Origin of the sequence: Oceanobacter mangrovi, from assembly GCF_019740315.1 — a bacterium.
GTDB classification, from domain to species: Bacteria; Pseudomonadota; Gammaproteobacteria; order Pseudomonadales; family Oceanobacteraceae; genus Oceanobacter; species Oceanobacter mangrovi.
The window spans coordinates 515,299-572,412 of record NZ_JAHXZR010000001.1 but is presented as its reverse complement, the minus strand read 5'-3'; the positions used below and the strand labels follow the sequence as shown (position 1 = coordinate 572,412).

Here is a 57,114-nt window from a genome sequence, read left to right as displayed (position 1 = left end):
GCTGGACCCACCACCGGACGAGCGCATTCTGCGCCAGAGCCCGAGCCTGATTGAATTATTGGCGTTTGCCGAACTGAATGGTCTGATCGGCCGCGATACCCGTATCGACAGCTTTCCTGCCGACGTCATCAGCCGCCACGAACTGAAGCTGACGGCCAATGCAGTGCGCAGCCTGTTACAGGCGCCAATGCCAACAGCCGACTGGCTACAGAAACCTCATACCACCCACTTGCAGGTATTTATCAACTGCGGCAGCGATCCGCTGGCAGAACTCAGCAAGGCCGGTTTGCATAAAATTACCGATCGCGATGACGTGCTGAATTTCAGTGGCACTCGCACCAATCTGATTTCAACCGTGGATGTTTTGACCCGTAACAGCTGGGACGAATGGCAGGTTGATCATTTCCATGGTCAGGAAGCGCTGAATCAGGCACTGCAAAAGCTGCTGCCCTTGCTGGTCGACCGCAAACAGCGACCCGCATTTGAACTACTGTGCTTTGGTGCCACCCGTGCCGCCCAAATTCGCCACCGCGTTTTACAATTACTGGCCAGTGCCATCGGTCATTTCCGCCGTCATCAGGCCGCCAGCGTCTACCAGCTCGGTAATCAGCGCTTCGGCCTGCAACCCAGATTCAACCCGCTTGACCAGCAAGCGGCACGCTGGCAATACCAGAATCTCAGCAACGATGGCGACCTGATCGATTTTCTGCGGCGGCCGCGCGAACGTTTTTCACCCACCTTTGCCGACCGCTATTGCCCGACACCGCTGCCGCTTAACGACATCATGCAACACTGCAAGCCAAACCACTGGCAGCTGTTTTACCAACAGCGCGGCAACACACTGGAGTTTTATCTGGTCGACGAATACGCCGCGCTGGTGCGCTACCGGCTACCACGCTCACAAGTCCGCTACTGGCTGTTGCCGACCCTCCGATTCCTGCTGCAACTGCAACACCGCTGGCACCACAACAACCCGGGATTCGGCGGTCTGCTACTGTTTGAACTGATCGAACAGCAACACGCTCACCCACTCTACAAATCCCGCAAAAGCGACTGGATCGTCAACCGGCGCGGCATTCCGGAAGCGGCCAACCAGCCAGCGGCGATTGATCTGAGTGTGCACTTTGACGCCGACCGCCAGCCGACCTTCTACTGCAACTACGAGGAATTCAGTATCTGGCAGCATGGCGACAACCTCTACGAAGACATTCGCAAGCGAATCCAACAACTGCGTAACAGCCAGGAACGTTATCCCTGCTACCTCAGCGATGTGATTGTCGAAGACACCAACAACCATAACCTGTTGCAGCACTGGCACCGCAAACAACAGCAAGAACATTACATCAACCAGCCATCCAGCTGAGACAGCTTCCGCACTGCGTGTATAATGCCTGGTTAACAAACGATACAGGCCCCAAGCCGAAATCCCTGCCACTCCAACGTGCCTGTCAGCACGCCGAAGCAGACTTTCGCCGGCCACCACCTGCAGAGAGAAGCTCGATGAAATCGTCGTCATGGTCACCCCGCCGCCTGATAGCCCTGTTGCTGGGCGCGGTGCTGAGTCTGATGCTGCTTGGCACCTCTGGATGTGGACAGAAAGGTCCCCTGTATCTGCCTGAACAACCTGATACGGAACAGACCTCTTAAATGTCAGTATTTAACTACCAGCAGGGCAGCCTGCACGCCGAAAACGTTGATCTGGCAGCCCTGGCTGCAACCCATGGCACGCCGCTGTACGTTTACTCCCGCAAGGCACTGGAAGATCACTTCCTGGCCTACGACAAGGCACTCGGCGAGTGGCCACATCAGGTCTGTTTTGCCGTCAAATCCAACGCCAACCTGGCGGTGCTGAATGTACTGGCCCGCCTGGGTGCCGGTTTCGACATCGTCAGCCAGGGTGAACTGGAGCGGGTACTGGCCGCCGGTGGCGAGCCAGCCAAAATCATTTTCTCCGGTGTTGGCAAACAAGCCGCTGAAATGCAGCGCGCGCTGGAAGTCGGCATTGGCTGTTTCAACCTCGAATCCGAAGCCGAGCTGGAACGTCTCAACGAGGTTGCGACCTCGATGGGCAAGGTTGCCCGGGTATCCGTGCGGGTAAACCCGGACGTTGACGCCCAGACCCACCCGTATATTTCTACCGGCCTGAAAGATAACAAGTTTGGTATCGACATCGAGCGTGCACCGGCGGTTTACCAACGCGCCGCCAGCCTGCTAGGTATTGAAGTGATTGGTGTCGACTGCCACATCGGCAGCCAGCTGACTTCCATCACACCATTCCTGGATGCGCTTGACCGCCTGCTGCTGCTGATCGACGACCTGGCCGGTAAAGGCATCACCATTGAGCACCTGGATCTGGGTGGCGGCCTGGGCGTCTGTTACAACGACGAAACCCCGGCTTCACCAGCGGAATACATCGACGCGGTCAAAGCCCGTCTGGGTGAGCGCCAGTTCAAGCTGATCTTTGAGCCAGGCCGCTCCATCTCCGCCAACGCCGGTGTGTTCCTCAGCAAGGTGGAATACCTCAAGCTCAACGAACACAAGAATTTCGCCATCATCGACGGCGCCATGAACGACCTGATCCGACCATCCCTGTATTCCGCCTGGCAGGCCATCAAGACCGTCAAGCAGAACAGCGATGCGCCAGTGCGCACCTACGATCTGGTCGGCCCGGTGTGTGAAACCGGTGACTTCCTCGGCAAGAACCGTGAGCTGGCGCTGGAGCAGGGTGACCTCATCGCCGTGATGTCGGCTGGCGCCTACGGTTTTGTGATGGCGTCCAACTACAACACTCGTGGCCGTGCCGCCGAAATCATGGTTGATGGCGAGCAGTCCTATGTGATTCGCCAGCGTGAAACCATTGCTGAACTGTTCCACAACGAACAGCTGCTGCCGGAGCACGCATGAGAGTCAAATTCAGCAAGATGCACGGCATCGGCAATGACTTTGTGGTGATCGATCTGGTCACCCAGACTGGTCGCATCCGCCCGGAGCGGGTGCGCGAGCTGTCTGACCGCAATTTTGGTATCGGTTTCGATCAGCTGCTGATCGTCGAACGGCCCAACCGGCCGGACGTCGACTTCCGTTACCGCATCTTCAATGCCGATGGCAGTGAAGTGGAAAACTGCGGCAATGGTGCCCGCTGTTTCGCCCGCTTTGTGCATGAAAATCATCTGACCGGCAAACGGGATATCCGCGTTGAAACCGCCACCGGCATTATGGAATTGCACCTGACCGACGATGACCAGGTTGTCGTCGACATGGGCCAGGCGATTCTGGAACCGGCCAAAATTCCGCTGCTGGCCGAACAATTCATGCCAGAATACCGGCGTGATATTCCGGGCATCGGTGACGTGCGTTTTGGTGCCGTGTCGATGGGCAACCCCCATGCCGTCATCCGTGTCAACGATGTTGATACCGCGCCGGTGGAAAGCTGGGGCCCGATCATCGAGTCCTGTGAATTTTTCCCCAACAAGGTCAATGTCGGGTTTATGCAGATTGTGAATCCGCATGAAATCCGGCTGCGGGTGTTCGAGCGCGGTAGCGGCGAAACCCTCGCTTGCGGCACCGGCGCCTGTGCTGCCGTGGTGTCAGGCCAGCTGCGCGGCTGGTTGCAGCCCGGCGTACTGGTGCATTTGCCCGGCGGTGATCTGAAAATTGATTGGGACGGCCAGTCCAGCGTCCATATGACCGGACCCGCCGAAAGTGTTTTTGAAGGCCGCGTAACCATCTGACTCAACCGCTAACCCGAAGCAGGTAAGGAAATGAGCCAACAGCCAAGACTCACCGAAGCCGATGTAGAGCAGTTTCTGCACGATCATCCGGAATTCTTCGTCGGCAAGGACGAATTGCTGTCGCAGCTGCGGATTCCGCATCACAACGCCAGCGGTGCCACCAGCCTGATCGAACGTCAGGTGCAGGTGCACCGTGACCGCAATGTCGAGCTGCGCCAACGGCTGTCAGATCTGTTGGAAAATGCCCGTCGCAACGACCAGCTGTTCGAGAAAACCCGTCGGCTGGTGCTGGCGCTGATCGAAGCAGACAGCTGGCTGGCCCTGCATGCGGCGCTGGACGACTCACTGCGCAACGACTTTGGTGTTGATGCCTGGCGTTTGTTGCACTTTACCGAACGCCAGCTGGAACGGCCGCTGGTTGCCATTCGCAACCAGGAACAGCAACGTAACATCCATCGTCTGTTCAAGGGCCATCGGGCCATTTGTGGCCAGCTCAGCAAACAGGAAATGGCCACCTTGCTGAATCTGGATACGACCGACATGGGTTCGATTGCGGCAGCCCAGATTCGTGGCCAGGACAACCACGGTATTCTGGTACTCGCGAGCCAGAATCCCGGGTATTACCGCACCTCGATGGATACCCTGTTTCTGGATTATCTGTGTGATGTACTGGCGTTGCGCCTGCATCAGACTCCGGTTGCCCGCTAGCAGGCAACCGGTTCCAAGCCTTGCACCACACTACCCTGTTATTGCAGTCAGGAGCCTGAATTGACCATCAAGCTGGTAACTTTCGATCTCGACGATACGCTCTGGAATCCGGCCGCAGCGCTGCAACGGGCAGAACGGGCCTGTTACGAATTTATCACTGCCGAGTGCCCACAACTGGCCAGCCTCTACGACCTCGAAGGCCTGCGTCAGTACCGTATCGACCTGGGTGAATGTTATCCATCGATGGCCCAACAGGTATCAAAACTGAGAATCGAAAGCCTGCGCCGTGCAGTGATGCAGACCGGCATCAAAAGCGAACCGGCACTGGAACTGGCGGAAGCGGCTTTTGCGGTGTTCTACCGTGAGCGCAGCCAGCTGGAACTGTTTGAACAGACCCTGCCGCTGCTGCAAAGCCTGACCCGACGACTGCCGGTTATCGCCGTCACCAATGGCAATGCTGACTTGCAACTGGCCGGTGTCGACGACTATTTCCAGGCCTGTATTACCGCGGATGACATTGGTATCGCCAAACCGGCACCAGACATGTTCCATGCCGCGCTCAACCATCAGGGTATCGAGCCGCACGAATGTATTCACATCGGCGACCACCCCCACAATGATGTTGATGCCGCCCGTCAGTTGGGCATTCACGCCATCTGGACGCCGTTGTACCAACAAGACTGGCCAGCAGAGCTGGCGGCGCCACAATACGTTGCCGAAAAGCTTGAGCAACTGGATGCCCTGATCCATCAGCTGGAACTGCAATACGCCAGCTGAAGCGCCTGAATCAAAAGCGCAAAAGCAAACGGGGAGCCGAAGCTCCCCGTTGTTGATTCTGACGACTGCCCTGCCTGCCACGTACTACGCCAAATGGTACCCGCAGCAGCTACGTCTTCCAGCGCTCCGACCGCGCATGAACCCGGTGAACCAGCCAACCGCTTAAATCGGTCGACTACCGTAGTTCGACTGCGGCTTGCGTGGGGGATCTGCCATGACATTATCTTCCACCTGCTCGATTTTGCCCCCTTTCGCCAGAAACGCCGCAACGTCATCTTCCAGCGAGCGACGCAGCTCATTATGAACCGTCATCGACTTGGCTTCGTCTTCTTCCTCGGCAGCGGCTTTTTTGGCTGCCTTGGTCGATCCTGATTCATCATCAGAATCATCGTCGACATCATCACCAATATCTTCGTTATCCTGCATGTCGTCTTCATGCATATCCAGATCTTCGTCAGACATGAACACCTCCCCTTGTAAGTGCAAGCCCAATAGATATAGCCAAAACTGACGTCCTTGCCACGAGAAAACACATTCCGTAACAATTTTTCTCAATGAGTACCAATGCAGGTGGTCCTTCGAATCCCGTAACGCTGAATACGTCGATACAGGGTCGGCCGGGAGATATTGAGCTGGCGTGCGACGGCACTCAGATTCCAGTCATTATCTACCAGTAATCCAGCCAACTGGTGGCTCTCATCGATTATTGACTCAGACAGGCTATCGGCCAAAGTTTCCCTGGCTTCAACCGGATGAACAAGATTGTTCAGCATTGGCAACGAATTTTCCGGATGCAGATCATCAGGAAGATCATCAACACCGATCAGGCCGGATTCTGAATGCGCTTCCGCATAGGCCAGTACATTCACCAGCTCCCGCACATTGCCCGGCCAATGCCAGCCCAGCAACGCACTGACAGCATCCGCCCGTAATGCCAGACGAGCACGTCCAACCTGCTGCTGCAGCTTTTTGAGCAAGCGTCGCATCAGATATTCACAATCACTGCGCTGCCGCAGTGGTGGCAGCGTCAGAGTCGCGCCATTAAGACGATAATACAGATCCGCGCGGAACCGACCGGTTTCAATCAGGGCAGGAAGATTTTGATGGGTTGCCGCGATCACCCGGCAATTCACAGCCTGTGGTTGCGACGCTCCCAGCGGCGTTACCGAATGTTCCGCCAACACTCGCAGCAGACGGGTTTGCAATAACAGCGGCATATCGCCGATTTCGTCCAGAAACAAAGTGCCGCCATCCGCTTGTTGAATCAAACCGGGCGCCCCTTTGCTGCGGGCTCCGGTGAAGGCCCCGGCAGCATAACCAAACAATTCACTTTCAATCAGAGACTCTGGAATTGCAGCGCAATTAACAGCCACGAAAGGAGCGTTACTGCGATGGCCTGACCGATGAATCGCATTCGCCAGCACGTCCTTGCCGGTGCCGGTTTCGCCCAGTAACAGCAGATTGACGTCACGTTTACGGAAGCGTTTGGCCTGCTGCAGGGTTTTACGCATTGCCACATCATCACCGGCCAGACTGTCCAGCTCTGGCACCCGGTCCAGCTCAACAGAACTACCAGCGACTAGCTGGCGGCTGGACACAACCGGCTGGATCAGGGTGCCAAAAACCTGCTGCCCTAACAGCTGCAAGGCCGTCACGCCGTCGTGACTCAGATGATGAGCCGCCAGAATCTCTGACCAGCTGGTTGCCAGCAGCGATTCAATCGAAGCCCCCGGACCACCAACCTGCTGCAACCAGCGGCGGCCTGTGGTATTTCCGGCCAGCACCAGCCCATCATCGTTGAGCGCCAGCAATATACGGCCATTCAGACTGACCAGCTCGCGGGAGTCATCACAGCGAAAGATCGTATGCTGGCGATAACGGCGCAGAAAATAGGCATCCTCGATCATATGGGCATACATGCGGGTCAGGTGTAACGCAAAGGTTTGGCTGTCACGGGGATACGGCGAATTCAGCGCCGAGATATCCAGCACGGCCATCAGCTCGCCGGCGGGATCAAATATGGGAGCGGCCGTACAGGTCAGCGAGATATGAGCGCCGTCAAAATGATCACCACGATGACAGGTCAGAGCCGTTTGTTCTTGAATACAGGTGCCGACAGCACAGGTTCCGGCATGCAGCTCACTCCAGTCAGCTCCCAGATACAGACCTGCCTGACGCAGTGGCTCACGATATTTGGCCTGACCATGAAACTGTACGGCAACGCCCTGGCGATCCGTCAACAGCAACACATAGCCAAGCTCGGCAATACCAGCGTAGAGTTGCTCAACACCAGCCCGTGCTACCGCCAATAACTCATCGGCGGCGTCCTGATGTTCCCGCAGAGCTGACGCCGTGACAATCCGGGCTGGTTGCCGCCGCCCTGGCTCCAGACCATAGTCCTGCAAGCAGCGCCACCATGAACGGCTGATCAGATCCTGTGGCGGAATGGTGCTGGAGTCGCGGGCGAACTCCATCAGAACCCGGGTGTGATCATACGATTCGCTGGTACCTGCCTGCGCAAACCGATTTGCAGTCATCGACTCACCTCGCCGCTGAAAAGCGCATTGTTATTATTGGATCAGGTCAATCAGACAGCAGTTTATGGAGCATTATCCGGCCTTGTCACAGGCCCATTCGTTCCACCTTGCCAAACCGTTACAAGTGTAACGCTGATGTGACAGCTGTATCGGCAGGCGCCGTTACAGCTGTCACAGAGTTTCGCCACCAAGCCGCTGGCAAAACGCCTTGTAGAAAAAATATTTCCTTATTTTTCAATCAGTTGAATAGATCAATCCGTTAACTGGCAGAGCTGGCACAAGGGCTGCTCAAAGGTATCTACGATAGCTGTCAGACCAACGACAGACATCACAGGCAGAAAAACAACAACAACCTGCGGAGATACCAATGACCCACTCCTATCAATCCCCGGCTTCGATAGCAGCCCAACAATGGCTCGACAAACTCAATCAGACGCTGCGCCAAAGCGGCCCAGAAAGTGCTGCCGAATTGTTTGAAGCCAATGGTTTCTGGCGCGATCTGGTCGCCTTCACCTGGAATATCAAAACGCTCGAAGGCCGCCAGCAGATTGCCACCATGCTGGCAGCGACACTCGACCACACCCGCCCCGGCAACTGGCAGCTGGAAGAGGAAGCCACTGACAACAACGGCGTTATCGAAGCCTGGATTACCTTCGATACCGCGGTCGCCAGCTGTCGAGGTCATCTGCGCTTGCGCAGTGGTCTGGCGTGGACCCTGCTCACCACCATGGTTGAGCTGAAAGACTATCCGGAAAGAAGGGGCTTCAAACGGCCTCGGGGAGCAGAACATGGCATCAACAAACACCGTCAGACCTGGCAGGAAAAACGCCAGCAAGAAGCCGAAAGCCTGGGTTACAGCGAACAGCCCTATTGCCTGATTATTGGTGGCGGTCAGGGCGGCATTGGCCTGGGCGCACGCTTGCGCCAGCTGGATGTACCAACGCTGATCATCGACAAGCTTGAAAAGCCCGGTGACGCCTGGCGCCGCCGCTACAAATCCCTCTGCCTGCACGACCCGGTCTGGTACGACCACATGCCGTATTTGCCTTTCCCGGATAACTGGCCGGTATTTGCTCCGAAAGACAAAATTGGCGACTGGCTGGAAATGTACACCCGGGTGATGGAGCTGAATTACTGGGGTTCGACCGAGTGCACATCAGCCCGCTATGACGAGCAGGCCGAAGAGTGGATTGTCCATGTCTGCCGTGACGGCGAACAGCTGGTGTTACGTCCCAAACAACTGGTACTGGCGACCGGCATGTCGGGTATCCCGAATATTCCGGCCATTCCGGGTCAGGACCAATTTGAAGGTGAACAACATCACTCCAGCCAGCATCCTGGCGGCGAAGCCTACAGCGGCAAAAAAGTGGTGGTACTGGGGGCCAACAACTCGGCCCATGATATCTGTGCAGCGCTGTGGGAGCATGGTGCTGACGTCACCATGATCCAGCGCTCATCAACGCACATCATCAAATCAGATTCGCTGATGGATAAAGTGCTGGGTGGACTGTATTCAGAGCAGGCCGTACAGAACGGCATGACCACCTACAAAGCGGACCTCACCTTCGCATCCATTCCCTTCCGGATCATGCCGGAATTCCATATTCCGCTGTATCAACAGGTTGCCGAGCAAGACGCCGATTTTTATCAGAGCCTCGAAAAAGCCGGTTTTATGCTCGACTTCGGCGACGACGGTTCCGGTTTGTTTATGAAATACCTGCGCCGGGCATCGGGCTATTACATCGACGTTGGCGCTTCTGAACTGATCGCCAGCGGCGATATCAAGCTGAAGAGCCACACCACCATTGAACGCATTACGCCTCATTCGGTGATTCTGACCGATGGCTCCGAACTGCAAGCAGACCTGATCGTCTACGCCACCGGTTTTGGCTCAATGAATGGCTGGGCCGCCAAAATCATTTCACAGGAAGTCGCCGACAAGGTTGGCAAGTGCTGGGGTATGGGGTCAGCAACGACCAAGGACCCGGGCCCCTGGGAAGGCGAACTGCGCAACATGTGGAAACCAACCCGTCAGACTGCCTTGTGGTTCCATGGCGGCAACCTGCATCAGTCCCGTCATTATTCGCAGTATCTGTCGCTGCAACTGAAAGCCCGTATGGAAGGGATCAAAACCCCCGTCTACGGTATGGAAAGTGTGCATCACCTGACCTGAGCGACCGCTAGCCAAAGCGACCTTCATTTGAAGGTCGCTGCTGATGATTCGGCCGTCGTCATGCAGGGCTTGACGATTGTGGCCAGGCTTACAGCTGCAGGTAGGTGTAGGCCTGCAGCGATTCCGACAACTCACGCTGGAACAGCGCCTTGTCTTCATTGGTCAATGAACTTTGGGCCACCTGACTCATCAGCCGGTGACGAATATCGTCGGCGTTGAAGTTCACGTAGCTCAACACCTTGGCGATATGGTCGCCCCACACCGGGTTACGCAGTTGTGGATCACCATTGGCATCCATCACCACGTCAACCGAATCGGTATCGCCAAACAGATTGTGCAGGTCACCAAGAATTTCCTGATAGGCGCCAACCATAAAGAAGGCCAGCAAGTCGCCACGCTGGATCGATGGCAGCGGCAGGCTGGTGCTAAGACCTTCGCTTTCGACGTAGCAGTCGATGCGGCCGTCGGAGTCACAGGTGATGTCCTGCAAAACGCCACGGCGGGTCATTGGCTGGTTATGGCCGCACACTGGCAGAATCGGGAAGATCTGTTCAATGCCCCAGACGTCTGGCAACGACTGGAACAGCGAAAAGTTCACGAATACCTTGTCGGCCAGCTTTTCCTGCAACTCGTCGATCAGCGGCCGGTGCGAACGGTTGGCCGGATTGAGTTTTTCCATCAGCAGCTGGCTGGTACGGGCGTACAGGGTTTCGATGCTGGCACGCTGGGCCAGACTCAGCAGCCCGAGGCTGAATGAGGTATTGGCTTCGATGACCCAGTGCTGCACATCGTGGAACAGCTCCACCAGCGCGCCACTGGAACGGGTTTCCAACAGGACTTCATAAGCCCGGTGCAGCCCTTTCAGACAGACAGGATCATCGTCCTGTAGCGGCTCGAGTTCGCCGTCGGCAGGCCGTTCGTGATCGATAATCTCAGTCAGCAACACCGCATGGTGAGCCGTCATGGCACGGCCGGATTCGGTGATGATATTCGGCTCTGGCGAGCCCAGCTCGGCACTGATGTCTTTCATCGCCTCGACCACCTTGCGGGCGTATTCGAGCATGCTGTAGTTCATCGAACAGAGACTGCGAGAATGCGTTCCTTCGTAATCCACTCCCAGGCCGCCACCCACGTCGAGCCACTGTACCGGCACGCCCAGCTTGATCAGCTCGGCATAGATGCGGGTACATTCACGCAGGCCTGTGTGAATATCATGAATATTGGCGAGCTGGGAACCCAGATGGAAATGCAGCAGTTGCAGGGTGTCGAGCTGGTCCTGCTCTTTCAGCAATTCAATCGCCTGCAGAATCTGCAAGGCTGACAAACCAAACTTGGATTTCTCGCCACCGGTGTTTTGCCAGTTACCACGACCAATGGTGGTCAGACGGGCCCGCACACCAAGACGTGGCTTGACGCCAACCCGCTCGGCTTCACGCAGGATCAGTGGCAGCTCGGACATTTTTTCGATGACGAGAAAAACGTTATGACCCATTTTTTCGGCCATCAGCGCCAGCCGGATAAAGTGGGCATCCTTGTAACCGTTGCAGACAATATTGGCCTTGACGTTACGCGCCTGCGCCAGCACCGCAATCAGCTCCGGTTTGCTGCCAGCTTCAAGACCAATGCGTTCAACCCCGGCCTGCTGCTGACCTGCAATGATCTGCGCCACGACCGGCTGTTGCTGGTTCACCTTGATGGGATAAACCGGGCAGAAAGTGCCCTGGTAGTCGTTTTCTTCCCGCGCCCGCGCAAAGGCACTCACCAGACTCTGCACCCGGTGATGCAAAATGCCGGGAAAACGTACCAGCACCGGCAACCGTAAACCTTCCTGCTTGACCCGTTGCGCCAGCTCGCTGAGGTCGATACCGGCATCAGAAAGCGGGTCCGGATGCATGCAGATATTGCCTTCGGCGTTCACCCTGGCATATCCCTCACTCCAGTGTGGCAGGTTGAAGGCATCCGGGAGTAACGAAGGATTCTGAGTGGTCATAGGCATTCCTGGCTTGGGTTTCGCCTCGGGCGAGGGATGGGTTAAGGTAGCGCACGGCATATCCGGCTGGCATTCGGCAACGCTGCTGATATCGCTGATGTCGCTGTCACACGTCTCCGTGCGGTCGTCCTGAACTGTAGTCATGACGTCCGAGTTTAAAGAACATCGATCCATTTGAGTATCCGACATGACATATCCACAGGCAGATGGCTGGTTCACCGAGGTCTGCGATCCACAGGGCTCGGCCTTCTCTCTGAAAGTAAAAGGCCGGATAGATTCCGCTCAGAGCGACTTGCACACCATCGATATCTACGACACCGACAGCTTCGGCAAGTTGATGGTGATTGATGGCCGCGCCATGGCTGCTACCCGGACGAGTTTTATCTATTACGAAATGATGGCTCACACAGCGCTGTTTGCCCACCCCAACCCCAAACGGGTTGCCATTCTTGGCCTGGGAGACGGCGGCATTCTTCGCGAGGTACTGCAGCACCCCGCTATTGAGCAGGCGTGGCAAGTCAGCCCGGATGATCTGGTCAGCCGTCTGGCCGCACAGCATTTCCCTCAACAAGGCGACGCCATGCAGGACCCTCGCGCCAGGTTGCTGATCAGCGATGCCGCCAGCTGGCTCACAAGCCAGCCAGACGCATCGCTGGACCTGATTATTCTCGACCGCCAAGTCATTGCAGCTTCGGCCGTTGATTTTTATCAGCAGTGTTTTCGGGTTCTGACCAGTGACGGCATTCTGGTACAGGCGTCGGAATCGCCCCTCTATCAGGCCAACAGCCTGATTCCGCAACTGCATCGGGAACTGGCCCAGTCCGGCGCGGGCAGCAGCCACACCATGCCGTTTCCGCAGCCAATTTACCCGTCCGGTTGGTGGAGTTGCACACTCGCCAGCCAGGAGTCCGACGTCACGGTTTTCCGGATTGAAGATGCTGCCGAAAAACCTTTCCGCACGGGTTATTACAACGCCGAAACCCATGCTGCCGGTCTGGCGCTGCCGGAATTTATGCAGCGAGCACTGGGGCTGGAGGACTAGATAGGGGAAAACCAAACGCCAGAAAACAAAAAGCCGCACCAAGTGCGGCTTTTTGCTGACGTGCAAGTCGTTCAGATGGTCTTATTCGCGACCAGACATGAACTTGATAGCCGCCAGCAGTTCGTCGTCAGAACAGTTCAGGCAGTTACCTTTGGGTGGCATGCTGTTCAGACCGTGAATGGCGTTGTTCAGAGTGGCATCAAAACCTTTCTCCAGACGGGCATCCCAGGCTGCGGTATCACCTTTCTTCGGTGCACCCAGTACGCCAGCACCGTGACAGGCGATACACGCGCCGCCGTATACTTCTTCACCAGAGCGAGGACCGGAGGAAGCTGCCACAACAGCACCGCCACATTCTGCGCCCACACACACTTCACCCACTGGTGCGATGCGTGCACGAATCTTGTCTTCATTGGTCTCAGCAGCAGCGAAAGCTTGCGAAGCCACCAGAGTTGCAACAGCAACGATCAGTGCTTTGAAATGGTTCACAACGGTCCCCTTTTTTAAGCTAATACGGCTTATAAAAATTAAAATCGCGCGGATTATAGCGACTTTTTGCAAGCCAGTGGAATCACACACAATGATCGAGGGCAATGGAAATTGGTATTACGCCCGTTTCGCCACGCCAGCCATGACAGAATTTGCGGCCAACCGGGTTCTCGTTCAGCTGCATTTGCCGTTGCATTGCCACACACGGCAGGTAGAGTAAACCATCACGTCAAGGAGTGTACGCATGTTCCAATCCCATCCTGCTGCAATCGTCAGATCAGCACTACTGGTGCCATTGGCAGCCCTGCTGCTGAGCGCTTGCACCGTCAAGCTGGCCGCCCCGGACAAGCCGATCACCATCAACCTCAACGTCAAGATTGAGCATGAGGTACGGGTGAAGGTCGAAAAAGACCTCGAGAACCTGTTCGAACAAAACGACGCCCTTTTCTGAGCAGCGGAGAAACACAGATGAAATTTATGCTAACCCTGTTGGCGGGCCTGCTGGTCAGTGTTGCTGCCAGTGCACTCGATCTCGACTCGGCTCGTGAGCTGGGCATCGTCGGTGAACGTCTGGATGGTTATATCGGTCTGATTCAGGCAGATAACAGTGATGCAGCAACCCTGGTGAAAAGTATCAACACCCAACGTCGTACCCACTACCAGGAAATCGCCAACAAGCAGAACACGCCGCTGGCCAATATTGAAAAAATTGCCGGCGAAAAACTCACCGGCAAGGCCCGTGACGAAGGATTCTATTACCAGGCTGGCGACAGCAGCTGGCAACGCGAGCAATAACAGGAGTTAGTCGCATGGGTACATCAACCATCATTACCATCGTCGTCATCGTGGCGATCCTGCTTTATGTGGTGTCGGTCTACAACAATCTGGTCAACTACCGTAACCGGTTCCAGAACGCCTTTGCCCAGATCGAAGTGCAGCTGAAACGCCGCTACGACCTGATTCCCAATCTGGTGGAAACCGCCAAGGCCTACATGAGCCACGAGCGCGAAACTCTCGAAGCCGTGATCAGCACCCGTAACGAGGCGGTTGCCGGTCTGAAAGCCGCCGCCAGCATGCCAGGTGGCGCTGCCGCCATGACCAAACTGGCCAACAGCGAAACCGCTCTCAGTGGTGCCCTTAGCCGTCTGAATGTCACCATGGAAGCCTACCCCGAACTGAAGGCCAATCAGAACATGATGCAACTGTCGGAAGAGCTGACCAGCACGGAAAACAAGGTGGCGTTTGCGCGTCAGGCCTTCAATGATGCCGTGACCACCTACAACAGCTATCGCCAGTCATTCCCACCGGTATTTTTTGCCGGTATGTTCGGCCACCGGGAAGATGCCAAACTGCTGGAGTTCGCTGACAGTGCGCAAATCCAGTCGGCTCCCAAAGTCTCCTTTTAACAGGCGTCCTCTTGAACGGTGTTCTGTCATGAGCACCGTTTAAAAGCCCCACGACCACTATGAGCAGTCAGCCCAGGAGCAGTTAGCCCAGCCTATGGATTTCTTTGGTCATCAGGATCAGGCCAGAAAAAACAGCAAACGCCTGATCGCGCTGTTTCTATTGTCCGTCAGCGTACTGGTTATTGCCATCAATGCTCTTGCCGCCCTGCTGGTGTGGTATGGCGACGGCAAAACCATCAACAGCATACAACTGGCCCATCAAATGGGGCATTCCGGCTCCTGGCTGGACGCGGCCAACTGGCGCTACGCCGGGCTGGTCACGCTGGCGACCTTGCTGGTGATCAGCCTGGCCAGTCTGTTCAAATGGATGACCCTGCGTGGCGGTGGTCAGGTGGTCGCAGCCTCGCTGGGCGGCCGTCGGCTGGCCCCCAACAGCGACGACTTCTACGAACGTCGCCTGCTCAATGTGGTGGAAGAAATGGCCATTGCAGCCGGTATGCCAGTGCCGCCGGTGTTTGTGCTGCCCGACAGCAGTATCAATGCCTTTGCCGCAGGCTATCAGGCGTCTGATGCGGTGATTGGCGTCACGCGTGGCTGCATGACCAAACTCACCCGCGACCAGCTGCAGGGAGTCATCGGCCACGAATTCAGCCATATCGCCAACGGTGATATGCGTCTGAACATACGTTTGATCGCCATCCTGTTCGGCATTCTGTTTATTGCCCTGATCGGCCGCTTGCTGCTGGAATCCGGCAGTCATCGCGCCGCCGTGCGCAGTAGCGACAACAAAAATTCAGCGCCGTTGTTTGCCATTGGCCTGGCCTTGATGGGGCTGGGTTATCTCGGCGTGCTGTTTGGCAACCTGATCAAGGCGGCGGTCTCGCGCCAACGCGAATTTCTGGCTGATGCTTCGGCGGTGCAGTACACCCGTAACCCGTCCAGTATTGCCGATGCCCTGAAAGTGATTGGCCACGGCAGTGGCAGCCTGATTGGCAGTCCGGAGCGGGAAGAAACCGCGCATCTGTTTTTTGGCAGCGCAATGGATTTCAACTTCAGCGGTTTTGCCACGCACCCGCCGCTGGAACAACGCATTCGCCGTATTGATCCCAATTGGGACGGCCGTTACCTGCCACCGCAAACCGAGCAGCAGGCGCGAGATGAATCACCGGAAATCAGCCCCACCAGCCAAACCAGGGGTTCAGGAAAAGCCGCTGGTTTTGGTGCTGCGGCAACGCTGGCGACGGTTGCGGTCGCCGCCCAAACCATCGACAGCCTGTCGAGCGGGACGGCTGAACCATCACAGCCCGATGCCCTCACGCGACTGATCGAGATGGCCCGTGAACCCTTGTCTGCCCAAACGCTGCTGCTGTGTATGCTGATCGCCCCGGCGGAGCGCTTCGTTCATCAACAGCAGCTCGATCTGGTGCTGAAACAGCTCGGCCATGTGATTTATCGCGATGTCCTGCGACAGCTGACACTGGTTCAACAGATGGCGCCGTCACAGCGTCTGCCACTGGTCGAACGGGCGATTCCGGCTCTGAAACAGCTGTCCGAATCCCAATACCGCAGCTTTAACAAGGTGCTGGTCGAGATCATCAAGTCCGATGGCCAGATTGATTTGTTTGAATGGTGCCTGTTCCGTTTGCTGAACCAGTATCTGGAAGGCCATTTTGGCGACGTCAGCGCAGTCAAGGCGCGTTTCAGCAAACCTGAACAGGTGGCAGATGAAATGGCGGTGGTACTGTCGTATATCGCCCATTACGGCCACCAGGACGCAGAGACAGCGCAAGCCGCCTTTAACGCCTGTCTGGCCGATGGCGGTTTGGGTTCGCAAGGTATGAGTTTCCAGCCACCTGAAGGCCACAGCCTCAAAGCCATGAATGTTGCACTGACCAAACTGGTAGCCCTGTATCCGCACCTGAAAGCCCGGCTGTTGAAATCCATGGTGGCTTGCGCCCGCTATGACCGCCAGCTGACTATCAACGAACGTAACCTGATTCAGGCAATCGCGGTGATTCTGGAAACACCAGTGCCTGTCGGTGTCATTGAGAGTTTGTAAAGAGCGAGTTTGTGAAGAGCGAGTGTATAACAACGCTCAGCCCGCCGGGCTCATACCACATGCCGCCAGCGTCTGACTGATGGCTCGTACATGATTCCGGCTGGCTTGTTGAAACGCCTCACGAGTGCTCTGCAATTGTTCCGCCAGCCGTTGCAGCTGTTGCCACTGTGGTGTTTGCACATAATTCGACGGTGAGTCCGCACTCATCAGCGCCAGTAATTGCTGCAGTCGCGGTAACAGTTCACCACCAAAACGGTCGTTGCGACTCATGTAGGGCTGGAATTCGCCCACGTAAAATTTCACCACCACGTTTTGCAGAATCTCGGCGGCCACTGTTTTATGGCCCCGAGGACATAACGGCCGTTGCCGTTGACGCTGCTCGAGTAGCGCCGTGAGCTGCTGCAGTTGCGCCGTCAGCCATTGTTGGGTTCGTAGCCAACGCCCCAGCCCTTCCGATAGCAGCAGCTGCTGTAACTGATGTTCCATCTCTGCAGCATCATAGTTCCAGTCTTGCTGCTGCCAGTTACGGCCCAGGGCAATAGCATAATCCAGCGCCGTCAGTGCCGCACTCTGATAACCATCGTCGCCGGGCTGCCAGGGCTGTAAGTCAGCCGAAACCGAGCTGAACAGCCGCCATTCCTCACTGCCAAACCAGGCGTTCCACCACAGCGTCAGCCGTTGTTGCTGTTTCTGCTGCAGTACCTGCCCCAACTTGTCAGCCAGCTGATGATCGTTAGCCGCCTGTAATTGCTCGATGCATGCCGGTGCCTGCAATATAAAATCCCGCTGCTGGTGCATCTGCTGACTGGCCCCTGCCACCTTGCCCAGGCTGCTGTTGCCTTCCGCCACCACAGTGCCCAACTGACAACGGCCAAGCGCCAGAAAGTCCAGCAGGCTCGCGGATTGCGGCTGCAGTGGTAGCTGAAGCTGGCGCGGAGTCAGCATCGGCGCGACGGCAACAACGGCTAATTCCGGCAGCTCCAGTTCCAGTGTCCGCGCCAGCCGGGTCGGGTAATCCCGCAACTGATCCACAGGGTCCTGACTGCAGCCTGCGCTCACCAGCACAATCATGCCCAAACCCAGCCAGAGCACCAGCCAGAGTAAATGGTGAACAGGATTTTCAGCCGCTTATTCATTTACCACTCAATAGCCAGGCGAACTGCACGAAGTTTGATCACGGTTTATTGTGACCCGGTTGGTATTTGTTTACTATGCGCCGGACTTGAACCCGGAGGCCCACAGCCATGAATACCGTTGTTTACCCTGGTACGTTCGACCCCATTACCAACGGGCACACGGATCTGGTTGAACGCGCAGCACGGATGTTTGACCACATCATTGTTGCCGTTGCAGCTAATCCCAAAAAACGGCCGATGCTGGACCTCGAGCGTCGTGTAGATCTGGCCAGCGAGGTGTTGTCGCACCTGCGCAATGTTGAAGTGGTCGGATTTGATAATCTGTTGGCTGAATTTGTCCGCCAGCGCAATGCTAATATTATCTTGCGTGGACTGCGTGCCGTATCCGACTTCGAATACGAATTCCAGCTCGCCAATATGAACCGTGTATTGGCACCCAATGTGGAAAGCATGTTCCTGACACCAGCCGAGAAGTACTCCTTTATTTCATCAACGCTGGTGCGTGAGATCGCATCTTTGCAGGGGGACGTAAGCAACTTTGTCCACCCGGTGGTTGCCAAAGCCCTGCAGCAACACGTGAAAACGACCGGGCAATAAGCCTGGCAGAGGAGAGAGAAATGTCATTAATCATTACCGACGAGTGCATTAACTGCGACGTTTGTGAACCTGAATGTCCAAACGAAGCGATTTCTGCCGGTGAAGAAATCTACGAAATCGACCCGAAAAAGTGTACCGAATGTGTTGGTCACTACGACGAGCCACAGTGTCAGCTGGTTTGTCCGGTGGATTGTATCCCACAGGACGAAAACCACATGGAAACCCAGGAAGAACTGGAAGCCAAGTACGAGCGTCTGACCGGCAAGAAGATTTCCTGAGAAACTTCGTTACCGTCCCTGTCGAAACACCCTCTTGCGGTGTTTCGCCGGGTTATCCAAACTGGCCATGATTGCTGCTGGCCGCCCACAGGATAACCCATGATTTTCCCGTCTTTGCGACACTGCACCACCCTGCTGATCACTGCCGTATTATGGTCTCTGAGTATTGCCACTCAGGCTGCCACGACTCCAGACTCCGCCCTGCATCCACGGCCCGGCCAGCATGCTGTCGCCAGCGCCCATCCACTGGCAACCCGGGCCGGAATCGATATTTTGCAACAGGGCGGCAATGCCTTTGACGCCGCCATCGCCGTCGCCGCCAGCCTCGGTGTCGTCGAGCCATACAGTGCAGGCATTGGCGGTGGCGGCTTCTGGCTGCTGTATCTGGCCGACCGCGATGAATACCGTTTTATCGACGCCCGTGAAAAAGCCCCGGCCGCGGCGCACCGCGATTACTACATCAACGCCGACGGCAAGGTCGATCGCGACAAGGCAATTAACGGCCCCACCGCTGCAGCGATTCCTGGTCAGGCTGCCGCCTTTGACTGGCTGACTCAGCATTATGGCCGTCTGCCTCTGCAACAAACCCTCGCAGCCGCAATCCAGCAAGCCCAACAGGGCTTCCCTGTTTATGAACATTACCAGCGTCTGACCGGCTGGCGGCTGGATACCCTGCGCCGTTACCCGCAATCGGCCCGGCTGTTTCTGAACAAGGATGGCGAGATTCCTGAAGTGGGTGAGCTGATCCGCCAGCCGGAGCTGGCAGTCACCCTGCAGCGACTGGCAGAACAGGGCAGAGCTGGCTTTTACCAGGGAGCGACCGCAGCCGCCATGGTCAAGCAGGTACAGCAGGCCGGTGGCGACTGGACGCTGGCAGATCTCGCCAACTATTCCGTTGTTGAACGCCAGCCGATTCGGACAAGCGTTGGTCACGGCCAGTTTGAGCTGATCAGTGCGCCACCGCCGTCATCCGGCGGCGTCGCGCTGAGCCAGATGCTGACCATGCTGGAGCAGTTCGACTGGCAGTCGCTCGATACAGTGCCGCAAACCCAATTGCTGGCTGAAGTGATGCGGCGGGCTTACCTCGATCGCGCCCGTTATCTGGGTGATCCGGATTTTGTGCCGGTTCCCGTCAAGCAACTGCTCGACCCGGCCTATAACCGCCAGTGGGCGGCATCAATCGAACCCGGCAAGGCAACCCCCAGTTTGAGCCTGCAAGGTCCCAAAAACATCAAGGAAGGTTTTCACACCACCCATCTGTCAGTGATGGATGCTGAAGGCAATATGGTATCCGCAACGCTCAGCATTAACCTGCCGTTTGGCTCCGGCTTTACCGTGCCCGGTACCGGCATTCTGCTAAACAATGAGATGGATGATTTCTCGGCCCATCCCGGTGCGCCGAATGCCTATGGTCTGGTCGGCGCCGAAGCCAATGCCATCGCACCGGGTAAGCGCCCGCTGTCGAGCATGAGCCCGAGTTTCCTGATCTCCAGAGATCAGACCGCCATTATCGGCACCCCCGGCGGCAGCCGCATCATCACCATGGTGTTGCTGGGCATTCTCGAGGCCATGCAGGACAAACCCGTGCAGGACTGGGTGAGTCGGCCGCGTCTTCATCATCAGTATTTGCCAGACCGGATTCAGTACGAAGCCGCAGCACTGACAGCTGCCGAACAATCAGAGCTCAAAGTCATGGGTTATACGCTGAAGGACGCCGGCCGCCAGTATGGCAATATGCAGGCGATTCGCTGGGATCATCGTAACGGTGAAGTCAGCGCTGCGGCTGACCCCCGAGGGTATGGCAGCGCCATGGTGGTCGAACCGGCGGGCAATACCATTCAGAAGTAATGGCCAGACCGTCCCAGGATCAGCAGGGAGTCAGTTTCAGTATTTCTGACACTGCAGGCAATAGACGGTCGCCCGCTGCCCCAGACGGATTTCCTTCAGCGGCTGCTCGCATACCCGACAGGGTTTGCCACCACGGCCGTAAACCTGCAGCTCCTGGGCAAAATAGCCCGGCTGGCCGTCGCTGTTGACGAAGTCCCGCAGCGTCGTGCCACCTTGTTCAATGGCTTTGCCGAGCACCTGACGGATACAACCCAACAGCTTTTCATAACGCGGCTTGCTGATTTTGCCGGCCTGCGCAGTGGGCCGAATGCCCGCCATAAACAGGCTTTCATTAGCGTAGATGTTGCCGACTCCCACCATGGTGGCGTTATCCATGATAAACAGCTTGATCGCCTGTTTCTTGCCACGGCTTTGCTGATAGAGCGAATCTGCGGTCAGGCCGGTTTCTTCAGCAGGCAACAGTGGTTCCGGCCCGAGTGCTGCCAGCTGGTCAATCGTCGCGCCCTTGTCTTGCCATAGCAGTGCACCAAAACGACGGGGATCGTGATAACGCAGAATCCAGCCGTTCGACAGTACCCAGTCAACGTGATCGTGCAAACGGGCGTCTTCTTCCGGCTTGACGATACGCAATGACCCCGACATCCCCAGGTGCCAGATGGCAGTGCCGGACTCAAACTCCACCAACAGGTATTTACCGCGCCGATCCAGCCGCAAAACCTGTTGGCCAACCAGTCCGCTGATCTGCTCAGCCACCGGCCAGCGCAGCTTTGGCTGGCGAATGATCACCTGTTCGATGGTCTGGCCTTCGAGCCAGGGTTCAATGCCACGTTTGGTGGTTTCTACTTCGGGTAATTCAGGCATGAGAGTCTGGTGTCTGGTATGGGGATTGAGCGCGCCTGGCGTCGGACGTTTTATTGTAAGGCGGAACAGCCCATAAGCAACGCCTCAGACAGGCATAAAAAAACCCGGGAAGCCGAAGCTTACCGGGTTTTTCAAGCGTCTCTGCGAGACAGGGAGCAGATCAATTACTTGATCTTGGCTTCCTTGTACATCACGTGCTTGCGAACAACAGGATCAAACTTTTTGATCTCCATTTTCTCAGGCATAGTGCGCTTGTTTTTATCAGTCGTGTAGAAGTGACCAGTACCAGCACTGGAAACCAGACGGATCTTATCGCGTGGCATGATAGGCCTCCTTAGAATTTCTCGCCGCGAGCACGCAGCTCGGCCAGCACCGAATCGATGCCTTTCTTATCGATAATACGCATACCCTTAGCGGATACACGCAGACGAACAAAACGCTTTTCGCTCTCTACCCAGAAGCGGTGGTATTGCAGGTTAGGCAGAAAACGGCGCTTGGTTTTGATGTTTGAGTGGGAAACGTTATTCCCGGTAACAGGACCTTTACCTGTAACCTGACAAACCTTAGACATGGATCTAGCCCCGATTCTTAACTGTATCTATCGATCTTGAATTTGTTAGCAACCGTGGGCTTGGCGTGCTTGTTACGGCGACACCGAATAGGCCCTGGCTGAAAAGAGTTGCGCTTTATACCAAAAGCCAAAACACTGCGCAAGCAGAAGTTTATTTTTTGTACGAGATTTCGAGCGCCGATGTTCTCGCTGGCGGCATTATATCCAGCCCCGTTCGGCAAAAGAAACACACTCGCCATCACCAATGACCAGATGATCCAACACCCGGATATCAACCAGCCCCAGAGCCTGCTGCAAACGCTCGGTAATATGCCGATCAGCACGGCTGGGTTCGGCGACACCGGATGGATGATTGTGCGCCAGAATCACCGCCGCCGCGCTACAGGCCAGCGCCTGTTTCAGCACTTCACGAGGATAGACAGCAGCACCATCAATGGTGCCTCGAAACACTTCCTCGTATTTGATCACCCGGTTCTGGTTGTCGAGAAACAACACCACAAACACTTCATAGTCGCGGTCGCGAATGCGGGCAGCCAGATACTGGCGGGTAAGTTCCGGGCTGGTGAGGGCATCACCACGTTGCAGTTGTTCAGCCAGATGTCGGCGTGCCATTTCCAGCACGGCCTGCAACTGGGCGTATTTGGCATCCCCCAGCCCCATCGGCTCACAAAAACGTTGCTGACTGGCGGTTAACAAAGGGCGTAAACCACCAAATTCCTGCAAAAGCTCACGCGCCAGGTCAACGGCACTTTTGCCTTTTACACCGGTGCGCAAAAAAATCGCCAGTAATTCGGCATCTGATAGTGCCATGGCGCCCTGCGCCAGCAGTTTTTCGCGCGGCCGTTCCTGTACCGGCCAGTCCGTAATCGCCATTCTTGCCTCCATGCAAGTGTGCTTTTGACGGCCCTCCCAACAGGCGACTGACGGTTAGAATTGGGCGGAATCCGTCAGGCTGGGTATACTGCCGCCCGATTTTAACTCTGCAGCGGTGATTTCGGCCATGCTACAACTCGCGAACAAACGCATACTTCTGGGAATCAGTGGTGGTATTGCTGCCTACAAGTCCGCCGAATTGGTGCGCATTCTGACCAAAGCCGGAGCCAATGTACGGGTGGTAATGACCCAGGGCGCGAAGGAATTTATTACCCCGCTGACCCTGCAGGCATTGTCTGGCAACCCGGTGCATCACACCCTGCTGGATGAAGAAGCCGAAGCTGGTATGGGTCATATCGAGCTGGCCCGCTGGGCCGATCTGATTCTGATTGCTCCGGCTACCGCTGATCTGATTGCCAAATTGGCCGCCGGCATGGGCGATGAGCTGCTCACCACTCTGGTGCTGGCCAGCAAGGCACCGCTGTTCCTGGCGCCAGCCATGAACCAGCAGATGTGGGCCGCGGCAACGACCCAACAGAATTTACGCACACTGGCTGACCTCAAAGGCGACGACTTCGCCCTGTTTGGACCGGACTCCGGCGTCCAGGCCTGTGGTGACGTTGGCCCCGGCCGCATGCTGGAGCCAACCGACATCGCCAGCCTGCTGGCGCAGCGCTTCCAGCCAGGCCTGTTGACCGGCTGCAAGGTGGTGATTACCGCGGGCCCAACCCGTGAAGCGCTGGACCCGGTGCGTTACATCAGTAATCACAGCTCCGGCAAGATGGGTTACGCCCTCGCTCAGGCTGCGGTTGATGCCGGTGCCCAGGTCACGCTGATTTCCGGCCCGGTACGAATCCCGGCGCCTGACAGGGTCACGCTGGTGAATACCATCTCGGCGCAAGACATGCTGGAAGCGTCGCTGGCAACCATGGGCAACTGCGACCTGTTTATTGCCAGTGCTGCGGTCGCCGATTACCGCCCGGCCAACGTCGCCGAGCAGAAAATCAAAAAGGCCGGCGATGAAATCCAGCTGACGCTGACCAAAAACCCGGACATCGTCGCGACCATCGCCAACCATCAACAGCGCCCGGCAACAGTGGTGGGTTTTGCCGCCGAAACCACCGATGTCGACGGCTACGCCCGTGGCAAACTGGCGAGCAAGAATCTAGACATGATCGTTGCCAACGACGTGTCCCGTAGCGATATCGGCTTTAATTCCGACGACAACGCCGTCACCCTCTACAGCCGCGAAGGTCATCAGGATTTTGAGCGTATGAGCAAAACCCTGCTGGCGACCAAACTGATCCAGACCTTTGCCGAACGCTTGCGTAACCTCCGCGAGCACTAACCACAGCCACAGGAAGCTCCCATGCACACACTGCAATACAAAATTCTCGACCCGCGCCTGGGCGACAGCATTCCACTGCCTGAATACGCTACCCCGGGTTCAGCCGGACTCGACCTGCGCGCCTGTATCGACGCCGACAGCATCACCATCGAGCCGGGCCAGACCGTACTGATTCCGACCGGCATGGCGATCTATATCGAAGATCCGGGTCTGGCAGCCATGATTCTGCCGCGTTCCGGTCTTGGCCATAAACACGGCATCGTGCTGGGTAACCTGGTGGGTCTGATCGACTCCGATTATCAGGGCCAGCTAATGGTGTCTTGCTGGAACCGCGGTGCTGAAGCCTTCACCCTGAACTTTGGCGAACGTCTGGCCCAGCTGGTACTGGTTCCTGTGATTCAGGCGCAGTTCCATCAGGTTGAGGAATTCAGCGAAACCGAACGTGGTGCCGGTGGCTTTGGCCATTCTGGTCGCAGCTAGGCCGAATTGCCGCTGATTGGCTGCAGATCACACAGGCCGGAGCAGAGCTTGCCTGCTTCGGCTTTCAGACCACCCGGGTCTCAGTTCCACCACCCGACCGGAGCCTGTCGCCCAGCGGACAAACCACCCAATAGCAGTAACCACTAACCTCGCGCTATACTCCGGCACCGAGAATTCGAATAACCCCGCCGAGAAGGCCGTTCCAGCCTGCTCGCCCGGCATCCAAGGAGCTTCACCATGCCTCTGAACGGCCAAGACGCTATGAACACCGTAAATGTACTGAGTCAGGCTCTGCCCTACCTGCAGCGCTTTGTGGGTAAAACGGTCGTCGTCAAATACGGCGGTAACGCCATGATCGACGAAGACCTGAAGAACAGCTTTGCCCGCGACATGGTGATGCTGAAGCTGGTTGGTATTAACCCGATTGTTGTTCACGGCGGCGGCCCGCAGATTGGTGAGCTGCTTGAAAAGCTCAACATCGAAAGCCATTTTGTTAACGGTATGCGTGTCACCACTGAAGAAACCATGGATGTGGTTGAGATGGTGCTGGGCGGTCTGGTGAACAAGGAAATTGTTACCCTGATCAACCAGAACGGCGGCAATGCGATTGGTCTGACCGGTAAGGACGGCCAGCTGCTGCGCGCTCGCAAGCTGCACGTGACCAAGCGCTCACCGGATCTGGAAAAAGACGAAATCATCGATATCGGCCACGTCGGCGAAGTTGCCAGCATCAACGTCAAGGTGCTCAACATGCTCACTAACAGTGACTTTATCCCGGTGATTGCGCCTATCGGTGTTGGTGAAGACGGCCACTCCTACAACATCAACGCCGATCTGGTGGCAGGCAAGGTGGCGGAAGTGCTGCGTGCCGAGAAGCTGATCCTGCTGACCAATATCGCGGGCCTGATGGACAAGGAAGGCAAGGTACTGACCGGCCTGACTACCCAGCAGGTTGATGGCCTGATTGAAGACGGCACCATCTACGGTGGCATGCTGCCAAAGATTCGCTGTGCACTGGACGCGGTTCATGCTGGCGTGACCAGCTCCCACATCATTGATGGACGGGTTGCGCACTCCACGCTGCTGGAGCTGTTCACCGACGAAGGTGTTGGTACCCTGATCACCAATCGCAAAAACTAACAGCGCAAGAAACAGACGGAGGTTGCATGGCGGAGGAAAAGCTGTCCCGCAGAGACCAGATTCTTCAGGCTCTGGTACATATGCTGGAAACCCAGCCCGGGGCACGGATCACCACCGCTAACCTGGCCAAACAGGTTGGCGTGTCGGAAGCCGCCCTTTACCGGCATTTTCCCAGCAAGGCGAAAATGTTTGAGGGTCTGATCAGCTTTATCGAAGAGACCATTTTCAGCCGCATCAACCGTATCCTGCAGGATGTGCCAACCGCGGAAGAACGTTGTGGACACATCCTGCTGCTGGTACTGACGTTTGCCGAGCGTAACCCGGGCATGTGCCGATTGCTGTCAGGCGACGCCTTGTCGGGCGAAACCGAACGCCTGAGAGACCGAATCCATCAGCTGTTCGAACGCCTGGAGACCCAGTTCAAACAGGTGTTAAGGGAGGCTGAGCTGCGTGAAGGCAAACTGCCAACCCATACTGCCAGCTCACTGGCCAACCTGCTGACCGCCACTCTGGAAGGCAAGATACGCCAATACGTCCGCAGCGAGTTTGCAATCAAGCCAACCGCCTACTGGGATGAACAGTGGCAGTTGTTGCAAGGTCAGTTATTGCGTCAGAGCCAGGTTAGCGTCTGACGTAAGGCCGTTCGTTCTGACAGCCAATAAAAAAGCAGCTCGAAGCTGCTTTTTTATATTCCGAATCGGGTTATTGCTGACTTTCTGTGAGCTGATCAACCCGTTTGTAATCCACTTCATCATCCAACGTGCCTGGTGGATACAACTGCAAGACCCTCACCCGCTCGTACTGTTCGGCATATTCGCGGGTAATACGACTGAATTCGGCCTTGCGATCTTCAATATCGCGGTGCAGGTCTTCCAATGCCTTATCAACGTCGTGAATTTCTTTCTTGATGTCGTCCGGTATCGGGCGGCCGCCATCGCTGATGCGCTTGGCATCTGCCTCGGCCAATCGACGCTTTTCATCCAGCTCGTCCTGACGCCGTTGCAACAGGCCGATATAGGTATTGATTTCGTCGGTCTTGCGTTTACGCGCCCGCTCAACATCGCGCGGCCGCTCATACAGGCGTAATAACTTGCCGTCTTCTTCCTTTTGCAGGGCAACCCGTTCCTTGCGGGCTTCGGCGACCGCCTCTTTGGCTTTTTTGGCCGCCAGCTCCTCTGCTGTTGGAGCCGGAGGAACCCGTTCAATCAGCATTCCACTGGTATTCAGAACGTCATATCCCAACGCACTGTATTCCGCCGGAATGTAGTCCTTCATGATGACTTTGCCGTCTACCTTAAACCGGTACAGTTTGCCTGCTGCCAGACTGCTATTGGCCATTACAACAGACATCACACACACGCACAGCCAGACGACCGACTTCATCAGATAACTCCGTATTGCTCCCGGTAGGCTTCAATGGCTCCGGCGTAGGGTTTCAGCGCATCCTGCCCGGAAACAAAATCCAGAACCTGGTTCAGGTTCACAATACTGACCACCTTGATGCCGAAGTCACGTTCGACTTCCTGAATGGCGCTCAGTTCACCCTTGCCTTTTTCCTGACGGTCCAGTGCAATCAGTGCCGCTGCCGCCTGCGCACCCGGAGCCGCTTCAATTATCGCCATCACTTCGCGAATGGCGGTACCAGCAGTGATCACGTCATCAACAATGACGACACGGCCTTCCAGCGCAGCGCCTACCAGATTGCCACCTTCGCCGTGATCCTTGGCTTCCTTGCGGTTGAATACATATGGCACGTCCTTGTTGTATTCGTTGGCCAGCGCCACCGCCATGGTGGTTGCCAGTGGAATACCCTTGTAGGCCGGGCCAAAGATCACATCGTAATCAATACCGGAGTCTTCCAGTGCAGCAGCGTAAAAACGGCCCAATTTGGCCAGTGCCGAACCAGTCTTGAACATGCCGGCATTAAAGAAATAAGGGCTGGTACGGCCGGATTTGAGCGTAAATTCACCGAACTTCAGCACACCTTGCTGAATGGCAAACTCAATAAATTCTTGCTGATAGGCTTTCATAAATTATCCTGAACCAGTACAACTGGGGCAAACCCCGGGGAATAACGCGACGGAGCAGGAAACGGCTGCTGCCGTGGCCCGCAAGGCAGGGCCAAATGACGCGGATTTGCCGAAATCTGCCAACAAATGGCAGCTCTGCGAAGCCCGGATTACCTGCTCCTGAAATGATGCGCTATGATACACGCTTCACCAGCTGGGAACCACGTATGCGAGTTATCACTTTACAGGTCGATGGATTACAACAGGCGGTAGACAAGGGCCTGTACACATGGTTGACCATGGCAGATGCAGACGTTGTGGCAATCCAGAACCTGAAGGCAAAGGAATATCAGCTGTCTGACGACGTGGTATATCCAAAAGACTTCAACGCCTACTTTTTTGATGCCGAAGCCGATGAATATTCCGGCGTTGCGATTCTGACCCGCGATGTGCCCAAAGCCATTATGACCGGACTGGCGTTCCCCCAGTGCGACATGCAGGGCCGTTACATCCAGGCAGATTTCCCCCACGTCAGTGTTGGCTCAATCCTGTTTCCACCGGTCGATGCGTTTAACAGTCTGGAAGACAAGCTGGCCTTCCAGAAATCCTTCCTTGAGCATTTGCAGAAAAATCGCCGCAAACGGCGGGAATTTATCATTTGTGGCAACTTCGAAGCCGCCCACAAAACCATCGACCTGTCCGACTGGCAATCGAATCAGACCACGCCCGGCTTCCTGCCAGAAGAACGCGCATGGTTCGACCAGATTCTCGGTCCGGTTGGTTATGTAGATGCCTTCCGCGAAGCCAACTTTGGCGAAAACCAGTTTACCTGGTGGCCGGATGCTGAAAGTGCCCGTCGCAATCAGAATGGCTGGCGCAAGGATTACCAGATTTGCAGCCCGGGCATTCGCCAGTTTGTGGTTGATGCCAAGATCGACACCAATCTGCAGTTTGGCGATCACGCCGCCGTGATGGTCGAATACGAGTTCGACGAAGAATAAACAACAGCCTGACAGGTGTTCGTTCCAGCCGAACGCCTGTTACAAGACTGATAAAAAAGCCCGCCTTTGGAGTCATCCTCTGGCGGGCTTTTTGTTGGCAGATCCGGCTCAGCCTTTCAATGCTGCAATCTGCAACTCAGACAGGTCATTGATGCCCTTTTCAGCCAGTTCCAGCATCGCATTCAGCTCGGTACGCGAGAAGGTTTCACCTTCCGCAGTGCCCTGGATTTCGACAAAACCGCCGTTGGTATCCATGATCACATTCATATCGGTTTCGGCTTCAGAATCTTCCAGATAATCGAGATCCAGCACAGCTTCGCCCTTGTAAACACCGACCGAAACTGCCGCAATCATCTTCTTCAGTGGTTCACCCTTGACCTTGCCGTTGTCCTTCAGATACTGGATTGCATCCGCCAGCGCCACACAGGCACCGGTGATTGAAGCAGTACGGGTACCACCGTCAGCCTGGATCACATCACAGTCGATGGTGATGGAGTTTTCTCCCAGCGCCTTCAGATCCACAGCAGCACGCAGGCTGCGGCCAATCAGACGGGAAATTTCCACCGTACGACCCTGCTGTTTTCCCTTGGCTGCTTCGCGGATCATGCGCGAACCGGTTGAACGTGGCAGCATGCCGTATTCTGCTGTCACCCAGCCCTGGCCCTTGCCACGCAGGAATGGCGGCACCGAGGTATCAACGCTGGCGGTACAAATCACCTTGGTATCACCAAACTCAACCAGCACAGAGCCTTCCGCATGTTTGGTGTAGTTACGTGTGATACGAACTTCGCGGAGTTGATCGAGTGCGCGACCGCTGGGTCTCATAGGTATTCCTCATTCTGTGCTTTGGTTTTAGTGCGGCATTATAACGACATAGCCCTGCAAGGTGGCCACCGTTACAATGAATCCATTAACAGGACAGAAAACGGGGACTTCGATGGTCTATAGCATGACGGCGTTTGCCCGCCAACAGGCAGAAACTCCAGCCGGACAAGTGGTTTGGGAAATACGCTCGGTCAACCATCGCTACCTCGAACCCCACTTCCGCCTGCCCGACAGCTTCCGCGAGCTGGAGTCAGCGCTGCGCGAAACCATCAAACAGTACCTCAACCGCGGCAAGGTCGAATGCACCCTGCGCCTGCAAGGGGTCCAGCGGGATGCCGAACTGACCGTTAACCTTGGCATGCTCGACCAGCTGCAACATGCACTCAACGTCGCTGCCGAAAAGATGCCCGGAGCGGCTCCAGCCAACCTGCTGGAGGTGCTGAAATGGCCCGGCATTCTGGAAACCGAACAGCTTGATGCCAAAGCCGTGCAGCAAGCGACCCTGCAAGCCTTCAAGGATTGCCTGCAAGCCGTTAGTGACGTACGCGGCCGCGAAGGATCCAGCCTCGCTGAGTTGATCAACAACCGCCTCGACACCATGCGCGAACTGGTTGAACAGGCCGAAGTGCATATGCCGGAAGCCCTCACCGCTCAACGCCAGCACCTGCAAAACAAGCTGGCGGATATGCTGGATGGCCGCGACAACTCTCCAGCCAACAACGATCGTCTCGAACAGGAAATGGTGATCCTGGCCCAGAAGGCCGACGTCGCCGAAGAGATCGACCGGCTGCGCACGCACATCGCCGAGGTCAAGGCGATCCTCAAGCGCAAGGAGCCAATTGGTCGTCGCCTCGACTTTATGATGCAGGAACTTAACCGCGAAGCGAATACGCTGTCATCCAAGTCACTCACCAGTGTCCTCACCGCCATTGCAGTGGATCTGAAAGTGCTGATCGAACAGATGCGCGAGCAAGTGCAGAATATTGAGTAAAAAACTCAGATACTTGTCTATTATTTATTTTTTAGCCAACGTCTATAACTCTTGGGAAAGCAACAAAAATGAAAGAACTGATCTTACACATTGGTACAGGAAAAACAGGCTCAAGTTCCATTCAGCACACCCTGGATAGCTTATCTCTCAAGGATTGTAGTTTTCTATATGACATGTCCGGACAGACCGCCTTCTCTAATACTGAAGAACTTATTAAGAAAATCGATTCAGCCCCAAAGAATAAAATAATCTACTCTAATGAATGGCTATACAGAGCAAGCAAGAATATTGTAAAAGAACTCGCTGAAAAGTTGATGGATAATTATAAAATCCAGATCATCATTTATATTCGTCGACAGGATGAATTTGCGATTTCTGCATATCAACAAAAACTTAAAACCAAAAGCAAAAAATTCAAGTCTGGAGCCATTGCCCTTCCTGAAGAGGACTACCCAATCAGAGGCAATAATTACTTCACTCTAATCAACAAATGGGCAAATGCGTTTGGAAAAGAAAACATTAAAATAAGAATTTTTTCCAAATCAACCCTGAAAAATGGTTGTGTGGTTCAAGATTTTGCAGATATTACCGGGCTGCAAATCGCAGCGGAGCAAGTTATTCACAAAAATACAAGCATGGGACTTGAATCATTAAAAGTAGCGACATTAATGAATGAACTTGGATATTCAAAAGGTATTAGAAACAAGGTCTTATCGAGCATTAATGACACCGTAAAAATGCTCCCAGACAGAGCCAGTGCGAGAGAATTTTATAAGAAGTTTATTCCATCAAATAAACGACTTAAGCAAGAATTTAACATTGAAAGTGAAACACCTGCTATTTTTGATACTGACTTCTCCAGATACCCATTAGAAAGCCAGGATCAATGGACAGAAAAAACAGCAAATTCTGTAGTTTCATCATTACTAAAACTTGTCAAACAGCTGAATAAGGACAGCCTGAATTCAGCTGAAGTAGAAACATTAGAGAAAGCGACCTTGGCTATTGAGAGTTCAAACCCAAAGCTAGCTCAAGAATTGCGTGACATTCTCGACAGAATATCTGAGAAATAACAACTACCTATCCATGCTGCATTAATAACTAAATTTAATGCAGCTATTCCATCGCCGGAGATATTTTCATTGACAATCAAGAAACAGAACTCGCGACTGACCAATGATGATATCGCCACAATGAAGGACATCTTTCTTTTATTAGAGGAAAAACATCCAACTGCTGCTTATGACCTATTAAAAATAATACAGAAAAACAGACCTAACAGTCCATTAATTCAGACACGCCTTTCAATAGATTCATTACCTGATGCAGCCTCCAGGCATTACAACATCCATATAGGAATTCATAAAACAGCTACAACATTCTTGCAGCAGCAACTAGAAATCTCATTCAAAAATGACCTTGAAATAAAATACATACCTTTAAATCAACTCAGAAACTGGCGTAAGAAAAAAGGCTTTTATTTTATATTAGAACACCTTCAAGGGTACAAAAAATCCATAATTTCTGATGAAAACATCATCGGATCTGCTGCTATGATAAAATCTGGTCAGTTATATACAAAGGTTTTTTCACAAGTATCAAGATACATCAACTCAACAGGAAAAAATAACACTACTGTCTTTATATCATTACGATCATATCATGCGTTCCTTACATCAATATACTGTGAATACCTACGTCACAATCCATTTATAAGATTCTCAATTTATATTCAGAAAATCATACCAGACACCATATCCTGGTATGAAGTTTTTTCGCCATTAATATTTAAATACCCTGAAGTTGAATTTCAGATTTTCAACTTTGATAATTTCGAAAAAAACAAAACAACTCTTCTAAAAAACATATCATTCGGACAAGTCTCTGAATTCTCTCCTGACATCCCTGTATCCAGAGCAACCTTTTCTGAATACGAGATAGCACAATTATCCGGGGATAAAGAATTTATTGAGTCAGCCAGCCACTCCCGCTTTCAACCATTTAGTGAGCAGGAAATAGCTGATGGCAAAGCCAGATTCCAGCAAGATCTCGAGCGCTTTGCTGAGCTGCCCAACGTAACGCTTTTTTAGATCAACTCTAAAAATTGTTCTACAGCAGGAGACAACAGTACCTTCATATGACTATCCGGACGTAGTATCTCTGCATTACCCAACAACGGCAGCGTAACGCAGGCCTCTTCCACAACTTGTGCGGACATGGTGGTCAGAATCTCGCGCGTGGAATCAAGCGCATGATGAGCGCGGGGAGAGGTATTAATCAGCATGACAGGCTTTTGATAAAATGCCGGGCTGCTCACCAGCCAGTCGAGGGTGTTTTTCAGTACACCACTGATCCCGTGGGCATACTCAGGAGAGGCAATCACCAGACCGTCGGCGGCTTCGATTTGCTCCAGCAGTCGAATGACTACAGCAGGAAGATCTGTCTCCAGATCCGGGTTAAATAGCGGCAAAGCAGCAGGATCTGCCCATTCCAGCTGGAAATACTCGCCCGCCATGGCTTCGACAGCAGCCAGAGCAATGCGATTCAGCGACTGCTTACGCAGACTGCCACACAGAGCCAACAGCTGTTTACACTTCCTGTCCATCTTTCCTCCCTGAAGATGCGATTAAAAAGCCACCCCTTCATGATCAGGAATCAGATCATCCCGGATGGCCCTGTTTTATTGCCGATCCAACTCAGAACTTCAACTGCCAGGCCACTGCCAGCTGGTTCTGGAACATGGTGATGTCGGCTTCGCCGCCACCAAAGTTGGCCGGAATCGAGTTTTTGCCTTTGACGGTTTCTTCAAAGCCGTGGGTGTAGGCCAGTGATACTGAATTGCTGTCGTTGATATCCCAGCTGCCACCCAGGCTGGCGTGCTTCTGGATCACACCCGGCGCCAGAATGTTAAGGAACGTCTGACTGGTCGGAATCGGTTGATCGGCATAGCTGTAACCGGCACGCAGAGTCAGTGACGAAGTCAGCGCGTACTGCACACCCAGCTTGTAAACATTGATGTCGTTCCAGCCAAAACCAGCGCCCTCATCGGACCCCATTGGACTGGTCATGCTCAGCTCGTTGCCAACCGCAGCAACACTGCTGTATTCGATGTATTGCCAGTCGGCTGCCAGCGTCAGACCATCCAGCGCTTGCCAGGCCAAACCGGCACCATAGTTGGCTGGAATATCAAATCCGCCCTGTTCGGCAAACAGGCCGCTGTATTTTTCAAAAGCAGAGGTCTGGATGCGCGAGCTCCAGCTCAGACCCGCAGTCAGGCTGTCGGTCAGCTGGCCTTGCCAGCCCAGTTTCACACCCCAGCCAGTCGATACATCGGTGCCGTTGTTGGAAACCTTGCCTGGCTGTTGTGACATCCCGGCAAACGCCTGTACCCCCTTGGCTTCGAAAGTCTGACGAGTCCAGGTAGCGCCCAGACCAACACTGTTACGGTCGTTCAGTCGAATCGCCAGCGTACCGGTAACAAACAGTTGCTCCAGATTCACCCCCAGGCTGCCGCTGGAACCAAAGTTGGCGAACGGGTTGTTACCGTAATCCGTGTTCATACCACCGTTGCCGTACAGCGCCAGGCCAAAGGTGAAAACATCGGAGTACTTGTAGGCGTAACCCAGTTCCGGCATCCAGAAAGCTTCTGTGTCGTTACCGTCATAGCTGCCATCGATACCTAAGCCGTTACCCGTAATGGTGGATTTACGCTCTGGCTTGAAATAGGTCACGCCAAGATCCAGCTGCTGTTCGGACTGCAGTGCACTCAATGCAGCGGGGTTACTGGCGGCACTGAGACTGTCGTGTGCCATTGCATAGGTAACACCTGCCATTCCCTGGGCACGCACGCTGGTTCCGTGAGTAAAATAACCATTGGTTGCATGAGCGCTCAAGCTCGCTGCAGTCAGGGTAACAAGGCTGCCAATACGCAGAACGGACGACATTTCAAACTCCACTTCAAGGTCTGATTAGAACAGGAAGCGCAGTTTAAAAGTGCTTTATATAACTTAGAAGAATTATTTGGTCATACCTATATAACCAAATAGACAATTCGTTAAGAAAGCCATATAAGAGCCCAGTTATAAGCCAGCCATAAAAAACGGGGCTGTTTCGCCCCGTTTTTTATGGTTTTTAAAGCTGTAGATCAGGCAACCGCCAACGCCATACCGGCAAACGCAATCGCACCACCAGCCACACGCGCAGCGGTAGCAGCCAGCGCACCTTTACCAGCTTTGATGGCAGCAATACCCGCCAGATGCAGCACCAGAGTTGCACCCAGGAAGCCAGCCACATAGCTGACAGGGTGAGCAGACAGAGGCATTTCCGCACCGTGAGCCACGCCATGGAACATAGCCATGGCGGCTGTCAGCGCCACACACACCGTTGTATTAAACCGCGCCGCCATGGCGACCAGCACACCGGAAGCAATCACCGAGGCCAGAATACCGGCTTCAACAAAGGGAACGGCAACACCAGCCATGGCCAACAAACCGCCCAGCATCATGGTACCGATAAACGCCAACGGCAGTTGCCAGGTTGCCTTGCCACCCATTTGTGCTGCCCACAGGCCCACGGCGACCATGGCTAACAGGTGATCGAGACCTGTGAACGGGTGAGCAATACCTGCCATCAGGCCGGAGGTTTCATGGCCCGTGTGAGCCAGTGCCAGTGCAGGCATGGTGGCAGCGGCAACCGCTGCTGAGTATTTGATGAATTTCATAATTCGTCCTTTCAGGTAGTAATCCGGTTAACCCTTACAGTCTGCTTGCGAAACCCCGTTGCTGCAGCAACACCGCCAGGGTTTGCCCGCATAGTCTTTCTATACAACCGCTTGCGCAGGTGGAATCGGCTTCTGCTCCAGCATCCCTTCGGTGATGATGAAGTTGATGATGTCGTCCAGACCTTGCGCCTTTTTCAGGTTGGAGAACACAAACGGACGTTCGCCACGCATCTTTTTAGCATCACGATCCATCACTTCCAGCGACGCACCGACAATCGGCGCCAGGTCGGTCTTGTTGATGATCAGCAAGTCAGACTTGGTAATGCCCGGGCCACCCTTACGTGGAATCTTGTCACCGGCGGAAACGTCAATCACATAGATAGTAAGGTCAGACAGCTCAGGGCTGAAGGTCGCACTGAGGTTATCACCGCCACTCTCAACAAACACCACGTCCAGTTCGCCGTGACGTTTGCGCAGCTCATCAATCGCCGCCAGGTTCATAGAAGCATCTTCACGAATCGCCGTGTGCGGGCAGCCACCGGTTTCCACACCCAGAATACGATCGGCGCTGAGCGCTTCGTTACGGGTCAGGAATTCCGCGTCTTCCTTGGTGTAAATATCGTTGGTCACCACGGCAATATCGTAGTGGTCACGCAGCGCTGCACACAGGGAACGCAGCAGTGCCGTCTTGCCGGAACCAACCGGGCCACCAACACCAACGCGCAGGGTTTGTTTGGGTTTATTCATCTTGCTTTCCCCTCTGATAATTTGTTCTTCGTCGTCTGAGAGCGTTATAAACGCACCAGCTCTCAGCTGCGGAATAATCTTGTATACATGTGCTCATGTCTGCTGCTGGCAATCGCCAGCCCCGGCAAACCGGCACCAATGTCGTCGTCACTGATCTGCTCTGCCGCCTTGATGGCAACAGCCAGTTGCGGCTGCAATTCGACCAGTAACTGCTGCGCCTGGGTTTGTCCCAGCGGCACCAGCTTGGTGGCCGCGGCAATCTGGTTTTCCAGCCAGGACCATAAAAAGCCATTGGCGGCTGATGGATAATCAATGCCCCAGCGACTGGCGGCGACGCCAAACAGCACCACAAAGCTGACATCGTCGCTGGATTCGAACGGCTGTTGCAGCTGCAGACTGTTCATCAGCCGCACCAGCGCTTCGCCCATGGCAGTATCGGTCAGCCGCAACTCGCGGGTTTCCCGACAGGCCAACACCAGATTATTCAGCTCCCGCAAACGGGCGGTTTCTTCAGCACTGCCTGCGACTCCCGAACAGGCGTCCATTACCCGTTGCAGAATCGGCACGTCGGTCGACGACAGCCCCATATGCAGTTGTTCACGCACCCAGTCACTGACCTGCGGTGCCTTGCGAATCCAGCCGGTTTCAATGGCGTATTCGAGCCCATGGGAAAAGGCAAAACCGCCCACGGGTAATGAGACTGATGACAAGTGCATCAGTCGGACCAATTGCAGCCCGGAAGCTATCTGCGTTTCCGCCTGTGGCTCGATAGCCACGGTCTCAGTGCTCATGACTGTGCGAGTGGTGATGGCTGTGGTCATGATCGTGGCTATGCGAATGGCTATGGCCATGTGAGTCGCCATGGTCATGACCATGAGAGTGGCCGCCCAGTCCTTTAAAATAAGCACCGTTCTCGGGAACGAAGACTTCTTCTTTATGGCTGATGGTCAGCTCCAGCAGTTCCAGCATTTCTTCTAACACATGGTCAGGAGTGATACGCAGCCACTTGTCGCCCACCTGCAATTTCACATGGCGGTTGCCGAGGTGATAACAGGCGCGGGCAAAGGTATGCCAGTCGTCACAGGTGGCTTCGGTGACCGGTTCCGGTGCCCCTTCAACCTTGACGATCTTGCCGCAGTGGCTTTTCAGAAACTCGCCCACCAGCAAGGCCTTGCCACGTTCCAGAAACACCCGGACTTCTTCACCATCGGTACTGGTCAGCCGCAGGCGGCCACGATCACGTTGTTCGTGAGTCAGGCATACGGTTGCGTAGACCGGGCCAGCCGGGTCCCCTGCTTTTTCAGGAACCCCCAGGCGTTCATAAATTTCCAGCATGGATTTCTCCGGTTCAGTCGGCTCCCACGCAGGAGCGTGGGGGCCGATAAATGTCAAACCTCGTTCCCACGCTCCGCGAGGGAACATCGCGGATAAATCCGCTCCTACAGATGCAGAACAACCGCACAAGCACCAAATCAGAACAGGTTATACAGCTGAGCTAACGGCAGTTCAGTTGCCGGTTCACAGGTCAGCAGTTCACCGTCGGCACGCACTTCATAGGTTTGCGGATCAACCGTGATGGTTGGCTGCCAGTTGTTCAGCACCATGTCGTTCTTGCTGATATTGCGGGTGTTTTTACAGGCCACCAGCTGACGGTTGATACCCAGATTTTCCTTGATGCCGTTATCCAGGGCGGCCTGGCTGACGATGGTAAAGGCCGTCTGGGCGGTCGCCTTGCCGTGGGCTCCAAACATCGGCCGGTAGTGTACTGGCTGCGGTGTTGGAATCGAGGCGTTGGGGTCGCCCATTGGCGCCGCGGCAATCATGCCGCCCTTGATGATCATTGAAGGCTTGGTGGCAAAAAATGCCGGTTTCCACAGCACCAGGTCCGCCAGTTTGCCCGCTTCAATCGAACCGACTTCGTGGCTGATACCGTGGGCAATCGCCGGGTTGATGGTGTACTTGGCGATGTAGCGACGGGCCCGAAAGTTATCGCTACCCAGGGTTTCATCTTCCGGTAGCAGGCCAAACTGCACTTTCATTTTGTGGGCGGTTTGCCAGGTACGGGTCACCACTTCACCGACCCGGCCCATTGCCTGGGAGTCGGACGAAATCATCGAGAAGGCACCGCGGTCGTGGAAGATATCTTCCGCCGCGATGGTTTCCTTGCGGATGCGGGAATCAGCAAAAGCAACGTCTTCCGGGATCGAGCTGTCGAGGTGATGGCAAACCATCAGCATGTCGAGGTGCTCGTCCACCGTGTTGACCGTGTAAGGACGGGTCGGGTTGGTAGACGATGGCAGTACGTTCGGGTAGGCACAGGCACGGATAATATCCGGCGCGTGGCCACCACCGGCACCTTCGGTGTGGTAGGTGTGAATCACCCGATCCTTGAAAGCACCAATGGTGTCATCAACAAAGCCGGACTCATTCAGGGTATCGGTGTGAATCGCCACCTGCACATCGTACTTGTCGGCCACGGTCAGACAGCAATCGATCGCGGCTGGTGTGGTGCCCCAGTCTTCGTGCAGTTTGAGGCCACAGGCACCGGCTTGCAGCTGTTCTTCCAGCGCGTCAGCCAGGGAAGCGTTGCCCTTGCCCAGAAAGCCAAAGTTCATTGGCATATCGTCGGTGCTCTGGATCATCTTGCCGATGTACCAGGGGCCAGAAGTACAGGTGGTGGCATTGGTGCCGGTCGCCGGGCCGGTACCACCACCAATCATGGTGGTGACACCGCTCATCAGCGCTTCTTCGACCTGCTGTGGGCAGATAAAGTGAATGTGGGCATCGATGCCACCAGCGGTCAGGATCGAACCTTCACCGGCGATCACCTCGGTACCCGGGCCAACAATGATATCAACATTGGCCTGCACATCCGGGTTACCGGCCTTGCCGATCCGCACAATACGGCCTTCCTTGATACCGACGTCACCCTTGACGATGCCCCAGTGATCCAGGATCAGCGCGTTGGTAATCACCAGATCCATCGAACCTTCGCTGCCGTCGGCAGGGTAGTTCATAATCTGGCTCTGACCCATGCCATCACGGATCACCTTGCCGCCACCAAACTTCACTTCATCGCCATAGACGGTGAAATCTTTCTCGACCTGAATCCACAGATCGGTGTCACCCAGGCGCACCTTGTCGCCGACGGTTGGGCCGAACATCTGGGCGTAGGCGGTGCGATCCATTTTGGCAGTGACGGTGGCAGAATCGGCACCTGCAGCGGCAGGCAGAGCGCCCATCACATCGCCACGGAAACCGTAGATTTCACGCTTGCCAGCGAACTCCACCAGCTCAATTTCACGGCCCTGGCCCGGCTCAAAACGCACTGCCGTGCCAGAAGCGATATTGAGGTGGAAACCCAACGCCGCCTGGCGATCAAAACTCAGCGCCAGGTTGGTTTCAGCAAAGTGATAGTGCGAACCCACCTGGATCGGACGATCACCGGTGTTTTCCACACGCAATTTGAGAGTCTTGCGACCAGCGTTTAATTCAATCTCGCCGCTGGCGGCTTGTACTTCACCTGGAATAAACATCGGTGTCTCCCTGTGGTGTTTTGGGTCGGACGTCGGAGGTATGACGTCGGACGCTTTATTTTGATCGGACGTTCTGGTGTATTACGCGTGCCGCTAATACACCCTACGATTTCTGTCGGATGGCGTTCGCTGCGCTCATTTATCCGACCTACGAAGCCGTGAATCCGCTAAGCCGTAGGATAGGCCACGTCCATCAGGTGTTGGGCAAGGCCCAACCTACATAGCAGGCGATTTAACAAATCGGCTCGTGGACCGTGACCAGCTTGGTGCCATCGGGAAAAGTCGCTTCCACTTGCACTTCATGCACCAGCTCAGGTACGCCCGCCATCACCTGATCGGCGCTCAGCAGGGTTTTGCCATAACTCATCAGCTCCGCCACGGTTTTACCGTCTCGGGCACCTTCCATGATTTCCATGGTGATGTAGGCCACCGCTTCCGGGTAGTTGAGCTTGAGGCCACGGTTGAGGCGACGTTCCGCCAGCAGTGCTGCGGTAAAAATCAGCAGCTTGTCTTTTTCTCTTGGCAACAGTTCCATAGAGCCCTCGTTGTTATTTCTTTCCGGTTTTACCGGTGCCGCCACCACATAAAGCATGGTAACGAGTTAATTTGCATCTAATCGCTTCAGACGTCAGGTCGCCCAGATTCTCGGCGCACAGGCCTCTCTGGCCAGCAACAGCGGCCGGATCTGCGCCCAGCATTCACCAAACAGCTTGCGCGCCTGTTCCGAGCAACTGCCCAGATAACGCACAATCAGAAAATCGTGATTGAGAGTGACGCCAGCCAAAGCGTCCTTATCCTGTTCAATCCAGCGGTCACACAGCGCCCGAAGCGCGTCCAGCTGGGCTTCGGAAACCGCATCAGCGCCAAAGGGACCCGCCACCATGGTGCCACTGATCGGCCGTTGTTTGAGGCCACAACTGGCTTGCAACATGCCCTGCTTTGAGCCGTCTACGACCAGACGTTCCCGCAAGCATAGCCTGCCATCGCGCCAGATGTTGAGGCTTTGGCTCATGGCGCTGCCTTCATCAAAAGCCTTGCCCGCGGCGGGCAAACCCAGGCTGGTCACTTCCCAACCGATATAACGGGCGTTACCGTGAAGATTCACACGGGTTTCAAGACGGGTAACCGCACCGGGATAAATAATCGATTCCAGTGGCAGCCATTCCAGCGAGGCGTTGTCAGCGACGTTGAATTCAATGATCTGGCGTTGCAACGACTTGTCGGCGCGGGCCTTGTAGACCCGTCCGGCACCCGGCGTGGTAATCAGCGCGGCGGCATTGCTGCCAAGGTTGGCAGCAATTGCCAGGGTGTCGCCGGAAACCATGCCGCCCGGCGGATGCAACAAGTACAGGTGTGCCAGTTCGCGCCCTTCCGGATAGAAGGGCTTCTGGATGTAGAGCGGTCCCTGATGAGACTTGCTTTTGAGTACTGAGCCTCGTGCGGTGGCTTCAATGCCCAGCGTTAACGAGGCATCCCAGCGGGAAGGTGATGCTGCAGTCACCCCTTCCGGCGCGGCGGCGGTCGATGCCAGCGAGCCTGTGGGAAGATTCATTCATTAGCTCCGTGTTCTTACATGACCGTTCGGTCAGGAAATTGCCATATCATACCGCCAGATACTGACGAATCAGCTCGTCACTCAGATTGTCCATTTTGTCACTGGCGACAACCCGGCCCTTTTCCATCAGCCTGAATTCACGTCCGACCCGGCGAGCGAAGCCGAGTTTCTGTTCCACCAAGATAACCGTCAAGCCTTCTTCGGCATTGAGTTTGAGGATCACATCGCCAATTTGTTTGACGATATTGGGCTGAATACCTTCGTTGGGCTCGTCCAGAATCAGTACTTCCGGCTCGATCACCAGCGCCCGGCCAATCGCCAGTTGCTGCTGCTGACCACCCGAGAGGTCACCGCCACGACGATGCAGCATCTGCTTCAGCACCGGGAACAGCTCAAAGATTTTTGCCGGAATATCATGGGTTTCGTCTTTGACCTTAACCCCGGCCTCGCGCAATAACTTTAGCCGTTGCTTGCGAATCGGCAGGCCAATACGGAGGTTTTCTTCCACCGTCAGCATCGGGAAAATATCGCGTCCCTGGGGCACAAAACCAATGCCCGCCAGCGCTCGTGCTTCAGCAGTTTGTTTGTGCAGGGCGTTACCGTTGAGCAGGATTTCACCGCTGGAAATTGGCAGCAGCCCCATCAGGCACTTCAGCAAGGTGGTTTTGCCAACGCCGTTACGGCCCATGATGCAGGTACAGGAACCCTTTTCGATATTAAGATCCAGATTCCACAGAATCTGGGTGCCGCCGTACAGCTGGTCGACCTGGTTAATGGCAATCATGCTTCTTCTCCCAGATACACTTCGATCACGTCTTTGTTGTTCTGCACCTGATCCATGGAGCCTTCTGCCAGCACTGAACCCTGATGCAGCACAGTTACGGTGCGAGCGATGGAGCGAACAAACTCCATATCGTGCTCGACCACAATCACGGTACGTTCACCGGCCAGAGAGGTCAGCAGCTCGGCGGTGCGCTCGGTCTCCTGTGGCGTCATGCCCGCGACCGGCTCGTCCACCAGCAGCAAACGGGGATCAGCCATCAACAACATGCCAATTTCGAGCCACTGTTTCTGACCGTGCGACAAGGCACCCGCCAACATAAACCTCTGATCCTGCAGACCAATGATTTGCAGCACTTCGTCGATGCGCAGTAGCTCGGTTGGCGACAGCCGTGACAGCAGCGTGGCGATCACCCCCTTGTTGGATTTCAGCGCCAGTTCGAGGTTGTCGAATACCGTCTGGGCTTCGAACACGGTCGGCTTCTGGAACTTGCGACCGATGCCCAGCTGGGCGATTTCGTCCTCGCTGTGCTCCAGCAAGTTGATGTTGGAACCAAAATACACCGACCCGGTGTCTGGCCGGGTTTTGCCGGTAACCACGTCCATCAGCGTGGTTTTACCAGCACCGTTGGCGCCGATAAGGCAGCGCAGCTCACCGTCGTTGATATAGAGGTTGAGGTTGTTGAGCGCCTTGAAGCCATCGAAGCTGAGGTTGACCCCTTCGATGTACAACAGCACCTGCTTGGAAACATCGACGCTCTGTTGCTGTGGTGGTACCAGGAATGGCCACACCTGATCCGGGCGGAAAAATTCACGGGCCTGATCCGCGCGCTCGGTAATCATGTTCATGCGCCTGCTCCTTCGGTTTTAGCTGCGCTGGAGGATTTGCCAGTGCCAGCCGCCGCGGGTTTGCCCGCACCAAGCTGCTGTTTCAGCTGGCTGTAAAGGCCGATCAGGCCTTTTGGCAGATACAGGGTGACCAGCACAAACAGCGCTCCCAGCATAAACAGCCAGCCTTCTGGCAGAATCGCGGTAAAACGGGTCTTGGCATAGTTCACCAGCAGCGCGCCGACCACCGCGCCAATCAGGGTGCCACGACCACCAACAGCGACCCAGATCACCACTTCAATCGAGTTGATCGGAGAAAACTCACCGGGGTTGATAATGCCGACCTGTGGCACATACAGGGCACCGGCAATCGCTGCAATCACAGCGGAATAAACAAACAACCAGACCTTGTAGGTTTCAGTCTTGTAGCCGATAAAACGGGTGCGGGCTTCGCTGTCGCGGACTGCCAGAATCACCTTGCCCATGCGGGAGTTCATGATCCAGTGGCTGGTCAGCAGCGCCGCACAGAGGAATCCGGCCGTCAGCAGGAACAGCACAATGCGGGTGGTATCCGACTGCAGGTCAAAACCCAGAATGTCCTTGAAGTCGGTCAGGCCGTTGTTGCCACCAAACCCCATTTCGTTGCGGAAGAAAGCCAGCATCAGCGCATAGGTCAGCGCCTGGGTCATGATCGACAGATAAACACCGGTTACCCGCGAGCGGAACGCCAGGAAGCCAAACACATAGGCCAGCACGCCCGGCACCAGCAGTACCATGATCATGGCAACCCAGAACTGGTCCATACCAAGCCAGAACCACGGCAGCTCTTGCCAGTCGAGGAACACCATAAAGTCCGGCAGCAGCGGGTTACCATAAACACCGCGATCGCCGATCTGACGCATCAGGTACATGCCCATGGCGTACCCGCCAAGCGCAAAGAAAGCACCGTGCCCCAGGCTCAGAATGCCGCAGTAACCCCACACCACATCGACCGCCAGCGCCAACATGGCATAACACAGATATTTGCCCAGCAAGGTGATGGTGTAGGTGCTGACGTGCAGCGCCGAACCCTCCGGCGTCAGCAGATTCAGCGCCGACGCCAGCACGGTTACCACCAACAGGATGATCACAAACGGCATCACCCGGCCGCCGGGCTGACCCCGATCTTTAAAGACAGATTGCAGCATGCCTGAAGTACTCATTCAGCAGCCCTCCCTTTCTGGGGAAACAGTCCCTTCGGACGTTTCTGGATAAACAGGATGATGAACACCAGCACCAGAATGCTGGCCAGTACGGCACCGGTGACCGGCTCAAGGAACTTGTTGGCGATCCCCAGCGAAAAGGCGGCGACCAAAGTGCCCCAGAGATTACCGACGCCACCAAATACCACCACCATAAAGGAGTCGATGATGTAGCTCTGGCCCAGGTTGGGGCCGACGTTGGTCAGCTGGCTCAGTGCCACCCCGGCAATGCCGGCGATACCGGAACCCAGCCCGAAGGTCATGGCATCGACACGATCAGAACGCACGCCCATGGCACGGGCCATGGCGCGGTTTTGAGAGACCGCCCTGACATTCAGACCAAGATTGGTTTTCTTGAGGATGATCAGCAACGCAAAGAACACCAGCAGCGCAAACGCCAGGATGTACAACCGGTTCAGCGTCAGCGACCACACCGGGTTGATCTGCAGCGTGCCCGCCATCCAGTCCGGTGTTGAAACCGGTACGTTCTGGGGAGAAATCACGGTACGCACCAACTGTTGCAGGAACAGGCTGATACCAAAGGTCGCCAGCAGGGTTTCCAGTGGCCGACCGTGCAGGTGCCGAATCACCCCGCGTTCAATCGCTACCCCCACCAGACCGGAAACCACAAAGGCCGCCGGAATCGCAATCCAGATCGACAGGTCGATATGGTTCGGCATCAGCTGCTGGATCACATAAGTGGTGTAGGCACCCAGCATGATCATTTCGCCGTGGGCCATATTGATCACACCCATCACACCAAAGGTAATCGCCAGACCAATGGCCGCCAGCAGCAGCACAGAGCCCAGACTCAATCCGAAAAACAGCTGGTCGATAAACCCGTAGAACTCGACTTTTTCCTGAATTCGCTCCAGCGCCTTCGCTGCAGCGGCGCTGACCCTGGCACTGTAATCGGCGTGATCCGGCTCCATTTCTGCGTATTTGCGCAGCATGTTACGGGCTTCCGGTTGCAGGCTGCCTGCCAGACCTTCAACGGCATCGAGCTTCTCGATATCGGAACTGCCCTGATCGAGGGCGTACATTGCCAGCGCCAGATCCATCGCCTGCTGGACTTCCTCGACAGACTCGTTGGCACGTGCTTCACGAATCTGGCCAACGGTGTCGTTATCCAGCTCTGACAGCAGACTCAGCACCGCCTGCTCACGGCTGTGCGGATTGGCCGACGACAGCTGGATGCGGGCAATGGCGTTGCGCAAATAGCTGCGCAGGGTGTTGTTGACGCGAATCTTCTTCACATCCCGGCTGCCAAGGCCAGTCACCGCCGCTTTGGTGAGAATATCGGCGTAGGATTCTTCGCCAGCGGTGTCAGTCTTGCCGACCACCTGCGACGTGTCTTTCACGTAATAAAGGTCGCCATTCAGCATGGTGCGGAACAGCGGCAGCATCTCCTCACCGCCCTGTTGCTCCAGCGCTTCCAGCACCGGCACCGCCTGGGTGAGGGATTTTTCAGTCAACTCCTGCACCAGTTCCGGCACAGTACGGGTTGTGGCTGCAGGGCTTTCAAGCGCGTCGGTGAGGGTTTCTGAATAAGAAACTGCAGGCATCAGACAACCCATCAGCCAAAGACTGATGCAAAGTATCTGTTTCACGTTGTTCTCCGCTTCGGTTGGGACATCCCGCGGCAGCGCGGGTGAAGCTGTGGATAATTGGATGGTGGCCGTTATCGGCAAGGTCGGGCAAGGCCCGACCTGCTTGCGGTGTTAACCTGCTTGCTGGCAGGATGGGCCATGCCCATCAAATCCAGGGCATAGCGTCCTGCCGCACGGGCCTTACTGGGCAGCCATCGCACCGCCACAAGACTTGGTCTTGACGTTGTAGTTGCCGCACTTGATTGGCGCAGTCCAGTCAGAGATCAGGTCTTTCGAGCCTGGCAGGTAGTCAGACCAGGCATCACCCGGTACCACACCGTCGGTTTCCCAAACCACTTCAAACTGGCCATCATCCTGGATTTCACCGATCAGTACCGGCTTGCTCAGGTGGTGATTCTTGTTCATTACCGCAGTACCGCCAGTGAGGTTTTTCACTTTCTGGCCGATCATCGCCTGCTCAACCTTGTCGACGTCGGTGGTACCAGCCTGGGAGACCGCCTGGGTCCACATTTTGAAGCCAATGTAGGTCGCTTCCATCGGGTCGTTGGTTACCCGCTTGTCGTTCTTGATAAAGGTGTGCCAGGTGTCGATGAATTTTTCGTTTTCAGCGGTATCGACAGACTCGAAGTAGTTCCAGGCAGCCAGATGGCCAACCAGTGGCTTGGTGTCGATACCAGACAGCTCTTCTTCACCCACAGAGAACGCCACTACCGGAATGTCTTCGGAAGAGATGCCCTGGTTACCCAGTTCCTTGTAGAACGGTACGTTGGCGTCACCGTTGATGGTGGAAACCACTGCGGTTTTCTTGCCCTTGCTGCCGAATTTCTTGATGTCAGAAACAATCGACTGCCAGTCAGAATGACCAAACGGAGTGTAGTTAACCATGATGTCGGCTGGCTTCACGCCCTTGGCCTTCAGGTAGGCTTCGAGAATCTTGTTGGTGGTACGCGGATAAACGTAGTCAGTACCGGCCAGAACCCAGCGCTCAACGCCGAGGTCGTTCATCAGGTAATCAACCGCAGGAATGGCTTGCTGGTTAGGCGCTGCGCCGGTGTAGAAAACGTTTTTGGAGGATTCTTCGCCTTCATACTGCACCGGATAGAACATCAGACCATTGAGTTCTTCCAGTACCGGCAAGGCAGATTTACGGGAAACCGACGTCCAGCAACCGAAGATGACATCCACATCATCCTTGGTCAGCAGCTCGCGGGTTTTCTCGGCAAACAAAGGCCAGTTGGAAGCCGGGTCAACCACCACAGCTTCAAGCTTCTTGCCCAGCAAGCCGCCAGCCTTGTTCTGCTCGTCGATCATCATCAAAACAGTGTCTTTCAGGGTGGTCTCGGAAATTGCCATGGTGCCAGACAGGGAGTGCAATACACCCACCTTGATCGTGTCACCCGCAGCGGCGGTGAAGCTGATCATGGACGTGCCCAGCGCCAGTGTTACACCTGCAAACAGCTTGTTGAATTTCATGTCGAGTTCCTCTGCTCGGATTTTCTAGTGTGGATGCAGTGCATCCCTCCCCCGTTCTCGAAATCCATTATTGAAAAACCCGCGCGCGACCGATATTGGCCGATTAACGCAAGCAACTGCGCGTTTGCGCGTAGAGGGATACGTCATTTGACGTAGGTGGAGGGAGGTCGGGGTCTGAGGTCGTAGGAAGCGGTTTGCCGCCGATGGTAGATGCCAATCGCCTGGGCCATGCCCGGGTCAGTGAAGCTGCTTTAAGCCTGAGAGAGCTGACAAAGAAAGATGAACACCCTCGCTGTGCACCGCGGTTTTTTATGCCTGCTTATTCGAAAGCAATTCTGAATGGTTTGCCGAATACCACGCCATGAACGTGGTACGGCGTTCTTGCTATCAGAGATATTCGTTCGACAGCGAAAAAACGTTATCACTGAAAATCCCTTCAGCCTGAGACTTAACTTCAATCTGAAATAGTCGCAAAGCAATGATGTCATTTGCAGCATCAATGGCTTCGTCGGATTCTTCATCGTTGTTTTCTACAATGCTCAGCAGTTCCTTTTCTCTGGCAGCCAATGAGCGCCACAACATGTTGAAGGCCGCGCTATCAAAATTCAGTTGTAACTCTCGCATTTGGATCACCTCACACTTTTTTCTTGTAGAGTTTTTCGCAGTGTACGACGACACTTTCCAGGGCACCGATGTATCGCCCCAACGTCATATTACGAACCGGAGCCAACATATGGTGGCCATGAGATCCCCGCTTTACTAACTTCAGCTCAGGGAGCAAAGGCGTGCCCTGCTAATTTCCCAAACCCAGCCAGTCAACGGGAATGGCTCCAGACCAGCCTTGTTAAAAACACTCACGCCGTTACCATTTGCAATAACTGTTTTAACGCCGTTCACTTCAATAAGCTGGATTTCACCAGCGCGAAGTCTCCCAAGTCGAGGGGACTGTCAGTATTTCCAATACGATATAAATCATCCTTCGTTATAAGTTATAAATAGTTGCTCATCGCTCATCGACCAGTTCCTTTGAGTTATTTCGAGCGGGCAGATTAGGCAAGTCAGATCTTTTGAGTGGGCAACTCATCACATTTGATAGGCAGTATCTTGAGGGCGTTATCTAACTGAGATAATCATCATGAACTGTCTGTGACGGTTCACTGATTTACCAAGCCGTTGGCAGTGTGGCCTTCTTGATAGCATGGGACAACTGTTGAATCCGAGCTCCGCCATGCCCACTGTCAAAAACACTGCTCGCTGGAATATGGTGACGGTGGTCAACGCTATTCTGGCGGACAGCATGTGAATACCACCGATTCCGCCGTGCAGGCCACACACCTGCCGAGTGGTATTCAGGTAAGAGTGGAAACCGATCGCAGCCAAACCGTATACACGCGTGAACATGGCTTGCCTCCAGCCCCATCCGCCGCTACCATGCGCTCACTTTTCGACCACTATCCAGACGATAATGGTCCCAACCTTCAACTGCAGAGGAGATTTTATTATGTCGTTTTTCAACTCCCTTGCAGGCCTCGCCCACGGTTAATCCTGTTCCTGCTGTTTGCAGGAATATCTGACTGCCCGGGCTCAGTTTTCTGCGGCCTGCCAATTCGAATCTTTTTCTATCCATCTAAAAGAGAATTGGAGCTATGGGCACGTCCATACAAATTCTGTCTGAACATATTAGTCTGGTCGCCTCAGCACACAGCTGGATTGAAGGGCTGGCGATTCAACAATTGCATACCACGGCGGCGATGCCGGGGATGCAGCAGGTGGCGGGTATGCCAGACCTGCACCCTGGCAAGGGTTATCCGATTGGTGTCGCCTGTTTCAGTCTCGGTCAGTTGTACCCTGCGCTGGTTGGCAGTGATATCGGTTGCGGTATGTCGCTGTGGCAAACCGGTCTGGCCTGTCGCAAGGCCAAACCGGACAAGCTGGCTAACTCACTTAAGAACGTCGAACAGCCTTTGGATGCCAGTTGGCATTCGCTGATTCAGTCCGAAAAAAGCGCCCGAGTCATCACCAACGATGGCTTTGACAGCGCGTTAGGCACCATTGGCAGCGGTAATCATTTTGCCGAATTCCAGCAGGTCGATGCGGTATTTGATGAGGCGCTGTTCGCGGTAGCAGGTCTAGACCCGAAGCACTTGCAGCTGCTGGTGCATTCCGGTTCCCGCGGTTATGGCCAGAGCATTCTGCAACAGCATGTGCAGCAGTTTGGTCATCAGGGGTTGGCTGATAACACTCCCGAACAGCGGGACTATCTAAAGCAGCATAACGATGCGCTACGCTGGGCCGAACTGAACCGGGTTTTAATCGCCCGGCGCTTTCTGGAAGCGGTACGCACTGAGGGCCAGCCACTGCTGGATGTTAACCACAATCTGGTGACGCCGTTCAGCTACCCTGATGGGGATGTGAACACACAACAGCAAGGCTGGTTACATCGAAAGGGCGCGACACCAGCGGATCAACCACTGCTGGTGATTCCCGGCTCGCGCGGGGATTATTCCTGGCTGGTTGCGCCGCTGACTGACGCCGATCCGGCCGCCTTGTGTTCACTGGCACATGGTGCCGGACGCAAGTGGAAACGCAGCGACTGTAAGGGACGGCTGGCGCACAAATACAGCCAGGCTGATTTACAGCGTACGGCACTGGGCAGTCAGGTGATCTGCGGTAACAAGGAGCTGCTGTACGAGGAGGCTCCACAGGCTTACAAGGACAGCCGCCGGGTGATCGACGATATGCTGGAGGCCGGGCTGATCCGACTGGTTGCACGATTGAAGCCGGTGCTGACCTTCAAAACCCTGGGAGGTCACTGCTGATGCTGTTATTGCAATTATCCGCAGGCCAGGGGCCGGAAGAATGCAGTCGTGCCGTGGCGCTGGCCTGGCAGCGTATGCAGGATGAAGCTCGCAAGTACGATGTCGAGCTGCAACTGTTGGAGCAGCAAGGCGACCGACGACCTGGCTGTTTCAAGTCACTGCTGATCGGGATTCAGGGCAAGGATGCCTTGCCCTTTTCTCAGTGCTGGCAAGGCGTGTTGCTGTGGGTCTGCGCTAGCCCCTATCGTCCGGCGCACAAGCGCAAGAACTGGTATTTCAGTGGAGAGCTGTTTGATACATCTGATTTTGAGGTATCTGGTTCTGGAGAGCCGGGTTCTGGGGGAAACGGGAACGGGAATCTGGATAACACGATCCAGTACCGCAGCTGCCGGGCCTCCGGTGCTGGCGGACAGCATGTGAATACCACCGACTCCGCCGTGCAGGCCACACACCTGCCGAGTGGTATTCAGGTAAGAGTGGAAACCGAGCGCAGCCAGCACACCAACAAGAAACTGGCGCGTCTGTTGATTCTGCACAAACTGGCCTTGCTGGCACAGGCGCAACGTGCGCAAGGTGAACAACAGCGTTGGCAGCAACATTGGCAACTGGAACGGGGTAATCCACAGCGGCGGTTTGTCGGGCCGGCGTTTGTGGAGGGTTAGAGAGCTCAGGGCTTCCACGCAGGAGCGTGGGAGTCAGACACTCCAGATTCGGGCATAAAAAAGCCGCTCATGGAGCGGCAAAATCAACGCCGGTCAGGCCGCCATCCCGGAGGCCTGCAGGCTTGGGTGTTTCCAGGGTGCACTATTGGTTGATCAGGACTGGCTCGACATAATCTGTTCGTACATTTTGGTGATGTCGTTCATTTTCCAGAGAATCGATTCGGTGGTTACGGCAATCACGGTCGGTACGTACTGGCCGTTTTCATCCAGCTTGAAACCGGTCTGGGAAAACGACCACTGCGAGCCAACCCGTTCCAGCGCCTGACGGACTTCCGGTGTATTGATGGGTGACTGCTGCAGCTGCTGCAATGATTGTCCAAATTCTGCAATCGAGTCCGAGAACTCCTTGCGCACGTCAGCAGAGTCAACATTCCAGTACATGGCGACATAAGCCTTGGCGATACGCTGTGACAACATCCGCTGACGGCCGGAAATATTCACCAGCTCGGCACTGGGCACATTGGCAAAGCGGGCGATCTCGATCACCACATCATTACAGGCGCCCAGAAGGTCACGGTTTTCCTTCATAAAGCTGTCGATATTGCTTTTCACCGGTGTGGCCAGCAGCCCGGCACGGTGTTTGACCCAAATTTTTTCAACCATGCCCAGCCGGGTGCGAATCTTGTCGGTCGGGGCGTAGTCCTGCAGGGCCTGCAGGCGCTCCTCAAACAGGCCGATGCTTTCATCCAGCTGCTTGTGGGCAACGTCGGTTTTGACGTCAGCACCAATCATCAGATAGCTCTTCATCATCCGTTGCGACAACATCCGCTGACTGCCAGACAGGTTAATAGCTTCGGCATCGTTCATCGCCAGCGCAGGAACACCGAATCCCAGCAGGCTGCTGACGGCGATCAAAATGGCCATTACCTTCTTCATACGACACTCCCCCCTTCGCTTAAGACGTCGTAAATATGAGTAACGAACCAGCGGCTGACTTTTCGAGCGGCCAAAAAAAAAGCCGACCTCTACGAGAGAGATCGGCTTTGATCTGAACGCCTGCTTACGCAAGCTGCATCTGGTTCGGAGACTAACAAGTGATTGCACCGTCATTGGTGCATTGCTCAAAAATAACACAATTATGACAGCGCGCTACGGCCAACGATCAGCCGTTACGACAAAACGGACATTCGATCAGGCGTTGTATCCTGGCTTCACGGCAACAGAGGCTATTCCACTGTTAACAAGCGCAGGGCCACGCCTGCAGCGGCCGTGCGGTTTTCTACACCGAGTTTTGTGAACACCTGTTCGAGGTGTTTGTTCACCGTGCGTGGGCTCATGCCGAGGATCTCGGCGGCTTCGCGGTTGGCCTTGCCGTTGGCGATCCAGTACAGCACTTCCGACTCCCGTTCGGTCAGGCCAAGCTGATCCCGCAGCAGCATGGGGCCACTCGGGCGTTCGCCGTCGATCAGTTTGATCAGGGTGTCGCCACTGGGTTGGCGCTCTACGAAACGGGCGGTCAGTGGATAACTGAGGTCGTGAAAGCGGATGCTGTGGCCAGGCTGTAGCGGCTGTCCCAGCCACTGTTGCAGCTGCGGTGCAATCACCGCCTGCAGTACAAATTCATCCACCCGGGCACGCGCCAGCAAGGCGTGGGTTTGTGGTGTCGCCCAGCTGGTGATGCCAGCGGGAGTCACGGTCATCAGGTGCTGGCCGGTGGAGTCCAGGGCCGACTGGGCACTGTTGGTCAGGCGGGCATTTTTCAGATGCACCCGAATCCGCGCCAGCAGTTCCTGTGGTTTGATCGGTTTGGTGAGGTAGTCGACGCCGCCCGCTTCGAGGCCTTTGACGATGTGTTCGGTCTCGGTCAGGCCAGTCATAAAGATGACGGGAATATTGGCCAGCTCAGGGTCAGACTTGAGAATCCGGCAGGCTTCAAAGCCGTCCATGTTGGGCATGATGGCGTCCATCAGAATCACATCCGGGCGCATTTTACGGGCGATCATCAACGCCTGACGGCCTTCCAGCGCTACCAGCACTTCCAGTCCGGCGGCTTCAAGGGCGTCATTGATCAGGCTGAGCGAATCTGGCGAATCGTCTACCACCAGCACCATATCCGTGCTGCCTGACTGCTGATCTGTGTATGAAGCCGTCAAAGAGACCACCCGCCTGCCTGCTGCCTGAAAACCATTGCCAATTGTCGGGTATTGTAGCGTTTAAACACAATCGTCATCGTCCATTTTGCTGCTCGGCTTGTGCTGCCAGCCAGACCACCACCCGCTCCGCCAGTTCGGCAAAGCGGAAGCCACTCACCAGCGCCTGTGCCTCGTCCATCAAGGCCACCGGGAAATCCGTGGCTGCCAGCGCCTGCAGACTTTGCTGAACCCCCTTGCGATAGCCCATTTCGGCGTAGGCTTGCAGCTCCCTTAGCCGTTCGGTCTGCGCATCGGTGAGCGCTGGCAAACCGCTTTTGGCCTGATCCAATGCTGCCGCTTCCGGCACCAGCAAGCTGCCTTCAGCCAGTTCACCGGCTTCGCTGTTGCGCCAGCGCCACTGCAAATGCAGCAAGCCGCCAACGACTGTCAGCAAGCGGCGGTTAGTGACCGGCTTGACCAGATAATCGTTGTAGATCGACTGTTCGGCGGCACTGCGATCCTGTTCCTGGGCGTCGGCCGACAGCATTACCAGCGGCTGCTTGATACCTTGCTGACGCAATACCGCCGCCAGTTCCAGCCCGGACATGCCCGGCATGGAAATATCCAGCAGGAACAGATCGGGAATCTTGCTCATCTGCTGGTCGAGCATTTTCAGACACTGGCTGGCGTTGGCGGCTTCCAGCACCACAAAGCCCAGCGGCGTTAACAGGTCCGACAACAAACCGCGTACCACCGGGTCGTCGTCCACCAGCATGATGCTGCGCTGATAACCGTCGTAACCGGCCAGCCGATGGATATCGAGCAGGTCCTCGGAAGCCAGCTGGCTGCCATGCTGTTCCGACAGCCACGGCAACATCAGCGCCACCCGGAAACAACTGCCATGGCCGGGTTCGCTGTCGACCTTGAGATCGCCGCCCATAATATCCACCAGCAAACGCACGATAGTGAGCCCCAGGCCAGTGCCCGGCAAACTGGCGGTATTCTGATCTCGCACCCGTTCGAACGGATCAAAAATTCGTTGCAGCTCGGCACTTTCAATACCGGGGCCGGTATCGCGAATAGAGAATTCCGCCACCTGATTGCGATAGCGAATATCAAAACGGACTTCGCCCTCACGGGTGTATTTGACCGCGTTGGACAACAGGTTGATGAGGATTTGCCGCAGCCGCTTTTCGTCGGTCATGGTCCAGCGCGGCAGCTTGCCCTGAATCGAGGTTTCAAAGCGGATGCCTTTTTTACCGGCTTCCATGGCGAACATGGCTTGCAGCTGTTCGATGAGCGGCGGCAATTCGACCTGCTCGCGAAACAGCTCCAGCCGACCCGCTTCGATACGGGAAATATCCAGCAGGCCGTCGATCAGGTCAGTGAGGTATTGGCCCGAGCGCTGAATAATCTGCAAACCGTTCTGATGAGTGTCCGGGGTGTCTTCACGGCTGGCCAGTAAATGGGCGTAACCAATCACCGATTGCAGCGGTGTGCGTAACTCGTGGCTAATCCCTGTTAGATAGCGGCTCTTGGCGGCGTTGGCGCGCTCCGCCAGCTCTTTCGCCTGCTGCAGCTCGCGGTCGGTTTCTTCGTGAGCCTCGATTTCCGCCATCAATTTTCGGGTCTGTTTGTTGGATTCCTTCTGTGCCACAACCCGGCTTTCATGAGCCAACAGGAACAGCCAGGCAACCACCCCGGAAACAATCAACAGGGTGAAAAACAACGTCCAGAGGGTTTGCTGCAGCAGCCGGATTTCATCCGGATAAACCGGTGCCATCTGACGGTAGATCAGCGCCAGCAAGGCCGCTGTCAGCAGATTCACCACCAGCAATAGCGCGGTGAACTGGCCCAGCCGCGAATTGACCAGTCGCACCACCCGGCTTGAGACAAACTTCGACAGGAAATGGGTAATCTGCCGCGATACCCGTCCCCAGGGTTTGCAGACGTCCATGCAACGCACGTCCAGACTGCAACAGAGTGAACAGATCGGCAGCGAATAGGCCGGGCACCAGCTCATGTCTTCCGACTCAAAATGGTTCTCACAGACGCCGCATTTATGCGTGGTGGCGACCATGCCAATCGGCTGCGGCCGGGCGACCGGGGTTGCTGGAGTGATATCCAGCGCCAGCAATTCCGGCGAGGTACGGGCGATGTAGTATTTGCCATTGGTCAGCCAGGCGATTAATGGCACTGCCAGAAAACAGGTCAGCAGGCTGACAAAGTGGCTGAGAGTCGCCAGCACGTCGCCGAACAGCCCCAGATACGACAACATGCCCAGCGTCGATGCCAGCAGCATGGAGCCAACCCCCACCGGGTTGATGTCGTACAGGTGTGAGCGTTTGAATTCCATCACCTTGGGGCTCAAGCCCAGCGGCTTGTTGATCAGCAGGTCGGCAGCCAGCGAACCAAGCCAGCTCACCGCCACAATGGCAAACACCCCCAGCACCGCTTCGAGCGCCTGATAGATTCCCAGCTCCATCAACAGCAGCGCAATGGTGACGTTAAACACCAGCCAGACCACCCGGCCTGGATGGGAGTGGGTCAGCCGCGAGAAGAAATTCGACCAGGCGATGGAACCGGCATAGGCGTTGGTGACGTTAATTTTCATCTGCGAAATGATCACCATGGTCGCTGCCAGCAACAGCGCGGTGCCCTCCGATTGGGTCAGATAGAAGTACACCCGCTGATACATATGGGTCGGGTCAGTCGCCTGGGCGTAATCCATGCCTTGGGTAATCGCCAGATACGCCAGAAACGAGCCCAGCAACATCTTGATGATGCCGATCAACACCCAGCCCGGCCCCGCCAGCACCAGCCAGAACCACCAGCGTTGGTGATTTTCCTCGGTCCGCGGCGGCATAAAACGCAGATAGTCGACCTGCTCGCCTATTTGCGGCACCAGCGCAAAAAATACCGACGCCGCCGCACCAAACAGCAGGATATTGAAACCGCCACTGCTGCCATCAGCCCGTGGCAACGCATTGGCATCCGGTAACGCCTGTCCCATACCGGCGTATTCGGTCCAGCCCGGCAAATTGGCGGATTCGTTGACAATCACCACCAGCAGCGCGGCGCATTGCAACCCGACCCACAACAGCTGGGTGCCCGACTGGAATTTGCTGATCGCCCGGATGCCGTGGGTCACAATCGGAATCACCGCCACCGCACAGATAAAATAACCAATCGCCAGCGGCACGCCGAGCAAGGCATACAAGGCACCGGCGAGAATCACCGCTTCGATGGCAAAAAAGATAAAGGTGAACGTGGCGTAGATCAGCGAGGTAATAGTTGAACCCAGGTAGCCAAATCCGGCACCCCGGGTCAGCAGGTCGATGTCCAGCCCGTGACGGGCAGAATAATAGGTGATCGGAAAGCCGGTGATAAAAAACACCAGGCACACCACCAGCATGGCCACCACGGTATTGGTGAAACCGTAGTTGAGGGTTACTGCAGCGGCGATACCTTCCAGCGCCAGAAACGCCGTTGCGCCCAACGCTGTCTGGGCCACCCGTTCGATCGACATCCGCCGACCGCTGCGGGCAGTAAAACGCAGTGCATAGTCTTCCAGCGTCTGGTCGGCGACCCATTTGTTGTAGTGGCGACGAACCTTGAAAATTCTCTGGGAAGCCGACATATCCTCACCACAGCACCATAAAAGGGCAGTGTACCCTGAGCCCGCCCAATCCGGCAGTCCGCCGTGTTTTGACGACATTGGCCCAGGCTCACTGGCAAGTCTTATCGTATGAACGCGGTAACAGAGTGTTCGTGGGGAACAACAGAACACCGGAACTCTGGCCCGGCAAAGACCTTCAAAGCCTTATAACAATCAGCGCAGCGCCCTTTGGCAGCGGAGGCTTTTATGTTCTCGCCCTACACCATTACCGAACGCTGGCCCGCCAGCAATCCCGACATCATCCAGCTGTATACCGTCGATACGCCTAACGGCCTGAAGGTCGCGGCGATGCTGGAAGAAACCCATATTGCCTACGAAAAACACCTGCTCAGTTTCCGCGACGACGACCAGCACAGCGCCGAATTTCTGTCGCTCAATCCCAACAACAAGATCCCGGCGATCATCGACCCGCACGGTCAGGACGGTATGCCGTTAGGGCTGTGGGAAAGCAACGCCATCCTG

At 55.4% G+C, this 57,114-nt stretch carries 56 protein-coding genes and 1 pseudogene (2 of these 57 cut by a window edge); 27 read left to right on the top strand and 30 right to left on the bottom strand.

The window, feature by feature from the left end:
- From K6123_RS02580 to K6123_RS02555, 6 genes are all read left to right on the top strand, one after another.
- A protein-coding gene (locus K6123_RS02580; protein ID WP_221793793.1) for a class I adenylate cyclase crosses the window boundary here: on the top strand, positions 1 to 1,363 show its 3' end. Its footprint begins 1,421 nt before the window's first position; 1,363 of the gene's 2,784 nt are visible here — the last part of the coding sequence; the start codon falls outside the window, past its left edge; it ends in the stop codon at positions 1,361 to 1,363.
- A 137-nt stretch (positions 1,364 to 1,500) separates the two neighbouring features.
- Positions 1,501 to 1,647 (top strand): LPS translocon maturation chaperone LptM, encoded by a 147-nt coding sequence (lptM, locus tag K6123_RS23495; RefSeq protein WP_221793789.1) that lies wholly within the window; start codon positions 1,501 to 1,503, stop codon positions 1,645 to 1,647.
- Positions 1,648 to 2,904, top strand: coding sequence for a diaminopimelate decarboxylase (lysA, locus tag K6123_RS02570; RefSeq protein ID WP_221793786.1), 1,257 nt, complete (start codon positions 1,648 to 1,650; stop codon positions 2,902 to 2,904).
- The gene (gene dapF / locus K6123_RS02565) at positions 2,901 to 3,731 is read left to right on the top strand and encodes a diaminopimelate epimerase (protein ID WP_221793784.1); all 831 of its coding nucleotides are present in this window, start codon (positions 2,901 to 2,903) and stop codon (positions 3,729 to 3,731) included. Before lysA ends, dapF begins: the two co-directional genes overlap by 4 nt.
- 30 nt (positions 3,732 to 3,761) lie before the next feature.
- Positions 3,762 to 4,439 (top strand): DUF484 family protein, encoded by a 678-nt coding sequence (locus K6123_RS02560; protein ID WP_221793782.1) that lies wholly within the window; start codon positions 3,762 to 3,764, stop codon positions 4,437 to 4,439.
- 60 nt (positions 4,440 to 4,499) lie between these two features.
- Positions 4,500 to 5,216 carry an HAD family hydrolase gene (locus K6123_RS02555; protein WP_221793780.1) on the top strand — a complete coding sequence of 239 codons (717 nt, stop codon included), beginning with the start codon at positions 4,500 to 4,502 and terminating at the stop codon, positions 5,214 to 5,216.
- A 162-nt stretch (positions 5,217 to 5,378) separates the two neighbouring features.
- Here K6123_RS02555 and K6123_RS02550 read toward each other — a convergent pair whose 3' ends face one another.
- Together K6123_RS02550 and K6123_RS02545 are read right to left on the bottom strand one after the other, a co-directional pair.
- On the bottom strand, positions 5,379 to 5,678 hold the full coding sequence (locus tag K6123_RS02550; protein ID WP_221793779.1) for a hypothetical protein: 300 nt from the start codon (positions 5,676 to 5,678) through the stop codon (positions 5,379 to 5,381).
- 89 nt (positions 5,679 to 5,767) lie between these two features.
- A complete protein-coding gene (locus K6123_RS02545; RefSeq protein WP_246624568.1) occupies positions 5,768 to 7,753 on the bottom strand; it encodes a sigma-54-dependent Fis family transcriptional regulator in 1,986 nt (661 codons plus the stop codon).
- A gap of 367 nt (positions 7,754 to 8,120) precedes the next feature.
- Here K6123_RS02545 and K6123_RS02540 point away from each other — a divergent pair, with 367 nt between their 5' ends.
- Entirely contained in the window at positions 8,121 to 9,926 is a 1,806-nt protein-coding gene (locus K6123_RS02540; protein ID WP_221793778.1) for a flavin-containing monooxygenase, read from the top strand.
- A gap of 88 nt (positions 9,927 to 10,014) precedes the next feature.
- Here the strand turns inward: K6123_RS02540 and speA are convergent, their stop codons facing one another.
- Complete coding sequence (gene speA, locus K6123_RS02535; protein ID WP_246624567.1) at positions 10,015 to 11,916, bottom strand: biosynthetic arginine decarboxylase; 1,902 nt, start codon at positions 11,914 to 11,916, stop codon at positions 10,015 to 10,017.
- Between the two features lie 187 nt (positions 11,917 to 12,103).
- On the opposite strand from speA, the gene K6123_RS02530 reads away from it, so the two are divergent.
- Entirely contained in the window at positions 12,104 to 12,958 is an 855-nt protein-coding gene (locus K6123_RS02530) for a spermine/spermidine synthase domain-containing protein (protein WP_221793776.1), read from the top strand.
- An 81-nt stretch (positions 12,959 to 13,039) separates the two neighbouring features.
- Here the strand turns inward: K6123_RS02530 and K6123_RS02525 are convergent, their stop codons facing one another.
- Positions 13,040 to 13,447, bottom strand: a complete 408-nt coding sequence (locus tag K6123_RS02525; protein ID WP_221793775.1) for a c-type cytochrome — start codon at positions 13,445 to 13,447, stop codon at positions 13,040 to 13,042.
- A gap of 244 nt (positions 13,448 to 13,691) precedes the next feature.
- Between K6123_RS02525 and K6123_RS02520 the strand changes: the two genes are divergently transcribed.
- The 4 genes from K6123_RS02520 to K6123_RS02505 all read left to right on the top strand — a co-directional run bounded on the left by K6123_RS02520 (position 13,692) and on the right by K6123_RS02505 (position 16,912).
- A complete protein-coding gene (locus K6123_RS02520) occupies positions 13,692 to 13,898 on the top strand; it encodes a YnbE family lipoprotein (protein ID WP_221793774.1) in 207 nt (68 codons plus the stop codon).
- A 17-nt stretch (positions 13,899 to 13,915) separates the two neighbouring features.
- A complete protein-coding gene (locus tag K6123_RS02515; protein WP_221793772.1) occupies positions 13,916 to 14,242 on the top strand; it encodes a YdbL family probable chaperone protein in 327 nt (108 codons plus the stop codon).
- A gap of 14 nt (positions 14,243 to 14,256) precedes the next feature.
- Positions 14,257 to 14,853, top strand: a complete 597-nt coding sequence (locus tag K6123_RS02510) for a LemA family protein (RefSeq protein ID WP_221793770.1) — start codon at positions 14,257 to 14,259, stop codon at positions 14,851 to 14,853.
- Positions 14,854 to 14,947: 94 nt separating this feature from the next.
- Positions 14,948 to 16,912, top strand: a complete 1,965-nt coding sequence (locus K6123_RS02505) for a M48 family metallopeptidase (protein ID WP_221793768.1) — start codon at positions 14,948 to 14,950, stop codon at positions 16,910 to 16,912.
- A 36-nt stretch (positions 16,913 to 16,948) separates the two neighbouring features.
- Here K6123_RS02505 and K6123_RS02500 read toward each other — a convergent pair whose 3' ends face one another.
- Positions 16,949 to 17,983, bottom strand: coding sequence for a DUF3080 family protein (locus tag K6123_RS02500; RefSeq protein WP_221793766.1), 1,035 nt, complete (start codon positions 17,981 to 17,983; stop codon positions 16,949 to 16,951).
- A 173-nt stretch (positions 17,984 to 18,156) separates the two neighbouring features.
- Here K6123_RS02500 and coaD point away from each other — a divergent pair, with 173 nt between their 5' ends.
- The 3 genes from coaD to ggt all read left to right on the top strand — a co-directional run bounded on the left by coaD (position 18,157) and on the right by ggt (position 20,771).
- A complete protein-coding gene (gene coaD, locus K6123_RS02495) occupies positions 18,157 to 18,645 on the top strand; it encodes a pantetheine-phosphate adenylyltransferase (protein ID WP_221793764.1) in 489 nt (162 codons plus the stop codon).
- 20 nt (positions 18,646 to 18,665) lie between these two features.
- Positions 18,666 to 18,923 (top strand): YfhL family 4Fe-4S dicluster ferredoxin, encoded by a 258-nt coding sequence (locus K6123_RS02490; protein ID WP_221793762.1) that lies wholly within the window; start codon positions 18,666 to 18,668, stop codon positions 18,921 to 18,923.
- A 99-nt stretch (positions 18,924 to 19,022) separates the two neighbouring features.
- Positions 19,023 to 20,771 carry a gamma-glutamyltransferase gene (ggt, locus tag K6123_RS02485; protein WP_221793760.1) on the top strand — a complete coding sequence of 583 codons (1,749 nt, stop codon included), beginning with the start codon at positions 19,023 to 19,025 and terminating at the stop codon, positions 20,769 to 20,771.
- A 36-nt stretch (positions 20,772 to 20,807) separates the two neighbouring features.
- Here the strand turns inward: ggt and mutM are convergent, their stop codons facing one another.
- The 4 genes from mutM to radC form a co-directional block, all read right to left on the bottom strand.
- Positions 20,808 to 21,632, bottom strand: a complete 825-nt coding sequence (gene mutM / locus K6123_RS02480; protein ID WP_221793758.1) for a bifunctional DNA-formamidopyrimidine glycosylase/DNA-(apurinic or apyrimidinic site) lyase — start codon at positions 21,630 to 21,632, stop codon at positions 20,808 to 20,810.
- A 164-nt stretch (positions 21,633 to 21,796) separates the two neighbouring features.
- Positions 21,797 to 21,955, bottom strand: coding sequence for a 50S ribosomal protein L33 (rpmG, locus tag K6123_RS02475; RefSeq protein ID WP_036533854.1), 159 nt, complete (start codon positions 21,953 to 21,955; stop codon positions 21,797 to 21,799).
- Positions 21,956 to 21,966: 11 nt separating this feature from the next.
- Entirely contained in the window at positions 21,967 to 22,203 is a 237-nt protein-coding gene (gene rpmB, locus K6123_RS02470) for a 50S ribosomal protein L28 (protein WP_221793756.1), read from the bottom strand.
- Positions 22,204 to 22,401: 198 nt separating this feature from the next.
- Positions 22,402 to 23,076: a RadC family protein gene (radC, locus tag K6123_RS02465; RefSeq protein ID WP_221793754.1), complete on the bottom strand. Its 675-nt coding sequence runs from the start codon at positions 23,074 to 23,076 to the stop codon at positions 22,402 to 22,404.
- 127 nt (positions 23,077 to 23,203) lie between these two features.
- On the opposite strand from radC, the gene coaBC reads away from it, so the two are divergent.
- The 4 genes from coaBC (at position 23,204) to slmA (ending at position 26,676) form a co-directional block, all read left to right on the top strand.
- Positions 23,204 to 24,424: a bifunctional phosphopantothenoylcysteine decarboxylase/phosphopantothenate--cysteine ligase CoaBC gene (gene coaBC / locus K6123_RS02460; RefSeq protein ID WP_221793752.1), complete on the top strand. Its 1,221-nt coding sequence runs from the start codon at positions 23,204 to 23,206 to the stop codon at positions 24,422 to 24,424.
- Positions 24,425 to 24,445: 21 nt separating this feature from the next.
- Positions 24,446 to 24,904, top strand: a complete 459-nt coding sequence (gene dut, locus K6123_RS02455) for a dUTP diphosphatase (RefSeq protein ID WP_221793750.1) — start codon at positions 24,446 to 24,448, stop codon at positions 24,902 to 24,904.
- 237 nt (positions 24,905 to 25,141) lie between these two features.
- Positions 25,142 to 26,044 carry an acetylglutamate kinase gene (argB, locus tag K6123_RS02450; RefSeq protein ID WP_221793748.1) on the top strand — a complete coding sequence of 301 codons (903 nt, stop codon included), beginning with the start codon at positions 25,142 to 25,144 and terminating at the stop codon, positions 26,042 to 26,044.
- 26 nt (positions 26,045 to 26,070) lie between these two features.
- On the top strand, positions 26,071 to 26,676 hold the full coding sequence (gene slmA / locus K6123_RS02445; protein WP_221793746.1) for a nucleoid occlusion factor SlmA: 606 nt from the start codon (positions 26,071 to 26,073) through the stop codon (positions 26,674 to 26,676).
- Between the two features lie 70 nt (positions 26,677 to 26,746).
- Here slmA and K6123_RS02440 read toward each other — a convergent pair whose 3' ends face one another.
- A complete protein-coding gene (locus K6123_RS02440; RefSeq protein WP_221793744.1) occupies positions 26,747 to 27,427 on the bottom strand; it encodes a hypothetical protein in 681 nt (226 codons plus the stop codon).
- A complete protein-coding gene (gene pyrE / locus K6123_RS02435; protein WP_221793742.1) occupies positions 27,427 to 28,074 on the bottom strand; it encodes an orotate phosphoribosyltransferase in 648 nt (215 codons plus the stop codon). Before pyrE ends, K6123_RS02440 begins: the two co-directional genes overlap by 1 nt.
- Positions 28,075 to 28,280: 206 nt before the next feature.
- Here pyrE and K6123_RS02430 point away from each other — a divergent pair, with 206 nt between their 5' ends.
- On the top strand, positions 28,281 to 29,054 hold the full coding sequence (locus tag K6123_RS02430) for an exodeoxyribonuclease III (RefSeq protein WP_221793740.1): 774 nt from the start codon (positions 28,281 to 28,283) through the stop codon (positions 29,052 to 29,054).
- A gap of 108 nt (positions 29,055 to 29,162) precedes the next feature.
- On the opposite strand, the gene rph is transcribed toward K6123_RS02430, so the two are convergent.
- Complete coding sequence (gene rph, locus K6123_RS02425) at positions 29,163 to 29,879, bottom strand: ribonuclease PH (protein ID WP_221793738.1); 717 nt, start codon at positions 29,877 to 29,879, stop codon at positions 29,163 to 29,165.
- A 76-nt stretch (positions 29,880 to 29,955) separates the two neighbouring features.
- On the opposite strand from rph, the gene K6123_RS02420 reads away from it, so the two are divergent.
- The 3 genes from K6123_RS02420 to K6123_RS02410 all read left to right on the top strand — a co-directional run bounded on the left by K6123_RS02420 (position 29,956) and on the right by K6123_RS02410 (position 32,960).
- Positions 29,956 to 30,870 (top strand): YicC/YloC family endoribonuclease, encoded by a 915-nt coding sequence (locus K6123_RS02420; protein WP_246624566.1) that lies wholly within the window; start codon positions 29,956 to 29,958, stop codon positions 30,868 to 30,870.
- 68 nt (positions 30,871 to 30,938) lie between these two features.
- Complete coding sequence (locus K6123_RS02415; RefSeq protein WP_221793736.1) at positions 30,939 to 31,943, top strand: hypothetical protein; 1,005 nt, start codon at positions 30,939 to 30,941, stop codon at positions 31,941 to 31,943.
- A 69-nt stretch (positions 31,944 to 32,012) separates the two neighbouring features.
- Positions 32,013 to 32,960 carry a hypothetical protein gene (locus K6123_RS02410; protein WP_221793734.1) on the top strand — a complete coding sequence of 316 codons (948 nt, stop codon included), beginning with the start codon at positions 32,013 to 32,015 and terminating at the stop codon, positions 32,958 to 32,960.
- On the opposite strand, the gene K6123_RS02405 is transcribed toward K6123_RS02410, so the two are convergent.
- From K6123_RS02405 to K6123_RS02335, 15 genes are all read right to left on the bottom strand, one after another.
- Positions 32,957 to 33,475: an NADPH-dependent FMN reductase gene (locus K6123_RS02405; RefSeq protein ID WP_221793731.1), complete on the bottom strand. Its 519-nt coding sequence runs from the start codon at positions 33,473 to 33,475 to the stop codon at positions 32,957 to 32,959. The two genes, K6123_RS02410 and K6123_RS02405, sit on opposite strands and share 4 nt — an antisense overlap.
- Before the next feature lie 91 nt (positions 33,476 to 33,566).
- Positions 33,567 to 34,814, bottom strand: a complete 1,248-nt coding sequence (locus tag K6123_RS02400) for an OmpP1/FadL family transporter (RefSeq protein WP_221793729.1) — start codon at positions 34,812 to 34,814, stop codon at positions 33,567 to 33,569.
- 200 nt (positions 34,815 to 35,014) lie between these two features.
- Positions 35,015 to 35,590 carry a HupE/UreJ family protein gene (locus K6123_RS02395; protein WP_221793727.1) on the bottom strand — a complete coding sequence of 192 codons (576 nt, stop codon included), beginning with the start codon at positions 35,588 to 35,590 and terminating at the stop codon, positions 35,015 to 35,017.
- Between the two features lie 99 nt (positions 35,591 to 35,689).
- Complete coding sequence (gene ureG, locus K6123_RS02390; protein ID WP_221793725.1) at positions 35,690 to 36,337, bottom strand: urease accessory protein UreG; 648 nt, start codon at positions 36,335 to 36,337, stop codon at positions 35,690 to 35,692.
- Positions 36,338 to 36,399: 62 nt separating this feature from the next.
- Entirely contained in the window at positions 36,400 to 37,188 is a 789-nt protein-coding gene (locus tag K6123_RS02385; RefSeq protein WP_246624565.1) for an urease accessory protein UreF, read from the bottom strand.
- Positions 37,118 to 37,672, bottom strand: a complete 555-nt coding sequence (gene ureE, locus K6123_RS02380; protein ID WP_221793723.1) for an urease accessory protein UreE — start codon at positions 37,670 to 37,672, stop codon at positions 37,118 to 37,120. The genes K6123_RS02385 and ureE overlap by 71 nt, the downstream gene beginning before the upstream one ends.
- A 137-nt stretch (positions 37,673 to 37,809) precedes the next feature.
- Positions 37,810 to 39,873: an urease subunit alpha gene (ureC, locus tag K6123_RS02375; RefSeq protein WP_221793721.1), complete on the bottom strand. Its 2,064-nt coding sequence runs from the start codon at positions 39,871 to 39,873 to the stop codon at positions 37,810 to 37,812.
- Positions 39,874 to 40,105: 232 nt separating this feature from the next.
- The gene (gene ureA / locus K6123_RS02370; RefSeq protein ID WP_221793720.1) at positions 40,106 to 40,408 is read right to left on the bottom strand and encodes an urease subunit gamma; all 303 of its coding nucleotides are present in this window, start codon (positions 40,406 to 40,408) and stop codon (positions 40,106 to 40,108) included.
- A 93-nt stretch (positions 40,409 to 40,501) separates the two neighbouring features.
- A complete protein-coding gene (locus tag K6123_RS02365; RefSeq protein ID WP_221793718.1) occupies positions 40,502 to 41,425 on the bottom strand; it encodes an urease accessory protein UreD in 924 nt (307 codons plus the stop codon).
- 49 nt (positions 41,426 to 41,474) lie between these two features.
- A complete protein-coding gene (urtE, locus tag K6123_RS02360) occupies positions 41,475 to 42,212 on the bottom strand; it encodes an urea ABC transporter ATP-binding subunit UrtE (protein WP_221793716.1) in 738 nt (245 codons plus the stop codon).
- Positions 42,209 to 43,057, bottom strand: coding sequence for an urea ABC transporter ATP-binding protein UrtD (gene urtD / locus K6123_RS02355; protein WP_221793714.1), 849 nt, complete (start codon positions 43,055 to 43,057; stop codon positions 42,209 to 42,211). The genes urtE and urtD overlap by 4 nt, the downstream gene beginning before the upstream one ends.
- Entirely contained in the window at positions 43,054 to 44,238 is a 1,185-nt protein-coding gene (urtC, locus tag K6123_RS02350) for an urea ABC transporter permease subunit UrtC (protein ID WP_425517695.1), read from the bottom strand. The genes urtD and urtC overlap by 4 nt, the downstream gene beginning before the upstream one ends.
- Positions 44,235 to 45,842, bottom strand: coding sequence for an urea ABC transporter permease subunit UrtB (urtB, locus tag K6123_RS02345; RefSeq protein ID WP_221793712.1), 1,608 nt, complete (start codon positions 45,840 to 45,842; stop codon positions 44,235 to 44,237). The genes urtC and urtB overlap by 4 nt, the downstream gene beginning before the upstream one ends.
- Before the next feature lie 225 nt (positions 45,843 to 46,067).
- A complete protein-coding gene (gene urtA / locus K6123_RS02340) occupies positions 46,068 to 47,360 on the bottom strand; it encodes an urea ABC transporter substrate-binding protein (protein WP_221793710.1) in 1,293 nt (430 codons plus the stop codon).
- A 387-nt stretch (positions 47,361 to 47,747) separates the two neighbouring features.
- Complete coding sequence (locus K6123_RS02335) at positions 47,748 to 47,984, bottom strand: hypothetical protein (RefSeq protein WP_221793708.1); 237 nt, start codon at positions 47,982 to 47,984, stop codon at positions 47,748 to 47,750.
- A 660-nt stretch (positions 47,985 to 48,644) separates the two neighbouring features.
- Between K6123_RS02335 and K6123_RS02330 the strand changes: the two are divergent.
- The 3 genes and pseudogenes from K6123_RS02330 to prfH form a co-directional block, all read left to right on the top strand.
- Positions 48,645 to 48,740, top strand: a pseudogene (locus tag K6123_RS02330) (peptide chain release factor family protein); the annotation flags it as partial.
- Between the two features lie 266 nt (positions 48,741 to 49,006).
- Positions 49,007 to 50,179, top strand: coding sequence for an RNA ligase RtcB family protein (locus K6123_RS02325; RefSeq protein WP_221793706.1), 1,173 nt, complete (start codon positions 49,007 to 49,009; stop codon positions 50,177 to 50,179).
- The gene (gene prfH, locus K6123_RS02320) at positions 50,179 to 50,841 is read left to right on the top strand and encodes a peptide chain release factor H (protein ID WP_221793703.1); all 663 of its coding nucleotides are present in this window, start codon (positions 50,179 to 50,181) and stop codon (positions 50,839 to 50,841) included. The genes K6123_RS02325 and prfH overlap by 1 nt, the downstream gene beginning before the upstream one ends.
- A gap of 153 nt (positions 50,842 to 50,994) precedes the next feature.
- Here the strand turns inward: prfH and K6123_RS02315 are convergent, their stop codons facing one another.
- The 3 genes from K6123_RS02315 to K6123_RS02305 form a co-directional block, all read right to left on the bottom strand.
- Entirely contained in the window at positions 50,995 to 51,777 is a 783-nt protein-coding gene (locus K6123_RS02315; protein ID WP_221793701.1) for a type IV pili methyl-accepting chemotaxis transducer N-terminal domain-containing protein, read from the bottom strand.
- A gap of 290 nt (positions 51,778 to 52,067) precedes the next feature.
- On the bottom strand, positions 52,068 to 52,952 hold the full coding sequence (locus tag K6123_RS02310; RefSeq protein WP_221794427.1) for a response regulator transcription factor: 885 nt from the start codon (positions 52,950 to 52,952) through the stop codon (positions 52,068 to 52,070).
- Positions 52,953 to 53,067: 115 nt separating this feature from the next.
- Positions 53,068 to 56,613, bottom strand: coding sequence for a hybrid sensor histidine kinase/response regulator (locus K6123_RS02305; protein WP_221793700.1), 3,546 nt, complete (start codon positions 56,611 to 56,613; stop codon positions 53,068 to 53,070).
- A 225-nt stretch (positions 56,614 to 56,838) separates the two neighbouring features.
- Here K6123_RS02305 and K6123_RS02300 point away from each other — a divergent pair, with 225 nt between their 5' ends.
- Positions 56,839 to 57,114: the beginning of a glutathione binding-like protein gene (locus tag K6123_RS02300; RefSeq protein WP_221793698.1), read on the top strand. Its footprint extends 411 nt past the window's final position; 276 of the gene's 687 nt are visible here — the first part of the coding sequence; it begins with the start codon at positions 56,839 to 56,841; the stop codon falls past the right edge of the window.

Bases quoted from the DNA above. Each gene is read 5' to 3' on its own strand.
- coaD (WP_221793764.1), top strand. From the start codon at position 18,157: ATGAATACCGTTGTTTACCCTGGTACGTTCGACCCCATTACCAACGGG.
- rph (WP_221793738.1), bottom strand. From the start codon at position 29,879: ATGAGACCCAGCGGTCGCGCACTCGATCAACTCCGCGAAGTTCGTATC.
- K6123_RS02550 (WP_221793779.1), bottom strand. From the start codon at position 5,678: ATGTCTGACGAAGATCTGGATATGCATGAAGACGACATGCAGGATAAC.
- argB (WP_221793748.1), top strand. From the start codon at position 25,142: ATGCCTCTGAACGGCCAAGACGCTATGAACACCGTAAATGTACTGAGT.
- K6123_RS02395 (WP_221793727.1), bottom strand. From the start codon at position 35,590: ATGAAATTCATCAAATACTCAGCAGCGGTTGCCGCTGCCACCATGCCT.
- urtB (WP_221793712.1), bottom strand. From the start codon at position 45,842: ATGCCTGCAGTTTCTTATTCAGAAACCCTCACCGACGCGCTTGAAAGC.
- K6123_RS02385 (WP_246624565.1), bottom strand. From the start codon at position 37,188: ATGGCCATAGCCATTCGCATAGCCACGATCATGACCACAGCCATCACC.
- K6123_RS02560 (WP_221793782.1), top strand. From the start codon at position 3,762: ATGAGCCAACAGCCAAGACTCACCGAAGCCGATGTAGAGCAGTTTCTG.
- urtE (WP_221793716.1), bottom strand. From the start codon at position 42,212: ATGATTGCCATTAACCAGGTCGACCAGCTGTACGGCGGCACCCAGATT.
- dapF (WP_221793784.1), top strand. From the start codon at position 2,901: ATGAGAGTCAAATTCAGCAAGATGCACGGCATCGGCAATGACTTTGTG.
- K6123_RS02310 (WP_221794427.1), bottom strand. From the start codon at position 52,952: ATGGTGCTGGTGGTAGACGATTCGCCAGATTCGCTCAGCCTGATCAAT.
- speA (WP_246624567.1), bottom strand. From the start codon at position 11,916: ATGACCACTCAGAATCCTTCGTTACTCCCGGATGCCTTCAACCTGCCA.
- K6123_RS02505 (WP_221793768.1), top strand. From the start codon at position 14,948: ATGGATTTCTTTGGTCATCAGGATCAGGCCAGAAAAAACAGCAAACGC.
- ureC (WP_221793721.1), bottom strand. From the start codon at position 39,873: ATGTTTATTCCAGGTGAAGTACAAGCCGCCAGCGGCGAGATTGAATTA.
- urtC (WP_425517695.1), bottom strand. From the start codon at position 44,238: ATGAGTACTTCAGGCATGCTGCAATCTGTCTTTAAAGATCGGGGTCAG.
- K6123_RS02420 (WP_246624566.1), top strand. From the start codon at position 29,956: ATGAATCCATTAACAGGACAGAAAACGGGGACTTCGATGGTCTATAGC.
- mutM (WP_221793758.1), bottom strand. From the start codon at position 21,632: ATGCCTGAATTACCCGAAGTAGAAACCACCAAACGTGGCATTGAACCC.
- K6123_RS02540 (WP_221793778.1), top strand. From the start codon at position 8,121: ATGACCCACTCCTATCAATCCCCGGCTTCGATAGCAGCCCAACAATGG.
- ureA (WP_221793720.1), bottom strand. From the start codon at position 40,408: ATGGAACTGTTGCCAAGAGAAAAAGACAAGCTGCTGATTTTTACCGCA.
- K6123_RS02305 (WP_221793700.1), bottom strand. From the start codon at position 56,613: ATGTCGGCTTCCCAGAGAATTTTCAAGGTTCGTCGCCACTACAACAAA.
- prfH (WP_221793703.1), top strand. From the start codon at position 50,179: ATGCTGTTATTGCAATTATCCGCAGGCCAGGGGCCGGAAGAATGCAGT.
- K6123_RS02365 (WP_221793718.1), bottom strand. From the start codon at position 41,425: ATGAATCTTCCCACAGGCTCGCTGGCATCGACCGCCGCCGCGCCGGAA.
- K6123_RS02415 (WP_221793736.1), top strand. From the start codon at position 30,939: ATGAAAGAACTGATCTTACACATTGGTACAGGAAAAACAGGCTCAAGT.
- urtD (WP_221793714.1), bottom strand. From the start codon at position 43,057: ATGAACATGATTACCGAGCGCGCGGATCAGGCCCGTGAATTTTTCCGC.
- ureE (WP_221793723.1), bottom strand. From the start codon at position 37,672: ATGCTGGAAATTTATGAACGCCTGGGGGTTCCTGAAAAAGCAGGGGAC.
- lysA (WP_221793786.1), top strand. From the start codon at position 1,648: ATGTCAGTATTTAACTACCAGCAGGGCAGCCTGCACGCCGAAAACGTT.
- urtA (WP_221793710.1), bottom strand. From the start codon at position 47,360: ATGAAATTCAACAAGCTGTTTGCAGGTGTAACACTGGCGCTGGGCACG.
- pyrE (WP_221793742.1), bottom strand. From the start codon at position 28,074: ATGAAAGCCTATCAGCAAGAATTTATTGAGTTTGCCATTCAGCAAGGT.
- K6123_RS02490 (WP_221793762.1), top strand. From the start codon at position 18,666: ATGTCATTAATCATTACCGACGAGTGCATTAACTGCGACGTTTGTGAA.
- dut (WP_221793750.1), top strand. From the start codon at position 24,446: ATGCACACACTGCAATACAAAATTCTCGACCCGCGCCTGGGCGACAGC.
- K6123_RS02510 (WP_221793770.1), top strand. From the start codon at position 14,257: ATGGGTACATCAACCATCATTACCATCGTCGTCATCGTGGCGATCCTG.
- K6123_RS02315 (WP_221793701.1), bottom strand. From the start codon at position 51,777: ATGAAGAAGGTAATGGCCATTTTGATCGCCGTCAGCAGCCTGCTGGGA.
- K6123_RS02430 (WP_221793740.1), top strand. From the start codon at position 28,281: ATGCGAGTTATCACTTTACAGGTCGATGGATTACAACAGGCGGTAGAC.
- K6123_RS02335 (WP_221793708.1), bottom strand. From the start codon at position 47,984: ATGCGAGAGTTACAACTGAATTTTGATAGCGCGGCCTTCAACATGTTG.
- K6123_RS02520 (WP_221793774.1), top strand. From the start codon at position 13,692: ATGTTCCAATCCCATCCTGCTGCAATCGTCAGATCAGCACTACTGGTG.
- rpmG (WP_036533854.1), bottom strand. From the start codon at position 21,955: ATGCCACGCGATAAGATCCGTCTGGTTTCCAGTGCTGGTACTGGTCAC.
- rpmB (WP_221793756.1), bottom strand. From the start codon at position 22,203: ATGTCTAAGGTTTGTCAGGTTACAGGTAAAGGTCCTGTTACCGGGAAT.
- K6123_RS02500 (WP_221793766.1), bottom strand. From the start codon at position 17,983: ATGATTGTGCTGGTGAGCGCAGGCTGCAGTCAGGACCCTGTGGATCAG.
- K6123_RS02440 (WP_221793744.1), bottom strand. From the start codon at position 27,427: ATGAAGTCGGTCGTCTGGCTGTGCGTGTGTGTGATGTCTGTTGTAATG.
- radC (WP_221793754.1), bottom strand. From the start codon at position 23,076: ATGGCGATTACGGACTGGCCGGTACAGGAACGGCCGCGCGAAAAACTG.
- K6123_RS02530 (WP_221793776.1), top strand. From the start codon at position 12,104: ATGACATATCCACAGGCAGATGGCTGGTTCACCGAGGTCTGCGATCCA.
- ureG (WP_221793725.1), bottom strand. From the start codon at position 36,337: ATGAATAAACCCAAACAAACCCTGCGCGTTGGTGTTGGTGGCCCGGTT.
- K6123_RS02515 (WP_221793772.1), top strand. From the start codon at position 13,916: ATGAAATTTATGCTAACCCTGTTGGCGGGCCTGCTGGTCAGTGTTGCT.
- ggt (WP_221793760.1), top strand. From the start codon at position 19,023: ATGATTTTCCCGTCTTTGCGACACTGCACCACCCTGCTGATCACTGCC.
- K6123_RS02325 (WP_221793706.1), top strand. From the start codon at position 49,007: ATGGGCACGTCCATACAAATTCTGTCTGAACATATTAGTCTGGTCGCC.
- K6123_RS02400 (WP_221793729.1), bottom strand. From the start codon at position 34,814: ATGTCGTCCGTTCTGCGTATTGGCAGCCTTGTTACCCTGACTGCAGCG.
- coaBC (WP_221793752.1), top strand. From the start codon at position 23,204: ATGCTACAACTCGCGAACAAACGCATACTTCTGGGAATCAGTGGTGGT.
- K6123_RS02545 (WP_246624568.1), bottom strand. From the start codon at position 7,753: ATGACTGCAAATCGGTTTGCGCAGGCAGGTACCAGCGAATCGTATGAT.
- lptM (WP_221793789.1), top strand. From the start codon at position 1,501: ATGAAATCGTCGTCATGGTCACCCCGCCGCCTGATAGCCCTGTTGCTG.
- slmA (WP_221793746.1), top strand. From the start codon at position 26,071: ATGGCGGAGGAAAAGCTGTCCCGCAGAGACCAGATTCTTCAGGCTCTG.
- K6123_RS02405 (WP_221793731.1), bottom strand. From the start codon at position 33,475: ATGGACAGGAAGTGTAAACAGCTGTTGGCTCTGTGTGGCAGTCTGCGT.